Origin of the sequence: Crocosphaera sp. UHCC 0190 (assembly GCF_034932065.1) — a bacterium.
In the GTDB taxonomy this organism is placed as follows: Bacteria; Cyanobacteriota; Cyanobacteriia; order Cyanobacteriales; family Microcystaceae; genus UHCC-0190.
Genome location: NZ_JAYGHP010000002.1, coordinates 403,701 through 461,196, shown reverse-complemented (window position 1 = coordinate 461,196; position 57,496 = coordinate 403,701). Strand labels below are relative to the sequence as shown.

Below are 57,496 nucleotides of genomic sequence, written 5' to 3'. Positions count from 1 at the left end.
AAACAAAAATATATTTTTAATTAAAGCTTCTTTTAGTAATTCACGCAAAAAAAGGCTAAAAAAAGGAAATAAGATGATCTTGACATTCTTGAAGATTTTTTAAGACAGATATTGTGCCTGAATTTGTGTTATAATGTATCTTTAAGACGAGGTTACAAAATTATGCCCAATAACAGTACAGAAACAAGGGCAGTTCCACGTCCTCCCAGCGATGGCAGTGAGTTAATTCCTGCTGAAGCTCCAAGGAATTCTGGCAATGACGTTAATATGTCCCTTAATAAACCCCTGGCAGAAGGCTATACGGTGAGCGATGAAGGGATCATCAATAACTACGCCGTTGAACCCGATCTGCAGCCCGCAGATTATCCTTCACCCTATCAACAAAGACGTTATCTATTACAGGGGGCGATCGCAATGGTATTCGTTGCCTTCATGATTTGGGTTGCGTTTGCTGTTAGCTAAATAGAACAAATTCCTGTTGTGTTTAAGTTGATTTAGATATCCGCAGATTGACAAAAATAACATTATCAACACGAGGAGGCAATTATGTCCTCAAACATCAGTCAGGGTGTTCTCTTTACTATCATCTGTGAAACCTATTTGCAGGATCGTCTGATACACCTATTACAAACCGTTGGTGTCTCCGGCTACACAGTTATTCCTGCTCAGGGCGCAGGTAGTCATGGTAGGCGTATGGGAGATATTGCTGGCTACAACACGAATATTGAAGTGAAAACCATTGTAACACCGGAGAAATCCGATCAATTACTGGACGAACTAGATCACTTTGAAATCGATCATGCCTTGATTGCTTTCCGGCAAAAAGTAGACGGTTTGTTTGATTAGAAATTCACAATCTCTGATCAACTCTTTAACTCAAATCAAATTAATTAAACCTGGAGAATTATCATGTCAAAAGATAAAAACGGTAACAAAGAATCCAAAAAACCTAAACAAAACCTTGAGGGGACTCAGAAGCCGAAAAAAGACCCTAAAAGATACGATGATTAATACTTTTGCCCCTCAGCTTTAGCAAAATAAACAACGATATACAGTCTAAAGCCTGATACTATAATAACAAATGCTGTCTACACAGCCTAATGATAGGCCCGCCTTCGCGGGCTTTGTCTGTATAGCTTAACCCTTAAGGATTTGAGTAGATAATTTTTAATAGTTTTACACACTAGGTTCGGTAGACCCGGAATTCCCAGGAACCAAGACCCCTAAACTCTGAGGAATTACCCGAAAAGTTGCTGGAGTTGCTGCGGTAATTTCTCCATCGGTATTAATATCTAATCGCTTACGAGTGCGAATTTCTAGATATTCTCCTTCCAAAGTTCTCACCCAATGTAAATTTCCCTGTTGTCCTTGAGGAAGTTTCCATAAAAGGGGAAAAATTTGCCACCAATGCTTTAATTCTAAACTATATAAATCTAAGCGTTGGTCATCAATGGTTGCATCTGCTGCAACAGCCATTCCTCCCCCGTAAAAGCGTCCATTTCCTACTGCAATTTGGATAGTTTTCACATGAATAGTTTCCCCATTAATGACAATATAAGCATGAAAAGGACGAGTTTGAGTAATCACTTGTAATGCTGTAAACCCATAGGCTAAAATGCCCCAACGACGTTTGGCCCCTTTGGACAATTTTGCCGTAATATGCACACTTAACCCCAAACTGGCCACATTAAAAAAGTGTTTGCCATTAACCCAACCCAGATCAATATATTTCAATTTTCCCTCAGCAATCACCCGACAAGCTTGGGGAATGGCCAGGGGAATATTGAGAGTACGGGCCAAATCATTCGCCGTTCCCAAGGGTAAAATACCTAAAGGAAGACTCATTTCCACCAAACTATCCACCACCGCATTAAGAGTTCCATCTCCCCCACCGACAATAACTAAATCAACCTTTGACCCGTGTTGACGTACCAATTGCGGTAATTCTTCAGCAGATTGAATGGGAAGGATGATCAGTTCAAATCCCAAATCATTGAGAATATCTACCGCTTGAGCAAAGTTATGTTGACCTTTGCGAGAATGACGGTTAACTAAGAGGAGGGCCTTTTTTGTCATGGGTTTTTTAACCTGAAACTCCCGACGGATAGACGGAAGGAATGCTTAGATTTTATCTTAAACTTTATTACTATTTTAGGCAGTCGAGTGTTAATTAGTTCTTTCCGGTATTTTATGGTGATAGTCGTCTGTTCAAAAGGCTTGACAAGTAACTTCGCAATTTGCTAAGATATTAGGGTTTAACAATCTAGAGGAAGTAAGACCATGATTTATCAAAAAGGAAAAAATAACGGTTTATGCACATCATTACACAGTCCACCTTGAAAAAATTCTGGAAGATTCACCCAGAAGCAGAAGTCGGGTTACGCTACTGGTATAAGCTTACTGTACAACATCAGTGGCAACACAAAGAGGATGTAAAAAATACATTTCCCTCAGCCGATCCGGTTGGTGGCTTTACCGTCTTCAATATTTCTGGTAATAACTATAGACTAATCACCTATATCGACTTCCAAAACCAAAAAGTTTTTATCAGAGCGGTATTAACCCATGCTGAGTATGATAAAAATAACTGGAAAAAAGATAGCTGGTATAGTCAATAAAATTACATAATTAAATCTTAATTTAAACGATTAACTTAATTAAATTCAAACTTGTCCAATTTTACTTCCTCTAGATTTTTCTGATTTCTTTAAAGCTATGCTAACTCAAGACTACTATAGAGAACTATTGCAGCAATTTCCACCTCGTACTATTAAGTCAGATGAAGAATTGGAGATCATGCAAGAAAGAGTAAATTCTCTTTTAGATAAATCTGAATTGATGGCAGATGAACAGGATTACTTGGATCTATTAGGGACTTTAATTTATCAATATGAACAAGCTCAAAATCTAATTCCTGATATTTATGGAGTAGAATTGCTTAGGGTTTTGATTGAAGAAAGGGGACTAAAACAAAAAGACCTTGTTCCTGTTTTTAACACTGAATCTATTGTTTCTGATGTTCTCAATGGCAAACGAGAATTGAATAAGAAACATATTCAAAAATTAGCTGATTTTTTTAATCTATCTCCTGCTGTTTTTTTTCCTAGATTTAATTAAATTTGGTCTATCATTTGTAGAGCAAATATTAAGGGATTTCAGATAAGCCCTAATCTTGTACAATAAATTAAGTCTTCAACTGTTCTCCCCATGACTTCACCCCCCTACAAAGTTTGTATTACCTTAGGAACCCGCCCCGAAGCCATAAAACTCGCCCCGGTGATCAAAAAGTTTCGTGACTCAGAAGCATTTGATAGCCATGTTATCTTAACGGGACAACATCGGGAAATGGTAGAACAGGTCATGGAACTGTTTGATATTACCGCAGATGAAGACTTAAATATTATGCAGCCCCGGCAAACCCTGACAGACATCACCTATCGCAGTTTACAAGGGTTAGAGGGCATTTTTCAGAAAATTAAGCCCCAATGTGTCATTGTTCAAGGAGACACCACAACCGCCTTTGCTGCTACCTTAGCGGCATTTTATCAACAAATTCCCATTGGTCATGTAGAGGCCGGGCTAAGAACCGATAATATTTATAACCCTTACCCCGAAGAAGCTAACCGTCGCTTAATTTCTCAACTCACCCAGTTACATTTTGCCCCCACCCAATTAGCGGTTGAAAATTTAGGGCGTTCCGGTGTTACAGGAGAAGTACATTTAACGGGAAATACCGTCATCGATGCTTTGTTAACCGTTGCCGAAAAACGGCCTCAATGTGCTATTAAAGGGTTAGATTGGACTGAATATCGGGTCTTACTCGCTACTGTTCATCGACGAGAAAATTGGGGCGAACCCTTACAAGATATTCTCAAAGGTTTTAACCTCATTTTAGACAAGTTTCCCGATACTGCTTTATTATTACCCATGCACCGTAATCCGACGGTCAGAGAACCCATTCAAGCTGCGTTAGGCAACCATCCCAGAGTCTTTTTAACCGAACCTTTGGACTATGCAGAATTAGTCGGGGCCATTCAACGTTGTTATTTATTATTAACAGATTCTGGGGGTTTACAAGAAGAAGCTCCCAGTTTAGGTAAACCTGTCTTAGTCTTACGAGAGACAACAGAACGCCCTGAAGCTGTAGACGCGGGAACTGCTAAGTTAGTAGGGACAGATTATCAAAATATTGTTACGCACACCAGTGAACTGTTAAGCGATCGCCTAATCTATGAAAAGATGGCTAATGCGGTTAATCCTTTTGGAGATGGAAAGGCAAGCGATCGCATTTTAGAAATTGTACGACGTTACCTTCATTAAAATAAGCAGTTAATCCTTAAGTGATAGCCTAATTTATGAAACAAATTAGATGGAATGAGGAGAAAAATGAAACATTGCAGATAGATAGAGGAGTTTCATTTGAAATGATTGTGAAAGCAGTAGAAAGAGGTGATATTCTCGATGATTTAATTCACCCTAATCAGTCTAAATATTCTAATCAAAGAATGATGATTGTTAAACTTAATAACTATGCTTATCTTGTTCCTTATGTAGAAAACTCATCAGAAATCTTCCTTAAAACAATCATTCCCTCTCGCAAAGCAACGAAACAGTATTTAATAGGAGACAACAAAAATGAATCAATTTAGCCCAGAAGAACAAGATATTATTCAATCCTTTGAAGCAGGTGAATGGATATCCCAAGGAACACCAGAAAGATTAAAACAATTACAGTTTTATGCAAAAAATACAGATGAGCAACAAATCACATTAAATATTTCCACTCAAGACCTAAAATCTATAGAAACTCAGGCAAAAGAACAAGGGATTTCTTGTGAAAAACTGATGTCTAGTATCCTTCATAAATATCTTACGGGAAAACTGATAGAAAAGGAAAGATTAAGTAGGGATAATTCATGAATTATCCCTGTAGAAAAAATAATCAATTTAAGCTTTTTTCTTTAACTTAGTAGCCATGCCTAAAATTCCTGCACCCACTAACATTGTCAGCGGTTCAGGTTCAGGTACAGGAGTAGCAGAAGAGAACATCAAACTTGAATTATCGCTATCTATAACCCCAGTAGCAGCATTAGCAGACAATTGAACATTAAATGAGCTACCTGCTACGAAACGGCTCTCCCGTACTTGTGGTGATAAGTAAAGCTTATAATTCGTAGGGTGGGTTAGACGCGGCTATGATTTTGATGAAAAACTAATAAGTTTTAATCCGCGTCGTAACCCACCATCTTAAGTATTGTAGCTGATTATACATTTTATACCAAGATGTCGGGAGAGCCAAAAAAATAGACTAAAACTCTTAAGAGTTTAGCTAAATCAATTATTGATTGTCTTTTAATCTTGTCATCAAATCTTCAAACCTATAAGGACATTGCTCAGGAAGGTTTAACTTATATTCACTTAAAACTAATCGTTTCGCCCTTTCGTATTCTTTGTCTATGTCTATTTTATTTAAGAGAGTTTTTGTTAATCGTCTCTCAATTTCATCTTGAAAGTTATTAATTTCAGTTTTCCAGTGATTGCGAGGATAACTCTCAGAAGAATAGTCTAGTTTTAGTTTGTGTTCAATTAATCTTTTTACCCAACTACTGACAGCATGGAGTTGTTCCTTTCCCAAGTCCTCTATCTCCTCTTTTAAGTTCTCCCAATCAAGAGCTTTTATATTATGATCATTTAAGGCTTGAGCTTGTTGAATCGTCCACTCTAAAAAGTCAGTTTCATAAAGATGATTTATTTTAGTTGTCTCATGGGTTTGTGTCGTCCCATCCATAGAACTCATGAATTCAACTCCTAATAAATTACTTGATACACATTCTGATTTTATTTTATCAATTATCAAAATATTGTTACGATAATTAGGGAATGGTTAAGCGATCGCCTAATCTATGAAAGGATGACCCTTGTGCAACCTGATGATCAACAGTAATCAGCAACAATAAAAAAGCTGATGACTGATAACTGATGACTGATAACTGAACATGACACTAACCGTATACAACACCATTACCCGTAAAAAAGAACCCTTTACCACCATTGAACAAGGTAAAGTGAGGATGTATTGCTGTGGCATTACAGTCTATGATTATTGTCACTTGGGTCATGCGAGAACCTGTATTGTTTGGGACGTGGTACGCCGTTATTTACAATGGCGTGGTTATGAAGTTAACTATATTCAGAATTTTACGGATATTGACGATAAGATATTAAACCGTGCAAGAAAAGAAAATACAACCATGGAAGCGGTATCAGAACGATTTATTGAGGCGTATTTTGAAGATATGGAACGCCTTGGTGTACAAAAAGCAGACGCTTACCCTCGCGCTACCCATACCCTCAATGGTATTCAACGGTTAGTCTCGGAGTTAGAAGCGAAAGGATATGCTTATGCTTCAGAGGGAGATGTTTATTATAATGTGCATCAGTTTAAAGGCTATGGTAAGCTTTCTGGCCGCAAATTAGAAGATTTACAAGCGGGGGCCAGTGGTAGAGTAGCAATAGAAGACCCCGAAGCAAGTAAGAAAAAAGACCCCGCAGATTTTGCGGTGTGGAAGGGAGCGAAACCTGGGGAACCAGCTTGGGACTCTCCTTGGGGAAAAGGCCGGCCAGGATGGCATATTGAATGTTCTGCAATGGTAAGAGAGAGGTTAGGAGAAACTATTGACCTTCATGTGGGGGGCAGTGATTTGATTTTTCCTCACCATGAAAATGAGATCGCCCAGTCAGAAGCAGTCACAGGTAAACCTTTGGCCCGTTATTGGTTACATAATGGCATGGTTAAGGTGGGTGGGGAAAAAATGTCGAAATCTTTGGGCAATTTTACAACTATTCGGGACTTATTAGCTAAAATTGACCCAATGGCGGTACGGTTATTTATTCTACAAGCTCATTATCGCAAACCTGTAGACTTTACTGATGAAGCGTTAGAAGCAGTAACTAATGGCTGGCATACCTTATCAGAAGGGTTATTATTTGGCTATCAATATGGTCAACAATTAGGGTTTAAGGTAGATGATTCTGAGTTATTACCTGAGTTTATCCAACGGTTTCAAGAGATAGTTGATGATGATTTTAATTTTGCGGGTGGCTTAGCAGTTTTGTTTGAAATGGCCAAAGAATTACGCAAAGAAGGTAATTTATTAACCCATCAAGGACAAACAGAAACCTCTGCCGAACTATTAGAGAAACAATGGCATACTTTAGTTAGTTTAGCTCAAGTTTTAGGATTAGAAGCGGATCAAACACAGCTTAAAACTGAACCGAGTAACGGGTTAAGTGATGCTGAAATTGAGAACTTAATTGAACAACGAAAAGCAGCCAGAAAAGCCAAGAATTTTGCAGAAGGCGATCGCATTCGAGATGAGTTGAAAGAACAAGGTATTATATTGGTGGATCAACCTGGAGGCGTTACGACTTGGCATCGGGGTTAAGCTTTTAATTCCTCTAAAAATTTTTATCTAGAAATTGGATGGGATAAATAATGCAAGACATATTCACAAAAACTGATTTACAAAATCTTTATGAAATTGATGATCACCTTTGGTTACAAGAAACAATTAAATTATTAAAATCCCATCGTTTTAACGAATTAGATTTAGACAATTTAATCGAGGAATTAGAAAGCTTGGGTAGACGAGATAAAAACAAAGCGACAAGTTTACTTGAACAAGTGATAAGACATCTTTTGTTATTACAATTTTGGACAGAAGAATATGAAGATAATGCAGCACATTGGGAGTCTGAAATTGATAGTTTTCGTACCCAATTAAAACGACATTTGACTACAAATTTGTATCAGCATTTGGAACAAGAATATAATAATATTTATGATGATGCCTTGCGATATGTAACAAAAAAAACTCGCCTAAAAAGTTTCCCCAAAAAATCCCCTTATACTTTAGAACAGGTAATAGATATTAATTGGCTTCCTTAGTTTTATTTTTGAGTTAGAATGAACACTTTTCCTGATTTTTAGAACACATTGTACAGATATCTCTCCCTAAGTTTGTATTATAAAGGTTATAACCTGATACTTATCATTAACTCTAACAGCATATATTTTAAGTTTGAATGGTAATTTAATTTTCATTCTTTTAGTCTCCATATTCTACTTAACTAAAAAAATCATCATCTAAAATTTGCTCTATCGTAAAAATACACTGTGTAGGATATTCAGATTCATCAGGAATAGGAATGCCAAAAGACGCTTTTTTGCCTTCTTGAATAGCAATATCTCTCCCATCATTATAAGCTTCTTCTAAAATTTTTGGTAAATAACTTTTGAGGGAAGGAGTTTTAGATAGTTGCTTTTTAATGCGTTTACGATGCTCAATAACTGAATTATACCAACTATTTTTCATGGTTTCTGGTACGTCAGCTTGAACCGTTAATTTTAGTAAATGCGCTAACAAAATCATTAAATTACTTTCTAAAGCATTTTTTTCTGCTTTACCCAAGTCTTTTAACTCCTCAATTAAATTAATTGTATCTAATGCTTCAAAATCATAAGTTTCTAGCTGCTTAATAGTTGCTGCCAACCATAAATTAAAATCTTTTTCATACAGATATTTACTCATGATAAACCCACACAAATTACTTACAAATTAAAATTAAAGCTTCACGAATCGTATTACCAAATTCCCAACTACTTTCAGGACTAATATCAATTGCAACCGCTTGAGAGGCAATTTCTTGAGAGACAATATCCCCTAATGGACTAACTGTTGTTGCTTCTAAAATATTAACTGTATCTGAACCACAACTCCCCTTATAATTAGTCGTGCGGGTATTGCCATCCGATTGTTTATAAGCAATACTAAAAGTAAGGTTTTCTAGACTTTTCTTCTTTAATTTTACTGTATAACTAATATCATTTTGAACAAAGATCATTTCTGGTTTTGCTAAAAGAGGATTTATAAAAGCATTGACCCCAAATATAGTAAAAATTAACGTTAAATGAAAACTAAAATATTCAAAATTTCGTCTATTAAGGGATAAGGATTTAGTTAATGAATTTCTCTGGGTTTTCATGGCTTTATTGAAAAAAATCAAAATAAATGAACCTGATTAATTATAGCCTCAATTTTTGATAGATTCTAGCAAAATTTAACATTTTTCTTATTCTTTATTACTGATTCTATTTTCTGACAATGCCACAGTACGTTTAAACTACAAAAAGGTAATAATGTCTAACTACTTAGCCTTAACCTTGCCTTAGTTTAAGTGAGATTTTTAATTTTTTATTGAAGATTAATAAAGATCTAAAATCTAAAATCAGATTACCTATCTTTAATCTGATATCATTATGATATAAAAAATAATATTTACAGAAAATCATGAAAATTTTAGTTTTAAATGCCGGGTCAAGTAGTCAAAAAAGTTGTTTATATGACCTCGGTGATCAAAAGTTACCCGAACATCCCCTCAAACCAGTATGGGAAGCAATGATTGATTGGACAGTCTCAGAAGGTCAAGGAATTTTAACAGTTAAATCAAATCACATCAAACAAAAAATAACCTTACAATCAGAGAATAAAACTCAAGATATTGCTCAAATGCTCAACAGTTTAATTCAAGGAGAAACACGGGTTATTAATCAATTTTCTGAAATTAATATGGTTGGTCATCGAGTAGTTCATGGGGGAACTAAATATTCTGAAGCAACGATAATCACCCCAGAAGTAAAAGCAACAATTAAAGATTTAATTCCCCTAGCTCCTAATCATAATCCTGCCCATATCCAAGGGATTGAAGCCATAGAAACTATCCTAGGCAATGTTCCCCAAGTAGCAGTATTTGACACAGCTTTTCATCATAAAATACCTGTAGAAAATGCAGCTTATCCCATTCCTTACGAATGGTTGGCCAAAGGAATTCGTCGCTATGGATTTCATGGTATCAGTCATCAATATTGTGCTAAACTGGCTGCTCAAATCTTAAATAAGCCCCTATCTTCTCTAAAATTAATTAACTGTCACTTGGGCAATGGCTGTTCTTTATCTGCCATTAAAGATGGAATCAGTATTGACACGACGATGGGATTTACTCCCTTAGAAGGACTAATGATGGGAACCCGTAGCGGGTCAATTGATCCCGCTATTTTAATTTATTTAATGCGAGAATATCAATACAGTCCTAAGCAATTAAATACTATGTTAAATAAAGAATCAGGGTTAAAAGGAATCTCTGGTATTTCTGCTGATGTAAGATCTATTTTTCAAGGCATAAAAGAAGACAATGAACGGGCCCAATTAGCCCTTGATATGTATGTTCATAGACTGCGATCGCAGATTGGTTCGATGTTAGCTGTTTTAGGAGGATTAGATGCCTTAATTTTTACCGCAGGAGTGGGAGAAAATGCCCCTATTATCAGAGAAAAAGCCTGTGAATCTTTTGGCTTTTTCGGGTTAAAATTAGACCGAGAAAAAAATGAAGCCTCTCCCGTTGATGTAGATATTGCCGCCACTGATTCATCCGTGAGAATTTTGGTGATTCATACCGAAGAAGATTGGGCGATCGCCCAAGAATGTTGGCATTTGCATCAATTACCCAGCTAGGCTGTGAAATTTCTTTACAATTGGGCCAATTGTGTTACTATTTTGGGTGATTGACTCATGAACCTATTTATGCAACGTTCGGCCAATCAACCTTGGTGGAGGAGTTTACAGGAGTGACAAACCAAATGTCAGATACACAGCCATCCCAAAAAGTACACAGAAGTAGCTTTGATCCCATACGCATCGGTGTCATTGGTGTGGGAAACATGGGACAACATCATACCCGCATTCTCAGCTTACTCAAAGATGTAGAATTTATCGGCATTTCCGATGTTAATGTAGAACGAGGAATCGACATTGCCAGTAAGTATCGGGTTCGTTTCTTTGAAAATTATCTTGATCTGCTGCCCCATGTCGATGCAGTTTGTATTGCAGTTCCCACCCGTTTGCATCATCCTGTGGGAATGGACTGTTTAAAGGCCGGTGTTCACACTCTGATTGAAAAGCCGATCGCGGCCAGTATCGCTGAAGCAGAATCTTTAGTCAATGCTGCCGCTTGTTCTAACGGTATTTTACAAGTCGGACATATTGAACGGTTTAACCCTGCTTTCCAAGAACTCAGTAAAGTCCTAAAAACCGAAGAAGTCCTCGCGTTAGAGGCTCACCGCATGAGTCCCTACTCTCAACGGGCCAACGATGTTTCTGTGGTCTTAGATTTGATGATCCATGACATTGACCTATTGTTAGAATTAGTAGGATCACCTGTCATCAAATTGACTGCCAGTGGTAGTCGTGCCTCTGACTCTGGTTATTTAGATTATGTTACCGCAACTTTAGGGTTTGCTAATGGCATTGTTGCCACCCTCACCGCAAGTAAAGTCACTCACCGCAAAATTCGCCGTTTAGCGGCCCATTGTAAAAATTGCTTAACTGAGGCTGATTTCCTCAATAATGATATTTTAATTCACAGACAAACGACTGCTAACTATAGTACGGATTATGGTCAGGTATTGTATCGTCAAGATGGACTAATTGAGAAGGTTCACACCACAAAAATTGAACCCCTTCATGCTGAATTAGAACATTTTGTCCATTGTGTCCGAGGAGGTGATCAGCCTTCTGTGGGTGGAACCCAGGCCCTGAAAGCGTTACGCTTAGCCAGTTTGATTGAACAAATGGCCCTAGATGGACAAGTTTGGCAGCAACCAGAGGTTAATTATCAATATCTTAATCCTGGTCAAGTTGGTGTTTTTTAAACCGACAATGATGGGTGTTACCAACGGATTAAAACCCTAATTTTTTTAATGGTAATGCCCATTATATAACTAGGTTAAATCGAGTAATTGCTTGAGAAATTCAATAAAACTAGCAAGTTCAATAACGTTCTGAATTGTCTTTTCACTTATCCAGTTATTATCGGCAATACTCACTGTATTGGTTTTTCCTGGTTTGAGAACACTAACCACTGAAGCAATAATCGCTTTATCTTTATCAAAGTTTTTAAATTTATGATATTTCTGGGATGAATTATCTAACTTAGAAATATAATTTTCTGCTTCTGTGATGTATTCAGTATAAGCTTCTTTTCCGCATTTTAGTAAAATACTGTCTAAAACCCCATTATTATTATTATCGGGTAAAATATACATTCCTGTTTTCGTCTTACCATCAGCAATTATACCAGGTTTACTAGGAAAATCAGAAAAATAGGGTTTGAAGGTTTCCTGAAAATTTTGAGCAATATTTTTAGGGGATTTTTTATCCGCATCTACAATAATAGCAAAGGCAGATAATTCAGTTTGATAAGGTGGATGAGTAAATAAAATATCATCTAGATTTGTTGATAAGTTACTTCCTCCACCACAATAAATTGCAATAGAATGGGTTTCTGTAAACAAAATAGAAGGCATATCTAATCTAGCATACAAATCTCCATTTTTAGGATATTGTGGAGTGAATTTTCTCCAAAAAGGATCAAGATATTCTGCTTTTCCTTGATGAATTTTTCTGAAATCTTGAAACCCTAATACTCTTAAAAGTTTACCAACAAATGCTTGATCATGAGGCCCTTCAACTCCAATAATAGAATAATGATGACTCACCAACGAACCTCCTGGCCGAGATTTTCTCTTAAGCGTTGCAGTCTATCTCTTCCAATACGAATAGCATCGGTTTTAGTTTCTTTTTGTTCTAAACGATATAAAACTAAATCTGTATCCGAGTCTGTTGCTGCTAAAATTGCATCCACTGCTTCAAGACTATGGGTGGTTGCAAATAGTTGTATGTTCAATTGTTTACACCATGTTACTATCCAAGAAAAAGAGTCTTTTAATGCTTCTGTATGGATAGCGGTTTCAATTTCATCAATTAATAAAATTCCATCTTTTAACTGAACTAACTCTAAGGCAATATATACCAAACGACGAACTCCATCACCAAAGGTACTAAGAGGTACTAAACCCATTTTATTATGTTGGACATAAACAGTAATAACTCCTCTTGTACTTTGATGCGTTAAAATTTCTAAATCTTGAATATTTGGATCTAGAGATTTCAGTAAACTAATTAATTCTAATGTAAACCCTTTTATTTTTGCCTGAGTAAGCAGTATCGGTGCATAAGATTCGGTGCGATGAGATGAGGGAGAAATTGCTGTATAATCAATCTGTAATCCTTGTGATCTATTCAAGTTGATGATTCTATCATTTTTCCATAATTCAAATTTTTCGGTAATTTCTTCTTCTAAATTATTTTTTAAAAAACTTATTTTCACTTGTAATAATATTCCCGTTTGAATAACATTACTATTATGTGAATTTTCCCATAAGTTTCTCTCTTGATCTTGCTCAATATCAAATAGACTTAGCTGACCATCACTTCTAAGACTTTCAATTCTTTTATAAAAAGCCTTTATTTTTTTAATGGGATAAAGACCATTACTTGTAATTAGTATTATCCCTTCATCAAGCTTATTATTGTTGAGATAATCATAGGGAAACAACAAAGTTATTGAATCTGGTATCGATAAATAAGAAAACTTACTTTCATTTTCACGCTGTCTAGAAATCGTGTACCATTCCCGTAAATTTAACGGATTACAATAAAGGGAAATTGCTTCTAAAACACTGGTTTTTCCACAATTATTAATCCCCACAAATAAATTAATTCTACCCAGATCATTTAATTCTAAATCTCGGATACCTCTAAAACTATGAATATGTAAACTTTCGAGTTGTTTTTTGTTCACAAATACTATACAGATAACGACTCAACTCTAATTATAGGCCATAATCTAAGTTTTGATAAGTCGTCCGGTAATATTACAATATCTATCAGTTATCTTCTAACCAATTTTGATATCCATAGACTAATAAATGTTGTTTAATTTTATCTACCAAATTAGAATCAGGTATCTCTCTAGAACTTACTTTATAAATATCATTAAAAACTACTGCATAATCTTTACCCATATAATGAGAAATTACCTCAGCTAAATTTCGATCTGACATTTCTTCATAAAGTAATGCTAACAATGGCTAATAACTTTCTGAATCAATTCCATTGGGAAAAGCTGACTTAATTAAATTTGTGTTAATACTTGGGGTAAATTAATAGTTTCAAGTTCCTGTAAATTTAATTTACTTGAAGCATTATCAATATCAATTCCAACTAAATGACCATTTTTATCAAAATCAATGACAACCTCATCAACAATTTCTTGAGAGTCAACACTTGGTTTATCACTTAATTCAATATATAAAGAATCAGTTTCAGGATAATAATGTAACTTCATGATTTTTCTTTCCTCATTTATAATTTAAAATTTCGATCAGGAAAAGCATTATGAACAGTTTCCCTATCTTCCAATGTCACAACTCTTAAATATTTACCCAATTCAGAAATAAAAACCCAATATCGAACACGATTATTTGGTTCAATTTCTATTCTAACAGGTCTATCTAATGCCTTTTGACACCATTCACGTTGTAAATAAGGACGTTTTGCCAAAACAACATTTTCAAAGTACGGAGTTGTTTTCATTGTCAACAATTTCTCAATTATTGTGCTAGTTAATAGACAACTCCATTAACTGAATTTGTATCCTTATTATAATCTTTATCGTTGTCCTAGCATCAAAAATGCCACAATAAAGAAACAAGGATAGAAGGACTCATCATCAAGGAAACCACAATGGCCAAAACTGCACCCTCTCTCACTGGTAGTCAAATACGGGATAAATTTCTGCAATTTTACGCTAAGAAACAACATGAAATCTTACCCAGTGCATCTTTAGTTCCCGAAGACCCCACGGTATTACTTACCATTGCGGGAATGCTTCCCTTTAAACCCATTTTTCTCGGTCAGAAGCAACCAGACTTCCCCCGTGCGACTACTTCTCAAAAATGTATCCGTACCAATGATATCGAAAACGTGGGACGCACTGCTAGACATCACACCTTTTTCGAGATGTTAGGTAATTTTAGCTTTGGGGACTATTTCAAAGAACAAGCAATTAAATGGGCCTGGGAACTCTCTACAAAAGTGTATAAATTACCCGCAGAAAACATCGTCGTCAGTGTCTTTGAAAAGGATGATGAAGCGTTTAAAATTTGGGAGAATATTATTGGTATTCCTCCTAAACGCATTCAACGAATGGGGGAAAAAGATAACTTTTGGAAAGCTGGCCCCACTGGCCCCTGTGGCCCCTGTTCAGAATTATATTATGATTTCCACCCCGAATTAGGAGACAAAAATATTGACTTAGAAGATGATTCCCGTTTCATCGAGTTTTATAACTTGGTGTTTATGGAATATAATCGTGATACAGATGGCAATTTAACCCCGTTACAAAACAGGAATATTGACACGGGAATGGGGTTAGAAAGAATGGCCCAAATATTGCAAAAAGTCCCAAATAATTATGAGACAGATCTGATTTTTCCCATTATTGAAACTGCTGCCAATATTGCCGGAATTAAGTACAAGAAAGCGGATGAAAAGATCAAGATATCTTTAAAAGTAATTGGAGATCATGTTCGTTCAGTTGTTCACATGATCGCTGATGGAATTACAGCATCAAATACGGATAGAGGGTATGTTTTACGTCGTTTAATTCGTCGTGTTGTTCGTCATGGTCGTTTAATAGGTATTGAGGGGCAATTTATCAATCAAGTTGCTGAAGCAGCGATCCAACTTTCCGAGGAAGTTTATCCCCAAGTGAGGGAACGGGAAAGCTTTATCAAAGGAGAATTAGAACGGGAAGAAGTGGCATTCTTAAAGACATTAGAACGGGGTGAAAAGCTACTCGCTGAAATTATCAGTAAAACACCGAATAAAGGTCAAATTTCTGGGGTAGATGCTTTCACTTTATATGATACTTATGGTTTCCCTTTAGAGTTAACCCAAGAAATTGCAGAAGAAAGCAATTTAACCGTTGATGTCGAAGGGTTTGAAGTAGCAATGAAGCAGCAACAAGAAAGATCAAAAGCTGCTCATGAAACCATTGATTTAACGGTACAAGGTAGCTTAGATAAGTTAGCTGAACATATTCACCCCACAGAATTTTTGGGCTATACTGATCTACAATTAACCGCAAAAATTGAAGCAGTTTTAGTTGAGGGTAAAACCGTAGACAAAGCTGAAGCAGGAACGGACATTCAAATAGTTCTAAATAAGACCCCATTCTATGGAGAGTCAGGGGGACAGATAGGCGATTGCGGTTATTTAACTGGTGATAATTTAGTGATTCGTATCGATGATGTCAAAAAAGAATCAGGAATTTTTGTTCATTTTGGACGTATAGAAAGGGGTCAAGCTTCGGTTAATGATACAGTAACAGCTACCATTGATCGCGCTTGTCGTCGTCGGGTTCAAGCTAATCATACGGCAACCCATTTATTACAAGCAGCATTGAAGAAAGTTGTGGATGATTCTATTTCTCAAGCTGGATCATTAGTAGACTTTGATCGTCTCAGATTTGACTTTAATTGTCCCCGCGCTGTAACCTCAAATGAGTTACAACAAATTGAGGATATTATTAATACTTGGATCGCAGAAGCACATGACACAGAAATCGCAACAATGCCTATAGAAACTGCCAAAGAAAAAGGCGCAGTTGCAATGTTTGGGGAGAAATATGGGGCAGAAGTTCGGGTGATAGATGTCCCTGGAGTTTCTATGGAGTTATGCGGGGGAACTCATGTTAAAAATACTGCTGAGATTGGACTGTTTAAAATCATGTCAGAAAGCGGTATTTCTTCAGGAGTAAGACGCATTGAAGCGGTTGCAGGGCCGGCTGTGTTAGAATATTTGAAAGTACGGGAAACTGTGGTTAAAGATCTCTGCGATCGCTTTAAAATTAAACCGGAAGAAATCAGAGATCGCATTACATCTTTACAGTTGGAACTAAAGACAACCCAAAAAGAATTAGACTCAGTAAAACAAGATTTAGCAATTGCCAAATCTGACCAATTATTAAACAAAGCAGAATCAATTGGTGAGTTTAAACTTTTGGTATCAGACATGGGAGAAATGGACGCAAAAGCTTTACAAACGGCAGCAGAAAGGTTACAACAAAAATTAGGAGAAGGTGCTGTTATTTTGGGTTCTATTCCCGAAGAAGGAAAGGTTAGTTTAGTAGCAGCTTTTAGTCCAAAAGTCAATAAAAATAAGCAGCTACAAGCAGGTAAATTTGTCGGAGAAATTGCTAAAATATGCGGAGGTGGTGGGGGTGGCCGTCCTAATTTAGCACAAGCAGGAGGACGTGATCCTAGTAAGCTAAAAGAAGCTTTAGAAACTGCTAAAAAACAGTTAATTGAAGCCTTAAAAGGTTGATAGAATTTAGATATTTTGTAGGGGTTTAACACTGTTAAACCCCTATCTCTTTTAACAAGATGAAAGATCGCTTAATTAGGAATCGCACTTTATTATTCTTCAATAGAGTTAATTGATAATGAACCATGAATCACAGCAATGATATCTATTTGCTCAGCTTTAATCAGATAAATAATGCGATAATGTCCTTCAATAATTTATCGAATTTGTTTTTCTTCAAATTCTGGTACAATACGACCCGATAGGGGAAACATTGCAATCTGTTCGGAAAGTTTGGTTAATCTTTCAACCTGTCTTTGAGCATAATAGGTTGAATTTTGAGCAATGTAGTTATAAATAGAAGATAGATGATTAACTGCTGTTTGAGTCCAAAAAACTTTCACTTTGACAATCCAAATTTTGCTTTAACTTCTTCCACAGAAATAACTCTCCCTGCTTCACTATCGCTTAATCCTGATTCGATTGATTGTCTAACATAAATTTCGTACATTAAGTCATCCCAAGAGGAATTTTCAGGCAAATTTTCGATTAATTTTTGTGCTTTCTGTTTAACGGTTTGAGTTTCCATCGCTTTTACTAATACTGATCACGAGTTTGTTAAACTTTATTCTATCATAACAGTTAGTTAGAAGATAAGTGATAATACTTAGAATTATGATAAGGCGATCATTCCCTTCATGACACTTTTGAGTAAGTTTGTTATATTAGTAAGGTCGGGAAAAAGAAATTTTTACTGACAGGTTGCAATTTTATGAATTTCTTATAGGAGCGAAATATGAAGCGTGATTGGAATTTGTTTGTTGATATTTTAAAAGATATAGAATCTTCTTCATCCGGTAAAGTTTTTCTTGTTTCAAATCATTCTTCGAGCTTTAAGATTACTTATACTTTCAATTATATCAAATTTAGTATTGAACAATATGAACTTCAAGAAATTTATGACCATGTTTTACTTCTAAAAGATGAGAACTTAATTGAAATAGAACATCTTAAAACAATATCCGGTGGAATAAAAACTTTAATTATTCATCGTTTAACATCGGAAGGTCATAACTTTTTGGATAAAACGCGGGATAAAGATAAGCTTCAAAAAGCTATAAAATTAATTAGTGAAAAAGGTGGTGGTGCAATTAGTGTAGGACTTATTACTCAAGTTCTTTCCGCATTAGCTAAACAAGGACTTGGATTAAATTAAGTTTAAATAAAAAAGTAGGGTGGGCAATGCCCACCTTACAAATCAATCATTTATCATCAATTAATTGTTTATTTTTTTCATTTTTCTTGTTCAATTCTGCTCTCCCGACATCATGGGGAAAAATGTTTGTTTCTGTTACATTGTGGGCGCAAGCATTGCGCCCCTACAGTGGAATAAATTCCGTTTTTGTAGGGGCGTATCGCATACGCCCTTTGTTCGATAAATCAAATAATTGTTTATTTTTTGTGTTTTTCTAGTTCACTTTTTTGATGATTTTTTTGACAAAATCTAAAATAATTTAACAATAATATAATCTTAATCAATTATTAATTTTCATGTTCTATAATCCTCCTGGTCTTTTATAAATAGACTGTTAGTTAAACAGTGAGGAGTTTATGTTAAAACTAAAATTGTCATCGTGTATTTTAGTCCTTTTAGGGGCTATGATCACCCAATCAAATGCCCTAGCTAGTGAATTAGTCGGACGAGCAGTATTAGACGCTAATACCTTTGCTCCAGGGCCAACATCAGGACAATTTATTGCCCCATCTAATGGGTTTATACCACCTTTTGTAAATCAAGAACCCGTACAAGGATTTTCTGCTATTTTACCAGGCCCAACTGCCAATACTTATCGAGTAATGGAAGATAATGGGTTTGGAAGTAAAGCGAATTCTGCTGACTCAGTTTTGCGTTTTTATACCGTTGAAATAGACTTTAATACTGGAGAAGTATTTGCGGCAAATTGGCAAACTGGGGCTAGACTTCCTAGCTTTACAGAAGATAGTATTTTGCAGTTAAACGATCAAAATAATCTGATTAATTTTGACATTGTTGCTGACTTAACAAATTATCCTAATTCAGCCATTCCAGTTGATGCTAATATCGTAACAAATCGTTGGTTAACTGGGGCAGATTTTGATATAGAATCCTTCCGTGAAGCCCCTGATGGAACATTTTGGGTAGGGGATGAATTCGGCCCCTTCTTACTTCATTTTAGTGCAGATGGCACGTTACTAGAAGCCCCTATTTCTATTCCTAACTTACTAGGATTAGATGCAAATCCATTTGTACAATCTCCTGATAATCCTAACCTAACAACAGCGAATTTACCTCGTTCTAGGGGATTTGAAGGAATGGCTATTAATACTAGTGGAACCAAACTTTATCCCCTGTTAGAAGGGCCATTAACCTCCGATCCACAACGCGATCGCTTGTTAATTTATGAGTATGATTTAGCAACTTCTCAGTTTACCGGAAATTCTTTTAATTATCGTCTAGAAAATCCCACAGAAACCGGACAGGCGATCGGCGACTTAACTGCTATTAGTGACACGGAATTTTTGGTGATTGAAAGAGATGGAAAACAAGGAGATCCTAATAATCCTTTATTTTCTGATCCTGCTCAATTCAAACGTATCTATAAAATCAACATTAATGAAGTTGATCAAGATGGGTTTGTCAAAAAAGAATTATTAGTGGATTTGTTAGATATTGCCGATCCTAATAATATTGGTGGCAATGGCACCACTGATGGAATATTTACATTTCCATTTGTCACCATTGAAGCAATTTTACCCATTGATAAAAACACTTTGCTGATCACCAATGACAATAACTTTCCTTTCAGTGTGGGACGTACTCCAGGACAAGCAGATAATAATGAATTTATTCTAGTTTCTATTGCTTCTGTTCCTGAGTCTAACCCATCTCTGGGACTTCTCCTCTTAGGTGGTTTAGGGTTAATTTTAAAGACTAAAAAACCAACCAAGTCTAATAAAGATTAAACCATACAGACTGAAGTCTAATACTATAGAAACCAAGTCTCCGAAGGGAGACTAAATTAAACCCGCGTAGGCGGGTTTTGTCTGTATAGCTTAACCCTTAAGGGTTTGAGCCTATATTTTTTAATAGTTTTACATAGCAGGTTCGGTAGAGCCGCTTTGTTATAATTTAAGAAGTTATAGCAATTCCTGAAAATAAGTTTGATGAAAATAATTCCTGGTTCTAAAACCCCTAATTTCTTACAACGTCTGCAATGGATTTTTGATCCCGTCAGTTTTTTAGAAAATAACCAGGCTCAATATCCTGATATATTTATGGCTAGTGGGATCGGTTTTGGCGATCGCGTGATCATGACTAGCGATCCTCAAGCAATGCAAGAAATTTTAACCAACGATCGCAAACAATTTAACGCACCTAGCGGATTTAATAGCATTTTGCGGCACGTTGTGGGAGATTCTTCTACTATGTTAATAGAAGGCGATCGCCACCGAAAACGTCGTCAATTGGTGATGCCATCTTTTCATGGGGAACGTCTCAAAGCTTACGGAGACATGATCACCCGTATTACCCATGAAGTCATGACTCAACTGCCTATAGCTGAGCCGTTTCTCGCCCGAAATACCATGCAAAGTATCTCCCTACAAATCATTATAGAGACAGTATTCGGCATTACTCAAGGGGAACGCTACCAACAAATTAAACAGCTATTTGGGGAGTTAACTGAATTATTTGAGTCCCCTCTAACTTCCTCCTTTCTTTTCTTCTCCTTTTTGCAACAAGACTGGGGAAAATGGAGTCCTTGGGGTAAATTTTTGCGTCAGCGACAACAAATAGATAATTTAATCTATGCAGAAATTAGCGATCGCCATGCTAACCCAGATCCCAACCGCACCGATATTTTATCCTTATTGATGGCAGCAAGAGACGAATTCGGCAACCCCTTAACTGACGAAGAATTACGGGATGAACTGATGGGGTTATTGTTAGCAGGTCACGAAACCACCGCAACAGCTATGTCCTGGGCTTTGTATTGGCTTCATTGTACCCCAAAAGTCAAAGAAAAACTGGGTCAGGAATTAGCCAGTCTTGGAGAGTCTCCTGATGCAATGGATATTGCACGTTTGCCTTACTTAACAGCAGTTTGTAATGAAACATTAAGGATCACTCCGGTGGCTATGTTAACCTTTCCCAGAGTGGCTCAAGAACCTTTAGAAATTATAGGATATCCTATTAAACCAGGGGACATCGTAATGGGTTGTATGTATCTTACTCATCAACGAGAAGATCTTTATCCTAACCACCATGAATTTCGTCCAGAAAGATTTTTAGAGAGACAATATTCTCCTTATGAATTTATTCCCTTTGGTGGTGGGGTAAGACGTTGTTTAGGGGAAGCTTTGGCACAATTTGAGATGAAATTAGTGTTAGCTACTATTATGACTAACTATCAACTGAAATTAGGGGATACACGACCCGAAAAATTACAACGACGAGGTGTAACTTTAGCACCCGCAAGAGGCGTTAAAATGATTTTTCAAGGAAAACGTCAACCGACAAAGATACAGGAATTAGAATTGTCGAGAAGTTAAGATAAAAGTATCAGTTGTTATGGTAGGGGAAAACGGCCGTTTGCCCCTACCAATCCACCTAAACTCCCCACACTCCCCAAACCCCATGGCTAAACTATTAACCCATCCCCTGATTAAATTCATCAGTCTTCTCATCGGAGTCTGGTTAGGGTTTGAAGCATTATCCCATGTCATTATTGAAGGATTATGGTTTCAAGAAGTTGGATATTTAGGAACCTATCTAAAGCGGTTATTTTGGCAATTTGGCCTCTGGGGAGTGACCACCAGCTTATCCCTGTGGTTTTTATGGGGGAATTTACGTCAAGCGAAAATTCGTCAATGGAATGGGGTTCCAGACACCCCCCCATCCTCCAAAAAACGGCGACGAGAACGGGCAAAACCCTTCTCACAATTATTCCCTGAGTCTCGTCCTATCAAGTTATTTTGGTTGCTGTTCGTGGTCTTTGGGTTAGGGGGACTGATGGGGTTGATGTTAATTTATTACAGTCAAGTGGCCTATGATGTCTGGACTCCTGACCTCACCTTACCGAATATTACCCCACCCCTTCCCTCTCCTTTCTTTTTTAACTCTGTTCCCGAACTGCTGTCCCAACTGAGTAAACATCTCTGGAAATTGGGAGTTGTTGCTGGGATTATCATTTGTCTGCTCATTAATCCCCAATTTTGGCTCAATGCCATAGCCGTCCTTTTTAGTTTGGTCTTTGGCTTAGTTTTATCAGGAAATTGGACAAGAATTCTGCAATATTTTCAGTCAACTCCTTTTGGCGAAGTTGATCCTCAATTTGGTCGAGATATTAGTTTTTATGTGTTTAAATTGCCTTATTGGAAATTACTAAATTTTTGGCTAGGAGGACTCTTTCTTTATGGGTTTATTGCTGTTAGTTTGATTTATTTATTATCAGCAAAAAGTCTCTCTCAAGGTAAATTTCCTGGGTTTTCCCGCGGCCAACTTTGCCATTTATATGTCTTGGGCAGTTACTTAATGTTCATTGTCGGATTATATCATTGGTTAGCCCGTTATCAACTTTTATACTCTACACGGGGCGTAGTTTTCGGGGCAAGTTATACGGATGTTCATGTTGCATTACCCCTTGATACTATGGCCGTGATCGCAACGATAACCATTGCTTTCTGGTTATTCATTAAAGGTATCACCGGATCGGGAAAATATCCCAAGGAATCCCTTAAATATTCTGTTTTACCCCGTCTTCCCTTTTCACCCCTTCCCTTCATCTTTTATTTAACCATTCTTCTGGTTATTTTATTCGCCACAGAAGGGGTTCAAAGTTTTGTGGTAGAACCCAATGAATTAGCGAGAGAAAAACCTTATATTGAACGCACTATTGCCTTAACCCGTCGTGCTTTTGATTTAGATAAAATTTCAATTGAAACCCTTAATGGCACCGGAACTTTAACAGATAAAGATCTCCAGAAAAACCGTTTAACGATTAATAATATCCGTCTTTGGGATTCTCGTCCCTTGCTGGAAACTAATCGCCAATTACAACAAATTCGTCTTTATTATAAATTCCTAGATGCTGATATTGATCGTTATACCATTCCCACAGAAATAGACGGACAAAAGCCAATTACAGCCAAACAACAGGTATTAATTGCCCCTAGAGAATTAGACTATAATGCTGTGCCGAAACAAGCAAAAACTTGGGTGAACCAACATTTAATTTATACCCATGGTTATGGCTTTACTCTCTCTCCCGTAAACCGAGTTGATCAAGGGGGTTTACCTTTCTATTTTGTACAAAATATTGGCACATCCAGCAATGAAGGAGAACTACAAACTGCTAGTTCTTTGATTCGATATAGTATTCCCATTGATAATCCTCGCATCTATTTTGGAGAATCTACTGATACTTATATTATGACTAATACAGAGGTCAAAGAATTAGATTATCCTAGCGGTCAAGATAACGTTTACAATGTTTATGATGGTCGAGGTGGTATCAATATTGGATCTTGGGGAAAAAGAATACTATTTTCTGCTTATCTCAAAGATTGGCAAATGTTATTTACACGCAATTTTACGGAGGATACTCGATTAATCTTTCGCCGTAATATTAACCGTCGTATTCGTAAATTAGCCCCTTTTCTGCGCTTTGATCGTGATCCTTATTTAGTCACTGCCGAGGTTAAAAATGATAGTAATTTAGCCAATCAAACAACCCTTTACTGGATAATTGATGCCTATACAACCAGTGATCGTTATCCCTATTCTGATCCAGGCGATCGCCATTTTAATTATATTCGTAATTCTGTCAAAATTGTCATTGATGCTTACAATGGAGATATGAATTTTTATATTGTCGATCCTAGTGATCCTCTGATTCAATCTTGGTATCAAATCTTTCCCAATTTGTTTACACATTTGACGGAAATGCCCCCAACGATCAAAGCCCATATTCGTTACCCTAAAGATTTATTTAATACCCAGTCAGAACGTTTATTAACCTATCACATGGGCGATCCTCAAGTGTTTTATAATCGAGAAGATCAATGGCGTATTCCTCAAGAAATTTATGGGGAAAAACAACAACCCATTGAGCCATATTATTTATTAATGAGTCTCACTAATGATGCTCAAGAATTTATGCTTTTTACGGTTTATACTCCCACCAGTCGCAATAATTTAATTGCCGGATTATTTGCTCGTTCTGATGGGGATAATTATGGTAAAATGTTATTATTTGAATTGCCTAAACAACGAGTTATTTATGGCCCGGAACAGGTTGAAGCATTGATCAACCAAGATCCCGTAATTTCTCAACAAATTTCTCTCTGGAACCGTCAAGGATCAAGAGTAATTCAAGGAAACCTTTTAGTTATTCCCTTTTTTACTGAACAATCTTTACTTTATGTAGAACCTCTCTATCTAGAAGCTGAAAAAAATAGTTTACCAACTTTAGCGAGAGTTATTGTGGTTTATGAAAATCAAATTATCATGGCAAAAACCCTAAATGAAGCCTTAGATTCTATTTTTAAACCCAGTCAAGTAACTCCGTCAACCATTATTCGGAAATTAGAAGGAGATGACGGAACTATTATTCCTCAATCCTAATTAATTAAGCCATATTTTTGCCCAGGAACTTCTCTATGAATCAAGTTGATTATCTCCGTATTAGTTTAATTGATCGTTGTAACTTTCGCTGTCAATATTGTCTACCTCAAGGGGCGCAATTAGATTATATTTTGCGTCAAGAATTACTCAATCATCAGGAAATAATTACCTTACTAAAAACCGTATTTATACCCCTAGGATTTAGTAAATTTCGCCTTACAGGAGGAGAACCATTATTACGCCCTGGTGTGGTAGATTTAGTTCAGGATATAGCCGCTTTACCCGCAACCGAAGACCTGTCAATGACTACCAATGGGTTTTTATTATCATCCATGGCCCAAGATTTATATAATGCGGGATTAAAACGAATTAATATTAGTTTAGATTCCTTAAAACCAGAGACATTTGAGACAATTATCGGTTACAATAAAAGGGGTATTTGGCAACAAACATGGAATGGGATTCAAACCGCTTATCAAGTCGGTTTTGACCCCTTAAAATTAAATGTCGTTGTCATTCCTGGGGTCAATGAAAACGAAATTGAAGACTTAGCTGCCTTAAGTATAGAACGAAATTGGCACATCCGTTTTATTGAATTTATGCCCATTGGTAATGCCGAATTATTCAGCGATAACCCTTGGGTTCCCTCAGAAGAAATAAGACAAAAAATTCGTGATAAATGGGGATTAATGGAGAGTAATATTAAAGGAAATGGCCCCGCAGATGTCTTTAAAATACCAGGTTCAAAAGGAACATTAGGATTTATTAGTCAGATGTCTGAATGTTTCTGCGATCGCTGTAACCGAATGCGTTTATCTGCGGATGGTTGGTTACGGCCTTGCTTATTAAATGAAACGGGACAAATTGATTTAAAAACCCTCTTAAGACAGGGAACAGATACAACAGAAATAAAAGAAAAAGTTGCTCATTTATTACATATTAAACCAGAGATTAATTATAAACAAAGGGACTCAGGAACCGAAACAGGAATTTATCAACGTACCATGTCTCAAATTGGTGGATAATATATTAAGATACTGTTAAGTCTATGAAAACCCATGAAAATCATCAACAACTAGAATTATTTAAGGCTTTTAAGCCAATATCATTAACGTTTTGTCAAACGAAATTTACATTTATTGATTTATTTGCGGGAATTGGAGGATTTCGCATTCCCCTAGAACAACTCGGAGGAAAATGTTTAGGATATTCTGAAATTGATACGGAAGCAATTAAAGTTTATCAAAAGAATTTTATTAGTTATTGTAATTCGGAAGAAATTAACTTAGGAGATCTTACTAGAATTACAAATCTTCCTGATAAGATTGATTTATTGGTTGGGGGAGTGCCTTGTCAACCCTGGTCAATTGCTGGTAAATTAAAAGGGTTTGAAGATCCTAGAGGTAAACTTTGGTTTGATGTGATTAGATTAGTTAAAAATCACCAACCGAAAGCTTTTATTTTTGAAAATGTTAAAGGTTTAACTGAACCGAGAAATAAAGTAAGTTTTGAAAGTATTATTAATCAATTAGAAGCATCAGGATATTGGGTGACTTATGCTATTCTTAATTCCTATGATTTTGGTTTACCACAAGATAGAGATCGAGTTTTTATTATAGGAATCAACAAAATAATTGAAAATTATGCTAATTTTTCTTTTCCCAAACCCTTAGCTAATACTCCTAAACTTTATCAAATTATTCCTGGTATTTCACAACAGAAATTAAATAAAAAGAAATTTGATCCAGATATTTTATTTGAGGGAAAAATTCCGGTTTCTAGAGGTCGTTTTCAAAAAATTGATGAACTCAATGACTTTTTTATGTTTTCAGATATTAGAGATGGTCACACAACAATTCATTCTTGGGACTTAATTAGAACAACTGAAAGAGAGAAAAAAATTTGTCAAATTATTTTGAGGAATAGACGAAAAAAGAAATATGGGGATAAAGATGGTAATCCTTTAACCTTAGAAATTCTACGAGAACTTATCACTAATTTACAAGAAAATGAATTGGAAAAACTAATTAAAAAGAAAATACTAAAAACTGTTAAAGATCAAGGCTATGATTTCGTTAATTCAAAGATTTCTTCAGGAATTAATGGAGTATCTAAAATATTTTTACCTCATTCTGACGTTCTTGCAACTTTAACAGCAACGGGAACAAGAGATTATATTGCGACTCAATCTTTTACTTGTCAAGATCATAAAATTTATAAAGAAAATTTTATTCAAGAAATATATTTTAAAAAGAAATATAAACCTTTATCGAGTCGAGATTATGCTAAGTTACAAGGATTTCCAGATTGGTTTATTTTAGCAGATAATGAAAATACAGCTAAAAAACAATTAGGGAATGCCGTATCAGTTCCAGTTGTTTATCATCTCACTAAATCTTTACTAAAAACTATCCTATAATTTTGATGAGTAACTTAAAAAGAGAGCAGAAAATGAAGCTTGCTATTCAATCTGTCATTCAAGAGATGATGGACAAAGTTATGAATAGAGTGCTTATTCAAGATCCTTTCCTTCCAGAAAAACATAGAGCAGCAAAACCTTTATATGCAGCTTTAGTTCCTGATGAAATTTTTAAAGGTTCACATTTTGAAAGAAGATTTGTTACTCCTTTTGGTAAAGTTTGGGAAAAGTTAGCCGTTGTTGCTGCACAAGAAGGGTTAGGATATGGAATTATGGGTCATACCATTAAAGGATGTATTAAAGCTGAAAGATTAAGACGCATTACAGAAGTTCTTAATAATCTAGAACACCCAAAACTAGATCAACCAAGAATAACCCCTAATTGGAAACAAGAATTATCTTATATTATGAAAGGAAAGGGAGAAAATATTCCGGTTCAAGTTGTTTGTGATATTTATGCCGAAAATCCTTTAACAAAAGAGAAATATGCCTTTGAATTAAAAGCACCTTTACCCAATAGTGATCAAACAAAAGTGAGCAAGGAAAAAATTCTTAAATTACACGCAATGACACCCAAAAAAGTTGATGGTGCATATTTTGCACTTTCCTATAATCCTTATGGTAGAAAAGAAGATTATAGTTGGTCTTTTCCCTCAAGATGGTTTGATATGCAAACCGATGAAGTTGTTTTGATTGGTGACGAATTTTGGGATAAAATTGGAGGATTAGGAACCTATCAAGCCTTTATTTCTGCTATTAATGAAATTGGGGAAGAATACAAAAGCAGAATTTATCAGGAATTTTTAGGCATTGAATCTATTGTTAGTCAACAGGATTTTAAAATCTAGATACTAATAATCATTCAACCATTTCAGAAGAAGTCCCAATCAAAAATAATAAAGCCATTCTCACAGCAATACCACTTGTAACCTGTTGTTGAATTAAACTAAATTGAGGATCATCCATTAAATCAGAACTAATTTCTACCCCACGATTAACCGGCCCAGGATGAAGTATTTTAACATCAGGATGACATAATTGTAAGCGATTTCGAGTCATTCCATACAGTTGATGATACTCTCTTAAACTGGGTAATAAATAATCCGTCATTCGTTCCTTTTGTAAGCGCAAAGTCATGACAAAATCTGCATTTTCCAAAGCAGGTTCTAATTCCCAATGTAAGAATAATTCCCCAGAATGAGAGTCATTTTTCATCCCTTTAAACCATTCAGGAACCAAAGTTGGTGGGCCTACTAAATGGACATTAGCACCTGCTGCTGTTAGACTCCAAATATTAGAACGGGCAACCCTGGAGTGTAAAATATCTCCAACAATCGCAATTTTTTTGCCATTTAATAACTCTAATCGGGGTTTATCACAATCTAATAAAGAACAGATAGTAAATAAATCTAATAACCCTTGGGAGGGATGTTCATGTTGTCCATCTCCCGCATTGAGGATACTAACCCCTGTGTCTAAACGATCCATTTCCGCCGCGATCGCCTGAGGCACTCCTGCCTCTTTGTGGCGGATCACCATGATATTTGTTCCCATGGCCAGATAAGTTTTGGCCGTATCTAAAATGGTTTCTCCCTTGGTCAAAGAAGAACTTCCTGGGGCAAAATTTAAGATATCAGCAGAGAGACGTTTGGCCGCTAATTCAAAGCTGCTACGGGTACGGGTAGAAGGTTCAAAAAACATATTTGTTACTACCAGTCCCTGAAGGGCCGGAACCTTTTTCGTGCGTCGAGACAACACTTCACGGAAACTAGAGGCCGTTTGTAAAAGGGTATCGTATTCATCCTTTACCCAGTCAGCTAACCCCAAAACATGATGTCGAGTCCAAGTCATTTGACAGTCCTATTTCGGTTGTCACAGGGAACAAATCGATAACCTTATTATTCTATTACTTTTGGCGTAATTAATGAAGAAAGTTCGGGAAAAATAACTTAATCACCCCTGTCCCAAAGGCTAGAATAAACCCAACCCCTATCGAACGATTGATAAATTCTTGACTGTCTAATCGTTTATTAATTCCTTTAACTTCTGCATCAAGGGTTTTCATTTCTCCTTTGAGTGATTCAATTCCCACTTGAGTCTCAGTTCTCAAATCACTGACGTTTTTTTGAAGATTGTCTAGTTTAGCTTCAAATTTCTCAAACTTAGTTTCAAATTTTTCATCAATCTTGTCTAACTTACCATTGATTTCCTTTAAGATTTCCTCTAAGGAGTAAGTAACTGTTATGGGTGTTTGACTCATGGTTTAAACTCCTAATTAGATATATTTCCTTTTGACTGTATTACTTATTAGTTAAGATGTTTTGAGAGAAATTGTAAGGTTTTTTCCCAAGCATCAATGGCAGCTTCTGGATTGTATCTTTGTCCTGATGGATTAGCAAAAGCATGATCCGCATTAGGATAAATATAGATCTCAGCTTGTTTATTCAGAGATTTTAAGGCAGTTTCAAAGGAGTTTACCATTTCGGGAGAAGGCCGTTGATCTAATTCTCCAAAAATTCCTAAAATCGGCATTTGTAACGGTTTTAAAACTTCGGGATTTGTTTCTAATTCCCCTCCATAATAAATCACCGCAGCATCAAGTTTATCTGGGAATAATAAAGCCGTTTTCAATGACCAACTGCCCCCAAAACACCAACCCAGAGAGGCAATTTTTGGGGCCTTTTGCGTTTGTTCTAGATACTGATAAGCTAACATCAGATTTTGCTTAAGGCGATCGCTATTATTTTGAGCATTAGTAACTAATTCTCTGGCTTTTTCTGGGGTATCAGCGAATTCTCCTTCATAAAGATCTACCGCTAACGCATTATAGCCCTGATCGGCAATTTGCCGCGTCATAGCTTTAATATTGTCATTGAGTCCCCACCATTCATGAATGATAATAATGCCAGGTAAAGGGCGATCGCGCTTTATGGGAGAGGCCAAATAACCATTGATTGGTTTTCCCCCTAGGTTGCCGTAACTGATCATTTCTCCGGTGACAACATCATTCTTAGTGGGTAATTGGGTTAAAATGTCAGTAGGCTCAGGTCGTTCCTGATGATGAACAGACCAGAGATATTGAGCATAATCTTGAGTGGGGTTTGAGGTCGCATAAATTGGAAAACTCTTAAATGAGATTGCAACGACCAACAAAAAAGTTCCTAAAACGAGTCCAATAAATAAGCGCATCAATCATACAGAAAAAGAACGTCTTTAAGTTATCATATGTTAGCGAAAAATTACCCTTAGAGACTTTTACCTTCATCGGCTTAATCCAAAGGCAGGTTAAAATAACGGCTAGAAACAACATTGAAGATAAATTTTTGAAACCATTAGGTATTTTGATAATGAAAATGACGGCCCCATTCCCTAAACTTTTGTTAGCGTTTGTTTTTAGTTGTCTTTCTCTATCAGCTATTTCTGCCCAAGAAATGCCGAAAAATGATCAATCCTTAATTTCACCAGAAACCGGAGTTGATTTTAGTCCTCTGAGAAACCGCCTAGAAAAGCAAGAATGGCTCAAAGCCAATGAAATCACCAATACCTTAATTTTACAGTCGATCAAGCGAGATGAACAAGGTTGGATGTCCCGTGACGATATTGCCACAATGCCCTGTTGGGATCTCAAAACCATTGATCAACTCTGGAAAGAATATTCTCAGGGGAGATTTGGCTTTAGTGTTCAATTTTCCATTTTTGTTGAAACCGGAAACAAGCCAGGACGCTTATTAGCCAGCGATGCTTACGATGATTTTGGCACAAGAATAGGATGGCGTAAAGACGGTCAATGGGTAGCCTTTAAACAAAACCTCGACTACAGTTTAGATGCCCCTCTAGGTCATCTTCCTAACCCCCGTTCAGAATACCAAATTACCGGGGGAAGACTGAATTATACAGCCCTCACCCAAAGAATGGTAGAGTGCCGTCTCGTTAACTATTCTGATCCTAGAAAACCCTTTAATTATCAACCTTAAAGAAACTTCAAAGTAAAATTAGGTTTCTTCTGCTAAATTCTAAATGACTTCAGCAATCATCAGAGCAATGGCACACAAACCCCTTCCATCTTCTCAGAAATGGCTCGGAACCATTTTCATGATTTCCTCCTTAGTGACAGGGTGTGGCACAGAAACCCCCCAAGCCACCGCCCCTCAAGCCCTTCCTGTGGAATTACAAACCCTCCAAACCGCCACCTTGGTTAATAGTAGTGCCTTTGTCGGATACCTCGAAGCGAGACAGAGGGTAGACTTAGCCCCCAGTCGTACTAATGGGCGCATTGTCAGTATTTTGGTCGGGGAGGGGGACAGGGTGAGTCAGGGACAGAGACTGATAGAAATTGAACCTCAACAGCAAAAAGAACAATTAGCAGCAGCCACCGGGAGTTTGAATGTAGCAAGAGCCGATTTACGGGCAGCAGAAGCGGAATTTCGGCAAAGAGAAGCAGAACGGGATCAAGCTAGGGCCAATGTTGAAAATGCCAGAGCAACTTTGGCCGGTACGGAAGCAGATGTGCAACGGGTACAAGCAGAATTGATCTTAGCGGAGAAAAATTTTGGGCGGGCGAAATTCTTAGAATCAGAAGATGTGGTGACGAAAGAAAGTCTCGATGAAGCGACACGCACCTTAAATGCTACTCAGGCCCAGTTAAAATCCCAAATTAAAACCCGTGATGCTTCTGCTCAAGCGTTAAAAGCGGCTCAACAGAATTTTGTAGCGGCGGAGAGAAGGGTAGATCAAGCCTTAGCTAATGTGGATAGTCGTCAATCTGCTATTACCCAAGCTCAGGGACAACAGGGGTCAACTGCTGTCACCTTAGACTATAATTTCCTGACTGCTCCCATCAATGGGGTGGTGGGTGCTTTTAATACTCATAAAATTGGCGATAATGTGAATGTGGGTGAAACCATCACCACGGTGACAGATAATCAAGTCTTTTTCTTGAATGTGAATATTCCCACGGAAAACCGCGATCGCCTACGGAAAGGGCTTCCGGTAGAAATGATTAAGGCAGATGGTAGTCCTGGGGTTCAAGGTCAAATTACCTATATTGCTCCTTTAGTCCAACAAAATGCTCAATCGATCCTCGTAAAAATGGCCTTTCGTAATGATGGTAGCTTACGCGATCGACAATATGTGCGGGCTAGGGTGATTTGGGATACCCAACCAGGGGTTTTAGTGCCGACGACTGCCGTTACCAGTTTGGGGGGGCAAAAATTTGTCTATGTGGCCCAATCGGGAAAATCTCAGGATAGTTTGATTGCCAAACAAATTCCCGTCAAAGTCGGGGCGATTCAAGGTCAAGCTTATCAGGTTATTTCTGGGGTCAAACCAGGCGATCGCATTGCTGTGAGTCGTATTTTAGACTTAAAAGATGGCCGTCCGATTAGAGAAGCATCTGTTACTAGCCAGGAAACGATTCAAAATTAACCTCCTAATTAATGACTGAAAAATTTAAGGATTTTGTAAAAGTAAAGGCAATTTATCATCTCCTCCCCCAATAATAATTACCTTGGAATTTTCGGATTTTGCTAATTTTTCTGTCGCTTCAATCGCTTTTAATTTAATTAATTGGTCAGTTAATCCTTGAGATAATAATTTTTGGGAGTCAGCAATGCCTTGGGCCTCGATTTTTTTACGAGTTGCCTCTTGTTTTGCCTTTTCTAATTCAAAGGCGATTTCTTGTCGTTCTTTATCATTAATAAATTGTTGTTTTTGACTTTCTTGTTGGGCTTCCAATTTTTCTTCAATGGCTTTTTGAATGGCTTGGGGTAAAATTACATTTCTCAACAAAACTTCATCAACAATAAACCCTAATGGGGCTAAACTTTGGTTGAGATCTTCTCGTAATTTTTGGGCAACTAAAGCGCGTTTTTCTCCATAAATATCTCTCGCTTCATAACTGGCGGTAATTTGACGAATGATTGAACGAAAACGGGGAATTAAAATTGCTTCTTCATCGGTACCAATGGTTTGATATATGATTCCAGCTTGTTGCGGATTAATTTTATACTGAAAACTCACATCTAAATTTAAGTTTAATCCTTCTTTGGAAGTTGCATCTACTGTTTCTTTTATATCTTGTAATCTCGTGGAAAACTTGGTCACTTTTGCTAAAGGACTAATCCAATGAATCCCAGAATTAAGAGGTGTTTCCTGGACTTTTCCCAAAACTTCTATCACTCCTACTTCTCCCGCAGGAAGAATCACTAAAAAACGAAAAATAATTTGATAGATTGAGAAAAGACTTGCTGAAATTCCCAGGAGTAGCGCAATATTTTTCACCTTATTTTGCTGATTTTCTCCCATTAAATTCGGTTTTTGGAAGGCAATTAAAAAAGCAATTAAGGCTGTAATAAGAGACAGAATAACTGACATATAGCAGTTCTCATACTGGTGAGGTACAAAGTTTTCTGGTTTTAGGCAACAGGCAACAGAGAATAAATTAGAGTGTACCGTTCGTATTGCCTTGCTAAAACGCATTTAAAATGCGTTTTAGCTGATTAAGGAATAATTAAAACCGGACAAGGGGCTAGATTAATCACTAAAGTTGTTACACTTTCTGAGGCCCCTTCCGAGGTTAACCCTAGTCCTCGACATCCCATAACAATTAAATCCGCATTGACTTCATCAGCCACATCACAGATAGTAAAAGAGGGCATTCCTTCCCGTTCAATCACATCTGCCTCAATGCCTTTTTCCGCAAACAAAGCTTGGGCCCCTTGTAATAATTTAGCCACAGCTTCGGCCGAAGTCATCACCCCGCCTTGAGAAATTCCTTCCCCGTCAGGAGACTTCTCGACAACGGATAACAACACCAAACGACTATTATAGGTTTTGACGAGATTCGCCACCGTTTCAGCCGCTTCACGAGCCTCTCGACTCTGATCCACAGAGAACAACACCGTATTAAACATAACTTATCTATCTCCTGGATACCCACTCCGGTACAATCAGCAACAGAGCGACCGCCTGTCCCCTGTCTTCTTTTTTTATTGTCTCAGGGGTCGGTTGTAGTTGTGTTTGGTCACAAGCTGATTTAATCTTTTTTTTAGAATCATTCAGCAATCATTCGGAGGAAATTGACTGTGCCTAAGAAGACTGTAGCAAATTTATCGGCCGCTGACCTCACCGGAAAGCGTGTATTAGTCCGAGTTGATTTTAACGTTCCCCTAGATGGTGCAAGCATTTCTGACGATACTCGCATTCGCGCGGCATTGCCAACCATCAAAGATTTAATCTCCAAAGGGGCGAAAGTTATCCTTTGTAGCCACATGGGCCGTCCCAAGGGTAAAGTAGTCCCTAGCATGAGTTTAGCCCCTGTAGCAGCCCGTTTGTCTGAGTTATTAGGGCAACCTGTGGTCATGTGTGATGATTGTGTGGGTGACTCGGTTACTGCTGCCATTGCTAAACTGGAAAATGGTCAGGTTGCCATGTTGGAAAATCTGCGTTTCCATAACGAAGAAGAAGGCAATGACCCAGAATTTGCGAAAAAATTGGCAGCTAATGCTGATTTATACGTTAATGATGCTTTTGGTACCGCCCACCGCGCCCATGCTTCTACAGAAGGGGTAACACATTATCTTAGCCCCAGTGTTGCTGGCTATTTGATTGAAAAAGAACTCACTTATCTACAAGCGGCCATTGAAAACCCCCAACGTCCTTTAGCTGCTATTATCGGCGGTTCTAAGGTTTCTAGTAAAATTGGAGTCATTGAAACTTTACTCGAAAAGTGTGATAAATTGCTCATTGGTGGGGGCATGATTTTCACTTTCTATAAAGCCCGTGGCTTAAGTGTCGGTAAGTCTTTAGTGGAAGAAGATAAGTTAGAATTAGCGAAATCTTTGGAAGCTAAGGCGAAAGAAAAAGGGGTACAATTCTTGTTACCTACCGATGTGGTTTTAGCGGATAACTTTGCTAAAGATGCCAATGCTAAAATTGCCAGCATTGAAAACATTGAAGACGGTTGGATGGGGTTAGATATTGGCCCGGATTCTATTAAAGTCTTTCAAGATGCTTTAGCTGATTGTAAAGCAGTAATTTGGAATGGCCCAATGGGGGTATTTGAATTTGATAAATTCGCGGCCGGAACTGATGCGATCGCTCATACTTTAGCCGGGTTAACTGCCACAGGAACAACTACCATTATTGGGGGGGGTGACTCCGTTGCTGCCGTTGAAAAAGTGGGAGTTGCTGATAAAATGAGCCACATTTCTACCGGAGGTGGGGCGAGTTTAGAACTGCTCGAAGGTAAAGTTTTACCCGGTATTGCTGCCTTAGACGAAGCGTAATTCTACCCTAAGCTAAGACGTATTTTTAATGCGTTTTAGCTTAGGAAAAAGCAATATAATTTCATTCTTCTCTGATCATAATTTGTTGGGTTTCACTTCGTTTAACCAACCGAAAAACTACTAATCTTAGCTAGTAGGCAACCAACCAAATAATTTGGCCGCACCCCCAATCAAAGCAACAATTAAAGCGACTAAAACACCACGATTGATAAATTCTTGATTATCGAGTCTTTTGCTAATACCATCTACTTTGGCATCTAGGGTTTTAATTTCACCAGAAAGTTTTTGATCTAGGGTTTTAATTTCACCAGAAAGTTCTGTTTGACCAATTTCAAGTTTAACGAGTTTCTGATTAACTTCATCAAACTTTTTATCCATTTTTTGGTTAACCTCGTCAAACTTCTGGTTAACCTCGTCAAACTTCTGGTTAACCTGATCAAACTGCTTGTTAACTTCAGCAAACTGTTTATTCACATTCTGTTCAAAGCGAGTTAGAACTTCTTCGAGGGTATAAGTGACGGTTGTTTGGGGGTTGGTAGTCATGGCTGATGAGGTAAATTAATTTTTTTAGGATAAGGGATAACCTGTTAATCTTAGCTGGTAGGCAACCAACCGAATAATTTGGCCTCACCCCCAATCAAAGTAACAATTTTTTTGCTTACGCTTGATTAAAAAAACTTCAAAATGCGTCTTAGCTTAACCTCCACTAATTTTAACTTTATAGCCTAAATCACCCAAAACTTGCACTAATTTCTGACGATGATCTCCTTGAATTTCTAAGTCCCCCTCCTTGATAGTTCCCCCACTACCACATTGATTTTTTAACTGTTTAAGTAACTTATTTAAAGTTTCTGGTGAATGTTGAAACCCTGTAATAACAGTGACAGTTTTTCCCTTGCGTCCCGAACGGGTAGACTGTACCCTAATATTTTGTTGCGGTGGTGGAACATCTCGAACCGTCCGTTCTAACGCTTCTGAGTTGGAAGCATTACCAAACTCTTGATAAATAATAGACTTAGACTGCTTAGATTTAGAAGACATAGTGATCAGCAAAAAATAACTACAATGGATCTTAATCTTATCAAGATCTAGGGGCTTAATAATATTAAGCCCCTACGGCATAATATCAATTAGACTCGCCATAGTTAGATCAAACTACAATGACAACCACACCCATTACCCCATCATCATCGACACAAACCCAATATCCCGACGCATTAGGACGCTTTGGCCGTTATGGGGGGAAATATGTCCCTGAAACCTTAATGCCAGCCCTCAGCGAACTGGAAACCGCCTATAATCGTTACAAGGATGACCCAGACTTTCAACAAGAATTATCCCAATTATTAAAAGATTATGTGGGCCGGCCGAGTCCTTTGTACTTTGCAGAACGCTTAACCGAATATTATGCCCGTCCTGATGGTACAGGCCCCCAAATTTACCTAAAACGGGAAGATTTGAACCATACAGGGGCCCATAAGATTAATAACGCCTTGGGACAGGTATTATTAGCGAAACGCATGGGCAAAAAGCGTATTATTGCCGAAACAGGGGCCGGACAACATGGGGTTGCTACAGCGACAGTTTGCGCCCGTTTTGGCCTAGAATGCGTCATTTATATGGGGGTTCATGATATGGAACGCCAAAACTTGAATGTGTTCCGCATGAAACTATTAGGGGCCACGGTTCAACCTGTAGAAGCAGGAACCGGAACCCTTAAAGATGCAACCTCAGAAGCGATTAGAGACTGGGTGACAAATGTAGAGACAACCCATTACATTTTAGGGTCGGTGGCCGGGCCTCATCCTTATCCCATGATTGTCCGAGATTTTCATCATATTATTGGCCAAGAAACCCGTCAACAATGCAGGGAAAAATGGGGCGGTTTACCTGATATTTTACTCGCTTGTGTGGGGGGTGGATCAAATGCGATGGGGTTATTTTATGAGTTTCTTAAAGATACCTCAATCCGCATTATTGGAGTAGAAGCAGCAGGGGAAAGTATTGCCTCTGGAAAACACGCTGCAACCCTCACAAAAGGTCGTCCTGGGGTGTTACATGGGGCCATGAGTTATTTATTACAAGATACGGAAGGACAGGTCATTGAAGCCCATTCTATCAGTGCTGGTTTAGATTATCCTGGAGTGGGGCCAGAACATAGTTATCTTAAAGATGCTAACCGCGCTGAATATTACAGTGTAACTGATGCCGAAGCTGTGGCGGCTTTTCAGCGTTTATCGCAGTTAGAGGGTATTATTCCTGCTTTGGAAACTTCCCATGCGATCGCCTATTTAGAAAATCTTTGTCCCAGCTTAGAAGGTAGTCCCCGTATTATTATTAATTGTTCGGGCAGGGGAGATAAAGATGTGCAAACTGTGGCTAAATATTTAGGTAGTCAATAAACTTAGGGTGGGCAATGCCCACCCTACAATTATAAATAAATAAATGTAAATTTTGTTTGACAAAAACTTAACTTTATAGGTTAAAAGCCTTAAGTAATTCAAGTTGTTGATGATCTTAGTCAGTTTTCATGGCCTGAAGAATATCCTGATGTTGCTGAGTTGTTGCATTTTCTCAACACCCTTTGCGCTGAGATCATCTAACCTTGTATCCTGAATATATAGTAGGAAACAGGCAGTACATGGTTATTGTCTACATTCGCCCTTTGACAAGGTTCTTACCTGTTCCCGCTTAGATAAGTGCCTAAACAAAATTAATTTTGTGTGCTTACTTAGATAATACCAATCGATTGATACTCAAGAGAAATGGTATAAAACTGTATCATATTTTTCTAAACTGGCTTAGGTGTCATATTTTAAGACCCCCATCAAAGTCAGTGGGATTCATTTTTAGCAAATTAGCGGCGAGCATTGTATGCCTAAAAGGTTATTATGTCCAGACGAAAAAAGAGTTTTCCCTGTGGTCATAAAGGTTATGGTCAAATCTGTCATCGGTGCGCTCATGAACAAACCATTTGGGAAGAGAAAAAACAACAAAAAAACGCTTGGGAAGAGACATTTACGCAAGATCCCATTGACTTAAGGCCATTTCCTAAAAATGTGGTACTCAAAGCCCGTCAAATCCTTCAGGGCCTGGCTAACCAACAGGATTATCGAGAATTTCATGGCAAACGACTAAGACATGATCGCTTTGTCATTAGTATTCCAGTGACCCGACATTATCGTTTAATTTGCCGCGATCATGGAAATTTCTTGACCCCAGAGGCGGTGATCTCCCATGAAGATTATAATGTATGTAAACCCGGCCGTTAAAAATCAAACTATATAATCATCAATTTTATTACTCGTTACCAGTCATCTAAGTTCTGTTTTAACCCCACCCCAGCTCATCCCTAAAGAACATAATGCAAATCTATCTTGACTATAGTGCCACCACGCCCCCTCGCTCAGAGGTCATTACTCAAGTCAATGAAATCCTGACACAGCAATGGGGCAACCCCTCCAGTTTACATCTGTGGGGGCAACGGGCAGCTATGGTCATGGAAACCGCTAGAGTTCAAGTTGCTCACCTCATCAATGCGGCTGATCCTGAATCCATTATCTTTACATCAGGGGGAACAGAAGCCGATAATTTGGCTATTTTTGGCATTGCTAGACGTTACACCACGCCGCAACATATTATCATCTCGACGGTTGAACATCCTGCCATTGCTGAACCGGTGAGACGGTTAGAACAAGAAGGATGGCAAATTACCCGTTTACCTGTTAACCGTCAAGGTAGAATTAATCCCCTCGACTTAAGCGCAGGGATTCAACCTAATACTGTCTTAGTATCCATTATCTACGGACAAAGTGAGGTGGGAACGGTTCAACCCATCGAAGAATTGGTAAAAATTGCTCATTATCACGGTATTCTCTTTCATACTGATGCTGTTCAAGGGGCAGGGAGATTATCGGTCGATGTACAACGACTCAATGTTGATTTATTGTCCTTGTCTGCCCACAAAATTTATGGGGTGCAAGGGGCCGGGGCTTTATATGTGCGTCCAGGCATTAAACTTACCCCCTTATTCGGTGGGGGGGGACAAGAAGGCAAATTGCGCTCAGGCACTCAAGCAGTTCCTATTATTGCAGGGTTTGGGGTGGCTGCTGAATTGGCCGCAGAGGAAAGGGAAAGAGAAACCCCTCGGTTAATCGGACTACGCGATCGCCTGTTTGATTTGATGGCTGATTGTCCTTATTTAGTTCCTACAGGGGATAGATTATATCGTCTGCCTCATCATGTTAGTTTTGCGATCGCCGCGCCTTGCGATTATCTTCATCCAGAAAATATTACAGGTAAAACGATAGTGCGTCAGTTAAATTTAGCTGGCATTGCCATTAGTTCTGGATCTGCTTGTCATAGTGGTAAATTAAGCCCCAGTCCCGTTTTATTAGCCATGGGTTACTCGGAAACAGAAGCGTTAGGCGGCATTCGTTTAACTTTGGGACGGCACACCACCGAAGCTGATATTGATTGGACAGCCATGGTGCTTAAACAAGTTCTCAACCGCTTAATTCCTGAATTAGTCACTGTCTCAGGCTGCAAGTAAAGGAAATCTATCTGGTTTTTGTCACCTTGACAAGACAATGCAATTGCATTACCTTAGAGATATAATTTAACTAACAGGTTGAGAAGTCGCTATGGCTTTAACATCAACTCCATGTTCAGAATCTACTCTGACGGATCGTTATCAGACGACAATCCCTGAGCCTGTCCGCAAAGCTCTTGTCTTGAATAAGCGTGATAAGATAGGTTACAGCATACAGTCTGACGGTCAAGTCGTGATTTCTCGCGTTGACCAGACAGAAAGCGATCCTATACTTGGCAAGTTTCTGAATTTTATTGCACAAGATATCGAAAAAAATCCCCAACACTTACAAGGGATTAGCTCTGACTTAGTAAGTCGTGTTAAGTCTTTGGTTGCTGAAGTGGATGTTGATCTTGATGCACCACTTTCTGATGAGGATGAATAAGTTTGTCCGTAAATCAGCCCCTAGTAATTAATGGTTGGAACCTATTTGCTCATCCTCTCTTTCTTAATCAGTTTGAAGAACTTTTGATGCAGGTTGAAAATTTGCGTCAGAAGTATCCTCAAGACTACAAGAAGAAAAATGCTACCAAGCGTCTAGCTGCCATAGTAAAGCTGGTATTTGATGTGATTCCTCAAGATCCAACCCGTAGTGATTATCGTCAAGGCACTACCCTTGGTGACGATTACAAGCACTGGTTTAGAGCTAAATTTTTTCAGCAGTACCGACTGTTTTTTCGATATCATCAAGAGAGCAAAATCATTGTTTTCGTCTGGGTTAACGATGAAAACTCTAAGCGAGCTTATGACAGTAATACGGACGCTTATCGAGTTTTTAAGAAAATGCTCTTAAGTGGTAATCCCCCAGACGATTGGAATGACTTACTCAAAGATGCAAAAAGTGAAACTAATCGTTTAGAGAAAGCAGTTAATGCGGAAATTTAACCGGATTTCCTATTATTACTAACAACAGTTTTCGGTTGCCAATTCTCAACACTCACCCTTGGTAATCGATGTTTAAACCCACAAAGAATTTCCCAAGAAATCGTATTTAATAAACTTGCCCAATGATCTGCTGTAATTTCTTGCTCTCCATCTTTGCCAATTAAAGTAACAACATCTCCCACTTGTAAATTGCGAAGATGAGTAACATCTAACATCAATTGATCCATTGTAATGGCCCCGATTTGACAGGCCCGTTGTCCCCGAATTAAGACTTGAAGACGGTTCGATAAATTACGGGGAACTCCATCGGCATAACCAATACTCACCACCGCAATTTTCATCGGGCGATCGCTGACAAACTGATGACCATAACTAACCCCCGTACCCGGAGGAATCGCTTTAATTTGCGTAATTTTCGCCTTTACCTGTAACACAGGTTTTAACATAACCTGGGAACGCAAATGAGGGGCAGGATACAAACCATATAAGGCTAACCCTACTCTAACTAAATCATAGTGTAAATTAGGAGCAACCAATGTGGCAGCAGAATTAGCAAAATGAAGACAAGGGGGTTGAATTCCTTGGGTTTTGAGTTGGGCGATCGCCTGTTTAAACCGTCGATGTTGTAATTTCATCTGGGTGGGATCAGGATCATCGGCCGTTGCTAAATGAGAATAAACACTGGCCAGGGTTAATGAGGGTAATTGTTGCACTAATTTGACAAATTCCGTCCCTTGGTGCCAAGGGGTTCCTAAACGGGACATTCCCGTGTCTAATTTTAGATGCACAGGTAAGGTTTCCCCAAATTGGCAGAGGGTTTGGGAGAAAATTAAGGCCTGTTGGGGGTTACAAAGAGTCGGTTCTAATTTCCAATGAGCGATCGCCGCAATTTCTTCAGGAGTATTCATAGCCCCTAAAATAAGAATCGGGGCAGTAATTCCGGCTTCTCGTAATTCGATCCCCTCTCCCAAAGTAGCAACGGCCAAGCCATTAACCCCTGCATTAAGCACAGTTTGGGCCACGGTAATGGCCCCATGACCATAAGCATCTGCTTTCACCACAGCCATTAAAGCGGTTTTTGGGGACAATAAACCCTTAATTTCTTTGACATTGTGAGTTAAGGCCCCTAGATCGATTTCTACCCAGGCCCGTTGACGGATAATGTCAGAAAGATAGTAATTGTAGCGATTTTTAGTGACTCCTAAGATAGACTCTTGACTTAACATCCCTGCTCACTCCTAACACAATCACCCAATACTGTAACCAATTGACGATTATCTTAACAGACGCAACAAATCAAAAGATGATTCCAAATTGGGGTAATGGGGTAATGGGAAAACTTTCTCCTCACCTCCTCATTCCCTCACACCCTTACATCACTCCATGTCATCAAATAATAATTCTTCTAAAATTGCTTGCATTTCCTCATCTTCAGGAGACACTAATTCTACTTCTCCCAGCAAATTATATTTGGCCAAAAAGAGTAAGGGAGACAAGGGAGTATAAATTGAGTATTTTTGATCTTGATGATAAAAATCTTTGAGAAATTGTAACTCTTCTGAGTCTAAGGCTGGCCCATCTGTTTCTAATTCTAGGGTTAAAATGCCATCATCTTCTATAGGAGGTAATTCCCCCACTACCGTTAGGGTAAAGGCCGTTAATTTTAGGGTCAAATCGAGTTCCGCTAACACAGCTTTAGCGTCAGGGAAAATCTCTTCGATTTCGATTTTATCTTCTAATAAGACAGCATTAGTAATTTCTTCGGTGTCCTCAACATCTTGATCCTCTTCATCCCAGACCAAAACGACAATAGGAATATCTACAGGCATCAGCAAGAGATAAGTTCCATCGTCTCCTTCGATCGCGTTTTCTACATAACATTCTAGAGTGCGACCGTCTTCGTCAGTTAAGGTCACACTATCGATATCTTCTGGATCGCTTTCTTGGTTGAATTGGAACGATGACATGGTTTTAAATAAGACTGCGATTGAATTAGAATATCATAAATTGTCATCAGTTATTGACGAGATTAATTGAGATAAGTGCCTACCCAGCGAGTTCTGTGTAAATACTCGAAACCTGCTACATCAGTGAGATTGTATTGCAGGGGAGTGATGGTAATGTAATTATGTTGAATGGCCTGGACATCGGTGGGAATGTCGGGAGGAAGATGAATATGATCCGGTTGTTCTATTTCTGTGACTAACTCTCCGGCCAACCAATAGTAGCTTTTTCCTCTGGGATCGATACGCTTCTCAAAATTTTCCACATAGCGACGCAACCCTTGACGGGTGATCATTACACCAGCGATCGCATTTGAGGCCACGGGAGGAACATTAACATTAAGTAGGGTACTTTCGGGAAGAGGATGACTGGCCAACTGTTTGACTAGGGTACAGGCAAAATTGGCGGCGGGTTGAAACTCACGGGAAGAAAAACTGGCTAAACTAATGGCAACACTAGGAATGCCTTCAATAATGCCTTCCATAGCTGCTGATACAGTGCCTGAATAAAGAACGTCTGTACCCAAATTGGAGCCATGATTAATGCCTGAAACAATGATATCAGGACGGGTTTCTAGTAGGGTACTCAAGGCTAATTTTACACAGTCTGAGGGGGTTCCTGAACAGGACCAAGCAGCAATTGTCGGAGCAAAAAAATCCTCGACAATTTCTGCCCGAATGGGACGATGTAGAGTCAAGCCATGACCTGTAGCCGAGCGTTCTCGATCAGGACAAACAACAGTGACATTATAGTCTGCTTCGGCCAGGGTATTGGCCAGGGTGCGGACACCGAGGGAAAAAATGCCATCATCATTACTGATTAAAATATTGATGGGGGAAGGATTGGTCATAGATAAAAAAGGTCAGATGAATTTTATATTATTGTCGTGAACTACCCACGCATTCCGCGTAGCGACTGCGTTCCTTATGCGGGGACTTCTCGCTCCCGAAGAGGTTAAACCTAGTCAAATCAATCATTTTTCGAGAAATTATAGCATTGATTAACTATCATTAATTCTTGAAAAAACTCACCAATAAAATTAGGGAAAGCCACAGATCCACAGCATAACTTCGTCGAGTTGACTTAATCATCCTGCCCATCCGCAACTTTCCCTAAGCCTTAAGCTTCAGAATAACGCCGTTTAATTAACGACGAGGAACAGCCGCCATATAATCCAGACTTCCGGTAGAAACCCTGCCAGTGGGGTTTCCTTTAGCACTGGGAAGACTCCGTGCTACTCCTAAGAAGTTGGAAGGATCTCCTGCTTTGGCTTTTTGGTCTTGAGGAACGTAACGACGGATTTCGTTTTGCCAAACGATTTGGGGGAAGCCCAAAATGGTGCGATAGTAGCCATCATAACGGGGGGACTTGATATTGAAGGGGGTTTCACCCGCTTCGCGTCCAGGTAAGTTACGACGACGTTGGAAAGGAACGGTATCATAACCGAAGTTTTCTAGATACTCATCACTATTGAGCAATTCGTCGATGAAACCGCCGTATCCTTTGGTCGCAACGACAATAGACCAAGTGATTTTTTCCCGTTCGCTGTAGACATCCCGGCCGAGTACCCGTTGAACACACTGTTCAACAAAGCGGTAGTTACTATTTTTCTCGTAGAAGCTGTTGATAAACGTCTTAGAGAGTAACAAACCACGAATGAAGTCCCGCACGGTAATTTGTCCATTACGGAGTTGGGACTCTAGGACAGGTTCCCGATCCCACTGAAACGCATGGAAAAAGATCTGGCGGTAAGCCGCTTCGATCAGATTACCCATTTCTCCTGGAGAGAGGAGATTTTCTGTGGTAAAGACGATCGGTTGCTCGTCTCCTGGTACCAGGTATCCTTCTACTCGCGCATTTTGGGATTTTGGCGCGTAATCTAAAAGAGGAAGAGCCAAGTTTGAACCTCCGTTATTTTACAAATTCTTAAAAACTGTAATCCTAATCATAAGGGAGTTGGGGACGTTAAGCCGAGTAATATTAACAATTATTACAATTAATTAGAAAGGGAAGGAGAAAGAAGAGGGGGGAAACAAGGGAGAAATTACCTTCTATTAAACCTCCCACACCTCTCACCCTTCTCTACCAACCCGTAATGGAATAGCAAGGATTGAGGGTTGAGACGTTGCCGACGACGGCATCAACGGAGTCATTGCCCTTGTCTTCCTGACGCATTTCCGCGCAAAACGTCGCCGTATTAAAGCCCCCAAACCGTTGTACCGTACTGGTTCTCAATCTTAGGTCAGGATTTACAAACCAAAACCTTTCAATGGTACTCATGGTGTCGTATTCTGTCACCAACACTAGGGCATTATCCTCATCTATCTGATAACGGCCGGCAATGGGGACAATTTCTGCATAACCCCTTTCTCTTAAGAGCATTCCCTCTCTCGGATTATCAGCATCGGGGATTAAGGCAAAAATGGTGTTGCCTTCGTGATTTTCGTCTTCTTTATCCCAGGCCATGGAACCATCCCAACTGACAAACGCACCCCCAATGGCTAAAGCGGGATCAAAGTCGTGCAGTTGGCAAATTTCGGCAATTTTTGGATGATCCGGCCCAAGAGCTTCTACATAAATCTCTGAGTTGCCAATTTCTGCCCGTCTAAAGGCTAAATGATGGGTGGTGCGCTGCGATCGCCATTTTCCTGAACTATTTTGAAAAAATTCTAATGCGTCCATAATTTTGATGACTCCCGTTACTTTTAACAGTTTTTAGACATCCCCATTCAACTCTTGAGTTAAGATTGGGGGTTGACATTGTTTGATTTTTATGGTAATACCGTTTGCACCTTCTTCTTTTAAGTCTTCCACATAACCCCCTTGATTAATTTGGGCTTCTTCGGGACTGTCAAAGGGGCCAAAATAATACAAACAACGGGGCTGTGTTGTTATAATTTCAACCCACCAGGGCAATTCAATTTTCTGTTTAATCGGTAGCTCATTGAGAGCATTAACAGGCATAATATTCACAATTTTGCCTCCTAAGCGGGTGATCCGTTGCATTTCTTGGTTCATCCGTTTATAAGGGACTTTTAAGTAAAATTTCCCCCGACGTTGAAATAAACCGTTAATTTGGTTAAGTGCCGCCATTTGGGGTTGAATCACCACTTCATATAGAAAAACACGGTTATTTGCGTCGTTGTTAGTCGCCATGTTAGTTTAGGTTACTGGGTACATTGGGATTAATGACAGCCCGATCAGGTTGATTTAGCTGGCTACTGAATATGCTTTGATGAAAACGTTAAAGCTGGTTGAGCTTAGGGATTTTCCTTAGCCTATCATGGGTTGTCGCTTTTCTCTATGAAAGAACTTCGACCACAATTTGAAAAATTTCAGCAGATTTTTATATTTTACTGAATATTTAGGGGCTAAGTTACATCATTCCTCAAAATTTTCTCATTGACAATGAATATCAGCCTATACATTCTTTTTAGTTCCCTGAATTTTCTTCTTTTATCCCTTGATCCCTTCCTGATCCCAATGCTTTATTTATCTATGTTTGATAAAATAATTTTCGAGACTTAATCCTACATTAAAATAAGAAACTAATGCGCTACCAAAAAACTAAATACTTGACAGAGCTTTAAGGACAAATGTTAATTCACTTTTTAGGGGTTTCTGGTTGGCTATTTTTCCATTTCTTGCCTCAACAATATTACGATAATCAAGGCTTACCAAATCCTTCTATTATTGTCCAAGCTTCGAGAGAAAGTTTAGAGTTTACAACCTTGAAAAAAGACTTAGAAAAAGCAGGATTTGAAGTGATTTTTGCTTTACCACCCCAAAGAGGAGCCTATGGCTTATTACAGGTAGAAACTAAAAAGATTTGGATTAATCCGGTGGTTTTTGATCTCAATATTTCTCTCCCAACTCTTATTCATGAATCGGTTCATGCTGCTCAAGTTTGCGCTGGAAAAGGTAAAATAACAACCTTAAGATTAGAGGTTGAACCGATTAATTATGCTCGTCCTTTTTTTCAACAATATTCTGATATTCATCGCCAAGATTTAGAACGGGAAGCTTATGCAGTGCAAACTCAACCAAACTCTTTTGAATTGGCTTTATCTTTACTGCAAAAACATTGTAATTTGAAAGAAAAAAATAGTTAAAAATCCAATTCCTCTTAAGTAAGCCTGAAAACTTCACCAGTAATCATCAAATATGAAGCTTTGTTACAAAAGCTGTCAAGGGGGAAAGGAAGTTGATATATTGGTAATTGAAGCAAGGTAAAGCTTCCCTGGCAGATCAAACAGCCCAGTGAACATCAGTAAAACCAAGAGGTAAGTTAACGCTGTTTAAACTAAACGTCTGTCTCGTATCCGACAACAACACCCAGTCAGAAAACGGATCATTCCTCAAATGGGTAAAATGGGAGTCAATCAATAGCCCTTGTCTTGAGTTTGTTAAGAGTTAAGGGGTTGTTCGATACCTCCAGATAGTCTCACAAAAGAGAGGAATAAAACCGGAGAGTAAGACTGGGGTGTTGTTTTTAAACATTTAAAAATAAAAATAGTAATCAATTAATTAATTTTAGATTAAACTATAATTTGGATTATGTGATATTTCCCTGAGTTATCGGATGCCAATGAAGCAAAACCCTTTATTAATGGCTCAGCAGGAGTTTTTAAGAGAAATAGTCAAAAAAATCCAGGAATTCGTAGAATTAGAGCAGATTTTTCTATTGACGACCAATCAAGTTCGACAGCTATTAAAGACAGATCGGGTAGGCATTTATCCCTTAGACTCGAATCATCAGGGGTGGGTGAGTGAGGGAAGTGGGCGATCGCCTGATATCTACGCTAGTCAACAGTTGCCCTGGGATCATAAATTAGAAGAAGCTTATCAAATTTATGCCCAACCCGACGGACTGTGGTTAGTCAATGATTTTCAATCAGTTATTTTACCAGATCGCTATTGTTCCCTGGTGCAAAAATGGGATTGTCAAGGGCAAATTGTGGTTCCCATCTACAAAAGAAAACAACCTTGGGGACGGTTGCTGATTCATCATTGCTCACAACCCCGTTATTGGGAAGAGACAGAAATTCTGTTTGTGCAACAGATCGCCCTTCATTTAAGTATCGCCGTAGAACAAACCGAAATGTACCAAAAACAACAAAATCAAGCAAAACACTTAAATGAAGCAGTAGAGCAAGCTGTACAGCGACAGGAAACCATTGCCAAAATTATTGATAAAATTCGGCGATCGCTTGATATTAATACCATTTTAACCACAGCTACCCAAGAAGCCCGTCAACTCCTCAAAGCAGATCGAGTAGCTATTTATCGCCTCCATGACGATTACAGTGGAGAGTTTATCATGGAATCTGTGGGAGAGGGCTGGACATCTTTACTCAGCAAACAACAAGAAGATTTGGCCATTGGTGCCAGAATTGCTGAATGTCGCCTCAAATTATTAGGAAACCCTGAACTAAGCGACAGTTACTTACAAAGCACAGAAGGGAGAATCTTTACCCCTCAAGACCTATTGCGAGTCTGTGATAACATCTATCAAGCAGGATTTCCTGATTGTTATATCGAACTAATCCAAAGATATGAAGCCCAAGCTTATATTATTGTTGCCCTCTACAAAAATAACTGCCTTTGGGGGTTATTAGCCGCTTATCAAAACTCAGGGCCTCGTCACTGGGAAGATGCAGAAATCAATTTTATGGTACAAGTGGGAGTAAACCTAGGCATTGCCCTACAACAAGCCAACTTATTAGCCCAAACCCAACAACACGAAGAACAACTACAAACAGCCCTAGAAACCGCCTTAAAACAACAAACAGAAACCCTCGCTAAGACTAACCAAAAAGAGCGATCGCTGGCCATTGTAATCGATAAAATTCGTCGAACCCTCGACTTAAATACCATCTTTCAAACTGCCGCCACAGAAGTGCAAAAACTCTTAGGGGTAGAACATATTGCCATTTATCAATTTGATCCCGACTATGGGGGTAAATTTATCTTTGAATCAGATCCTAGGGAATTTTTAGCTTTAGTGGGCCGTCGTTGGGATGATGAATATTTACAAGAAACCCAAGGGGGAAGATTTCAAGAAAATCATACCTGTGTCATTAATAATATTGAAACAGATGATCGCTCCTCTCGTTGTCACCTGGAAATCTTAGAAAGCTTTGGGGTGAAATCCATGGCCGTCGTTCCCCTGTTCCAAGGGTTACGACTTTGGGGACTACTCGCAGGGTTTGAACATACCCAGTCCCGAAATTGGCAAAGCGATGAAGTGCAGTTATTACAACAGGTGGCCCACCATGTCAGTATTGCCCTGCAACAAACTTTTTATGTACAACAAATTCAAGACTATGCTCAAGAACAGGCGATCGCAGTGCAACAAGAACGGGCCTTGTCTGAAGTCATTGATAAAATTCGTCGTACCCTCGATTTAGATACCATTTTTCAAACTGCTGTCACGGAAGTCCGTTATCTCCTCAAAGCAGATCGAGTCGCCGTGTTTCAATTTGATCCTGATTCAGAATTTTCCCTAGCAGAATTAGTATCAGAAGATGTGGCCGCCGAATATATTTCCGCTTTGACGGCCCAAGTGGAAGATAATTGTTTTGCCAGACATAGTGCGCCCTATTATCAACAAAGTCATGTTTGTACTATTAATGATGTAGAAAAAGCTGACTTATCAGACTGTTATCGAGACATATTGGCCCAGTTTCAAGTGCGGGCAAATATAGTGGCCCCTTTACTGAAAGGGGAGGAACTCTGGGGGTTATTATGTATTCATCAATGTTCGGGCCCCCGTCAGTGGAAAACCTCAGAAAAGGGGTTTATTACCAAAATTGCTACTAACCTCAGCGTAGCCTTACAACAAGCCGAATTATTAAAACAAACCCAAGAACGCTCTCAAGCCCTGGAAAACGCCTTAGAGCAAGTGCAGCAACAAAAACAAAGTCTAGCCCAAATTGCCGCCCAAGAAAAGGCATTAGCTAGGGTAATTAAGCGTATTCGTCAACGTTTAGATCTCGAATCAATCTTTTATTCCACCACGGAAGAAGTGAGACAGATGTTGCAGTGCGATCGCGTGGTGGTTTATCGTTTCTTGGACAATTGGGATGGTGAATTTCTTTATGAGTCCCTTGGGGAAGGTTGGAAACCTTTAACGGGAGAATTCGGGGAAAAACCGATGTGGGAAGACACCTATCTTCAAGAAACTCAAGGGGGGAGATATCGTCACCACGAAACCTGGGCGATTCGTAACATTTATCAAGCTGGATTAACCCCATGTCATATTGATATTTTGGCGCAATTTCAAGTGAGGGCCTTCGTGGTAGTGCCTGTTTTTGTGAGAAATCAATTATGGGGACTATTAGGGGTCTATCAGAATACGGGCCCCCGTTCTTGGCAAAAACGAGAGGTGAACTTACTGAAACAGGTGGCTAACCAGTTAGGGGTTGCCATCGATCAAACAGAATTATTAACCCAGACTCAACAGCAGTCTGATGTCTTACAAAGTACCCTGGCTGATCTTAATGCTATTGTGGATAATTTGGGAGATGGTTTGTTAGTTATCGATAACTCAGGAAAAATTACCCGTTTTAATCCAGCCTTACTGTCCATGTTTAATCTAACAGAAGCCCCACAAGGAAGGCAGGCCCATGAGGTGTTTCCAGCGGAATTATCGGCACTGATCGAACAAAAGAAACTTGACCAAAAAGAGGTGATTACGGGAGAAGTTAAGTTGTCCCAAGAACGCATTGGTCAAGCCTTGGCTAGTAATATTATTAAAGAACAAGGAGAAGAGAGGGAAGAATATTTAGGGGCAGTAATTTTAATTCGAGATATTACCAAAGAACGAGAGACAGAACGGGTAAAAGATGATTTGTTGGCGACGGTTTCCCACGAATTAAGAACGCCTTTAACCTCTGTTTTAGGGTTTGCTTCTTTGATTCGAGATAAACTATATAAGGTCATTTTTCCCCAGCTTAATCTGAAGGATCAGGCAACTGAAAAAGCACTGGAACGGGTGAAACAAAACCTTGATATTATTGTTTCAGAATCAGAACGCCTCACCAGTTTAGTTAATGATGTTTTAGATATGGCTAAAATGGAAGCAGGTAAGGTGGAATGGCACTTTTCTCAAGTCTCTCCTTCCCTAATTTTAGAAAGGGCGATCGCCGCAACATCTTATCTGTTTGAAGATCAAAATTTGTCTTTATTGCAAGACTTCCCACCAGATTTACCACTGATTTTTGGGGACGAAGATCGCTTAATTCAAGTATTTATTAATCTTTTTTCTAATGCCGTTAAATTTACGGAAATTGGCTCAGTTACCTGTCAAGCAAGGGTAAATCACCAAGATTTATTGATTAAGATCACGGATACGGGTATCGGAATCGCGCACAATGATTATGGCAAAGTCTTTGAGCCTTTTCAACAAGTGGGGAATATTTTAACCAATAAACCCAGAGGAACGGGATTAGGACTATCAATTTGTAAACAAATTATTGAACGACATGGTGGACAAATTTGGTTAGAAAGTCAATTAGGAAAAGGCACAATTTTCTTTGTTAAACTGCCCATTAATCAATTAACTTAATTGAAAAATATCAAAAAAAAATTATCATGACTCTGTTTAAGATATTTTTTTATCTCTCAACATTAACCTTTTGTTAACAAAAGGTTAATTTCTGCGTCTGCTTTTTTGTTTAACTGACTCTTTATTTTAACAAAACACAATGAAAAAAGTTTTAATAGCTGATGATGAACCGAATATTCTGATTTTGATGGAGCAAATTTTAGAGGAATTGGAAGAAGAAAATGAAATTTTAATATTAACAGCAAGAAATGGCACAGAGGCTCTAGAAATTATTCAAAAAGAACAACCTGATTTAGTATTTTTAGATGTGATGATGCCCCAAATGAGTGGGTTAGAAGTCTGTGAACAAGTCAAGCAAACCCTGAAAATTGCTGATATCTATATCATTCTCTTAACGGCGAGAGGACAGGCATTTGATCGAGACAATGGCATAGCCGTCGGTGCAGACTTATATATTACTAAACCCTTCCGTCCCAAAGAAGTGCTGAAGAAGTCTAAAGAAATTTTGGGAATCAATCAAGTATAATTAAAAGAGTTGCAGACCTTCGCCCTAACCGATCATGATTCAGGTTAAATTGAAAAAGCTTTTGGCAAAACCGGAGCTTTGTTCCCTGATTAAAAATCTCAGTTTAGCTTTAAATACTTCCTTCCTCATCACTGATGAGCAAGGAAATATGGTTTTGGGTGAGTTTAATGGCGTTTTTCCTTGTCATTATCCAATTACCCTTAATGAGCAAATTCTTGGGCAAATTCATGGAGAAGAAACGGCACAAATTATTGCTCAGATGTTAACTCATGCTGCTTATCAGGAATTTGAAAAAAAATCCTTAGCTATTGAGACATTAGAAAAGTATGAAGAAATCAATTTTCTTTCAGATATTTCCCATAAACTCTCTATTTGTTTAACCCTTCAAGAAATCATGGATGTGGTTGTTGAAGAAACTAATAAGCTGCTAAAAAATGATAATATTTCCTTCAAGTTTTTGAATCAACGAGGAGAATTAGAAGTTTTTTCCTATCAAGGGAAAATCTGCTACAAGAGTCAAGGAACTATTAGCAGTATCTCCGGTCATGTGTTGCGTTCTGGAAAAGCAGAAATCGTCAATAATGTTAGTGAAGATTCTCGATATATTGCTGATGATCCAAACACCAAATCCCTCATTTGTGCGCCGCTAAAAGTACAAAATCAAACCATTGGTGTGATTAAAGTGAGTCATGTTCAACCCACTAATTATACAAGTGAAGAATTAAAGTTATTTACGTCTTTAACCTCTCAAGCCGCTGCCGCCATTCAAACGGCTCAATATTATGAAAAACTCAAAGAATATTCCCAAACATTAGAAGAAAAAGTAATTCAAAGAACTCAAGAGTTAGAACAGGCTAAAAAAGAGCTAGAATATTTAGCGAATGTTGATGAATTAACTCAAGTTTATAATCGTCGTTATTTTAATGAATATCTATTACGAGAATGGAAAATATTAGCCAGAGAAAGAAAGTTTATTTCTTTGATTTTAGGCGATGTTGATTATTTCAAACTCTACAATGATTGTTATTTTCATCAAGCGGGAGATAAATGTCTACAAAAAGTCACTAAACTGATGAAACAGTTAGTAAAGCGTCCAGCGGATTTAGTGGCTCGTTTTGGTGGTGAAGAGTTTGTCATTATTCTTTCTAATACTAATAGTTTAGGGGCAGAAAAAGTTGCTCAACAGCTATGTTTAGGAGTAGAAAATTTAAAGATTCCTCATTGTTGTTCCCAGTGCAGTCCCTATGTTACCTTAAGTTTGGGGGTAGCAACTACTATTCCCACTGCTCATGTTTCTCCAGAAAAACTGATTAAAGCTGCTGATCAGGCATTGTATCAAGCGAAAGCTACAGGGCGTAACCGTTACTGTTTATATGAATTTCGCCCACAAACATTATAATTATTGGATATTTTCTCTGATTTTTTTAGAGTATGGTGTTAAGTTAAAATTTACCCAAAAATATCTCATGAGAGAAATTCAGCGATCGCCTTACTCACCAGAACAAGATTGTTGCCAAACTTTTTTCTTTTCGACTCTTTGGGTTTCTCCTGGGGGGACAGTTCTTTCGTCCATAAAATAAATTTCAAAACTCTCTAATTGTTGATCTGTTGAATGTTTTTTATTCCATTCTCGACAAAGATAATCAGCAAAATGGGGATACAATTTTTTGCCCATTGTCCGATTCAAATTAATAAAATAAACGCGCCATTGAATGGTTTGATAGAGGGTTTGACGATTTTTTAATGTAGGTTTGTCCCAACTAATAGGACGCTTTTCATCAAGAATATTGACTTCCGTTCCATCCTTTAATTTTCCGACAATCACGTGCCAACCGTCATCTCTTGGGGGTGCAGGAGCAAAAATACTCCAGGACTGATCTAAACGAGTTATATAACCAATTATATTGATTGTTTGAAAGGTTTTACGATTTAAAAAGTGATGAGTTTTATTAATCCAATCATCTTTCAAGGGACGACGAGCAACGGTTTGATCGACAAAGCTTTGCAGATTCCACATTGTGGTTAAAAACAGCAGAAATAAAGTAATAATATTAAAGGGTAGGGATGAATTTACTTGCAAAGGACGAAACTTGAAAGGACGAGTAAAATTACCCGCAAATTTACGATTTGAAGCAATGGTTTCATAAAATTTTGTGCCAACATTCATCAGAGGTTGCCAACGCAAAAGAGGGGCAAACAAATAGAGAATAGGGGATAAACTAACCACATAAGCTATCGCTTCAAATTTATAATGACGTTTATTTTCCCAGTCAACTACAACCCAAGAATTTTTTTCTAACATATCTGCATAGATAGATTCATGATCTTGAGCGATTAATAAAGGGGTTCCTGGCAAAATCAAAAATGTCCTGATAAAATGAACAACTTTCTTGCAAAATCCACAATCTGCATCGTAATAAATAGTTAATCCTTTCCGTGCAGTGGTGCTAATTAGTTGCGTTCCCTTATCCCATAATTCAGTGGGAATTAAGGTCAACCAATTGACCACACTCAGATAACTTAAAACCCCAATAGAAAAGGATAATTCAAAGCCAAGATGTAAGAAAATAAAAGAAATAATCCCTAAACATCGGAAAAAGCTAGTGCGAAAAGGAATCAGAATAATAAACGGGCCAACCCATTCAAAAATTAAAGCACCAAAGGTTAAAATTCTGAGAATAGGAATAGGAAACCCTAATAAAAAATGACCAAATTCTGTAGCATATTGATCAAAACTTAAAGAATAATAAACGGCATCTCCATCAGGCCACCAAAGCTCACTTTTGGTTTTATAAGCGGCTGACCAAGTATAAATAAAAATAAGTTGTACAATAAAAGCAAAGGTTGCCCCACTCACAAACCGTTTTGGTAATGGTTTAGGGGAAGAATTTAAGGCACTATCGAGGGAATAAGCACAACCTAACGGCAAAAACATTGCCCAAAATAGCATGGCTCTTAAGACATCATCTCCCGCAAAAATCAGAGCAGGATTACGATTTTGCAAGGAAACATTTAAAGCCCAAGTTGCAATAATAGCCAGTCGGGTACGATAACCTGCTAATAGAGCTAAGGCAATTAAAAAAGCGATTAAAAAGAGAAATACTTGGAAGAAAAAATCACCACTAATTAAATGAAAAGACCAATACCAAGGATGAAGTAGTTGTTGAGTTAATATTTCTCTAGGAAGTACACCGGCATCGGTATAATGGGCATTAATTCCCTTAGCTCGACTTAATAAATCAGCCATGACGACTAAAGCCAAACCCATGCGAAAAACCGCCAAGGAGCGTAAATCTAAACCAAAAATTTTAGTTAATTTTGAGGGAGTTTCAGGGTTCATTGTTTATCAAAATTCTGAGCGGGTAAAACTTCTAATTCCTTAAGAACCGGTTTGAGTTGTTCAGCTAATGCTTGAGAGCGAATCTTTCTAGCTTCAAGCAAAAGATGATAATGAGTATCTGCGAATAAACTAGAATCTGTTTTCAAATTATAATCATTTTTATCATAAACTAAGGGGGCAATTTGACTTAGTTTTTGCGTGATTTTTTCCATATTTCCCATACTTTTTGGATCATGACTATTATAAACCCAAGGTAAAGATAGAACTAAAGTTGCACCTTTAGCTTCTAATTCTTGACGAAATTGGCTAATTCGTTGAACCGCATGGGGAGAAATAGAGTTGTCAATTGTCCTTGTCCACCATTTACCCTCACGATATTTTGTGGTACTGGGGTCGCCATGGGAAGTTAAGGGATCGGAATAATATCCTGTCATACGACCCTTTTCTACTAAGTCTACCGTTGATTTAGTTACGGCTCGGAGGGTAGGAATACCCTGCATCCAGAAGCTTTCAATTAATTGTCTGGGAGGAATGTTCCCTAGTCCTGGCTGTCCGATGGCAATACCAAAGGGGGCCGAACGATCAAGCAACCCGTCCTCATCTAGCAAAATCAAGTCTTCGGGAATTAAGAGAACAATATCCCCTGGACGAACTGCTTCGAGAACACTGGGGAGAATAACATCAAGTCCCACTGGGCCATCTAACCCCAAATTGAAGACCCTAATGCCTAATTTTTGTTCAAGTACCTCAGAATTAATGGAATGATGGGCCCCTGACCCCCCTGTAATGATTAATCTGGGGGAAGTTTGAATTTGGGCCGCGAGGGACATTTTTTCCAAATACATGGCCCGTAACCAGCTTAATTCACCACCATAATAGACATTATAAATGAAGCCTAAAGACCAGGCCGCACTAGCTGCGATCGCCCAAGGAGCAAGTTTTAAGGGTTTCCACATGAGCCTATAACAAGATATACCATTGTTGCAGTTTAGCTAATCAAGGGCAGTGATTAACAGCCTTATGCCTCGATTCTCTGGGGTTATTATAGGTGTTTGAGTGCTGTTTTTGTTGTCCTGAGTTTGATAAGTTTTTAACGTTTAATTGATTGGGGAAATTTAAAGATTGTTTTAATTTTGCCGGATAAGCACAACTTGCCCTTTTATGGCAATGCCTGCCATGCCTGTTCCACTAAATTACTCAACCAACGACGTTGAACCCGATCTAACAGGGGATCTTCTTGCAAGACTTCAGCCGTTAAATCATCTAAGGATTGTCCCTGAGAACGGGCAAGCTTGACAACCCCAGTGATAGCCACTGCGATCATTTCTTCATCGACTGGTCTGCTTCTTAAAGCAAATATTTCTTCACGACTTGCTGGAATGGGATAATGCATAACGGGTAAATAAAATATTGAATAATCCGGATCGACCAAGAAAATGTAAACTTTTTTAAAGTGTACTTTCAGAATACAGTAACGGAAAGTCTAGCGTACTTTCAAGCAACTCTACTCTGTACTTTTGCTTAATTTTGGTTTTCTTAACATATCAAAATGCAAGAAATTCTCTACCTCGAAGTTCCAACCCCTGATACTCCCCTTGTCTGTCGCTGGTTACAACAGCAGTGGACACCAGTCGTGGGAAAGAAAATTATCACACCAGATGGTATTCGTTTGCAAGTTGTAGATCAATCTTCATCTTCGACTCAGGGGATTCCTGAAACGGAATTATCAATTTTTGTCTGGTCAGTACAAAGAACTACCTATCTGAAAATCTTTCGCTGGGGTGAAAAACCTTTCCCTCGTGAACAGTACGTTTGTATGCAGTTGCAGCAAGAGATGAGACAGGAGTTTCCCCAGCAATATCCTGAATTACCAGAATTAGATCTCTCAGA

General features: G+C 38.3%; 60 protein-coding genes (1 of these 60 running past the window's edge). 32 read left to right on the top strand and 28 right to left on the bottom strand.

The window, feature by feature from the left end:
- The first annotated feature begins 162 nt into the window (after positions 1-162).
- Positions 163-462 (top strand): photosystem II assembly protein Psb34, encoded by a 300-nt coding sequence (gene psb34, locus VB715_RS05330; protein WP_323300154.1) that lies wholly within the window; start codon positions 163-165, stop codon positions 460-462.
- Between the two features lie 84 nt (positions 463-546).
- Positions 547-846 (top strand): DUF3240 family protein, encoded by a 300-nt coding sequence (locus tag VB715_RS05325; RefSeq protein WP_323300153.1) that lies wholly within the window; start codon positions 547-549, stop codon positions 844-846.
- A gap of 330 nt (positions 847-1,176) precedes the next feature.
- Here the strand turns inward: VB715_RS05325 and VB715_RS05320 are convergent, their stop codons facing one another.
- Positions 1,177-2,076: a lipid kinase gene (locus tag VB715_RS05320; RefSeq protein WP_323300152.1), complete on the bottom strand. Its 900-nt coding sequence runs from the start codon at positions 2,074-2,076 to the stop codon at positions 1,177-1,179.
- Between the two features lie 236 nt (positions 2,077-2,312).
- Here VB715_RS05320 and VB715_RS05315 point away from each other — a divergent pair, with 236 nt between their 5' ends.
- From VB715_RS05315 to VB715_RS05295, 5 genes are all read left to right on the top strand, one after another.
- Complete coding sequence (locus VB715_RS05315; RefSeq protein WP_323300151.1) at positions 2,313-2,618, top strand: type II toxin-antitoxin system HigB family toxin; 306 nt, start codon at positions 2,313-2,315, stop codon at positions 2,616-2,618.
- Positions 2,619-2,715: 97 nt separating this feature from the next.
- Positions 2,716-3,117, top strand: coding sequence for a helix-turn-helix domain-containing protein (locus VB715_RS05310; RefSeq protein ID WP_323300150.1), 402 nt, complete (start codon positions 2,716-2,718; stop codon positions 3,115-3,117).
- A gap of 90 nt (positions 3,118-3,207) precedes the next feature.
- A complete protein-coding gene (wecB, locus tag VB715_RS05305; protein WP_323300149.1) occupies positions 3,208-4,320 on the top strand; it encodes a non-hydrolyzing UDP-N-acetylglucosamine 2-epimerase in 1,113 nt (370 codons plus the stop codon).
- A 35-nt stretch (positions 4,321-4,355) separates the two neighbouring features.
- A complete protein-coding gene (locus tag VB715_RS05300) occupies positions 4,356-4,649 on the top strand; it encodes a BrnT family toxin (protein ID WP_323300148.1) in 294 nt (97 codons plus the stop codon).
- Positions 4,636-4,920, top strand: a complete 285-nt coding sequence (locus tag VB715_RS05295) for an antitoxin (protein ID WP_323300147.1) — start codon at positions 4,636-4,638, stop codon at positions 4,918-4,920. The genes VB715_RS05300 and VB715_RS05295 overlap by 14 nt, the downstream gene beginning before the upstream one ends.
- 27 nt (positions 4,921-4,947) lie before the next feature.
- Here the strand turns inward: VB715_RS05295 and VB715_RS05290 are convergent, their stop codons facing one another.
- Together VB715_RS05290 and VB715_RS05285 are read right to left on the bottom strand one after the other, a co-directional pair.
- A complete protein-coding gene (locus VB715_RS05290) occupies positions 4,948-5,049 on the bottom strand; it encodes a PEP-CTERM sorting domain-containing protein (RefSeq protein WP_323300146.1) in 102 nt (33 codons plus the stop codon).
- A gap of 289 nt (positions 5,050-5,338) precedes the next feature.
- Positions 5,339-5,797: a DUF29 domain-containing protein gene (locus VB715_RS05285; protein WP_323300145.1), complete on the bottom strand. Its 459-nt coding sequence runs from the start codon at positions 5,795-5,797 to the stop codon at positions 5,339-5,341.
- Positions 5,798-5,996: 199 nt separating this feature from the next.
- Here VB715_RS05285 and cysS point away from each other — a divergent pair, with 199 nt between their 5' ends.
- Both cysS and VB715_RS05275 read left to right on the top strand, forming a co-directional pair.
- A complete protein-coding gene (gene cysS / locus VB715_RS05280) occupies positions 5,997-7,445 on the top strand; it encodes a cysteine--tRNA ligase (protein WP_323300144.1) in 1,449 nt (482 codons plus the stop codon).
- A gap of 50 nt (positions 7,446-7,495) precedes the next feature.
- Positions 7,496-7,948: a DUF29 domain-containing protein gene (locus tag VB715_RS05275; protein WP_323300143.1), complete on the top strand. Its 453-nt coding sequence runs from the start codon at positions 7,496-7,498 to the stop codon at positions 7,946-7,948.
- A gap of 178 nt (positions 7,949-8,126) precedes the next feature.
- Here VB715_RS05275 and VB715_RS05270 read toward each other — a convergent pair whose 3' ends face one another.
- Together VB715_RS05270 and VB715_RS05265 are read right to left on the bottom strand one after the other, a co-directional pair.
- Complete coding sequence (locus VB715_RS05270; RefSeq protein WP_323300142.1) at positions 8,127-8,591, bottom strand: DUF29 domain-containing protein; 465 nt, start codon at positions 8,589-8,591, stop codon at positions 8,127-8,129.
- A gap of 16 nt (positions 8,592-8,607) precedes the next feature.
- The gene (locus VB715_RS05265; RefSeq protein ID WP_323300141.1) at positions 8,608-9,045 is read right to left on the bottom strand and encodes a hypothetical protein; all 438 of its coding nucleotides are present in this window, start codon (positions 9,043-9,045) and stop codon (positions 8,608-8,610) included.
- 305 nt (positions 9,046-9,350) lie between these two features.
- On the opposite strand from VB715_RS05265, the gene VB715_RS05260 reads away from it, so the two are divergent.
- Together VB715_RS05260 and VB715_RS05255 are read left to right on the top strand one after the other, a co-directional pair.
- Complete coding sequence (locus VB715_RS05260; RefSeq protein ID WP_323300140.1) at positions 9,351-10,571, top strand: acetate kinase; 1,221 nt, start codon at positions 9,351-9,353, stop codon at positions 10,569-10,571.
- A 125-nt stretch (positions 10,572-10,696) separates the two neighbouring features.
- The gene (locus VB715_RS05255; protein ID WP_323300139.1) at positions 10,697-11,767 is read left to right on the top strand and encodes a Gfo/Idh/MocA family oxidoreductase; all 1,071 of its coding nucleotides are present in this window, start codon (positions 10,697-10,699) and stop codon (positions 11,765-11,767) included.
- Positions 11,768-11,836: 69 nt separating this feature from the next.
- Here VB715_RS05255 and VB715_RS05250 read toward each other — a convergent pair whose 3' ends face one another.
- The 5 genes from VB715_RS05250 to VB715_RS05230 form a co-directional block, all read right to left on the bottom strand.
- Positions 11,837-12,613, bottom strand: coding sequence for a DUF3226 domain-containing protein (locus VB715_RS05250; protein WP_323300138.1), 777 nt, complete (start codon positions 12,611-12,613; stop codon positions 11,837-11,839).
- Complete coding sequence (locus tag VB715_RS05245; protein ID WP_323300137.1) at positions 12,610-13,758, bottom strand: AAA family ATPase; 1,149 nt, start codon at positions 13,756-13,758, stop codon at positions 12,610-12,612. Before VB715_RS05245 ends, VB715_RS05250 begins: the two co-directional genes overlap by 4 nt.
- Positions 13,759-13,843: 85 nt before the next feature.
- Positions 13,844-14,020 (bottom strand): hypothetical protein, encoded by a 177-nt coding sequence (locus VB715_RS05240; protein WP_323300136.1) that lies wholly within the window; start codon positions 14,018-14,020, stop codon positions 13,844-13,846.
- Positions 14,021-14,091: 71 nt separating this feature from the next.
- Positions 14,092-14,304 (bottom strand): DUF2283 domain-containing protein, encoded by a 213-nt coding sequence (locus VB715_RS05235; RefSeq protein WP_323300135.1) that lies wholly within the window; start codon positions 14,302-14,304, stop codon positions 14,092-14,094.
- A 17-nt stretch (positions 14,305-14,321) separates the two neighbouring features.
- Positions 14,322-14,552, bottom strand: coding sequence for a hypothetical protein (locus tag VB715_RS05230; protein WP_323300134.1), 231 nt, complete (start codon positions 14,550-14,552; stop codon positions 14,322-14,324).
- A 150-nt stretch (positions 14,553-14,702) separates the two neighbouring features.
- On the opposite strand from VB715_RS05230, the gene alaS reads away from it, so the two are divergent.
- Entirely contained in the window at positions 14,703-17,345 is a 2,643-nt protein-coding gene (gene alaS / locus VB715_RS05225; RefSeq protein ID WP_323300133.1) for an alanine--tRNA ligase, read from the top strand.
- 197 nt (positions 17,346-17,542) lie between these two features.
- Here the strand turns inward: alaS and VB715_RS05220 are convergent, their stop codons facing one another.
- The gene (locus VB715_RS05220; RefSeq protein ID WP_323300132.1) at positions 17,543-17,728 is read right to left on the bottom strand and encodes a type II toxin-antitoxin system RelE/ParE family toxin; all 186 of its coding nucleotides are present in this window, start codon (positions 17,726-17,728) and stop codon (positions 17,543-17,545) included.
- Positions 17,725-17,913: a hypothetical protein gene (locus VB715_RS05215; RefSeq protein WP_323293131.1), complete on the bottom strand. Its 189-nt coding sequence runs from the start codon at positions 17,911-17,913 to the stop codon at positions 17,725-17,727. Before VB715_RS05215 ends, VB715_RS05220 begins: the two co-directional genes overlap by 4 nt.
- 207 nt (positions 17,914-18,120) lie before the next feature.
- Here VB715_RS05215 and VB715_RS05210 point away from each other — a divergent pair, with 207 nt between their 5' ends.
- The 7 genes from VB715_RS05210 to VB715_RS05180 all read left to right on the top strand — a co-directional run bounded on the left by VB715_RS05210 (position 18,121) and on the right by VB715_RS05180 (position 28,254).
- The gene (locus tag VB715_RS05210) at positions 18,121-18,540 is read left to right on the top strand and encodes a DUF2513 domain-containing protein (RefSeq protein WP_323300131.1); all 420 of its coding nucleotides are present in this window, start codon (positions 18,121-18,123) and stop codon (positions 18,538-18,540) included.
- Positions 18,541-18,983: 443 nt separating this feature from the next.
- On the top strand, positions 18,984-20,327 hold the full coding sequence (locus tag VB715_RS05205) for an esterase-like activity of phytase family protein (RefSeq protein ID WP_323300130.1): 1,344 nt from the start codon (positions 18,984-18,986) through the stop codon (positions 20,325-20,327).
- A 201-nt stretch (positions 20,328-20,528) separates the two neighbouring features.
- On the top strand, positions 20,529-21,914 hold the full coding sequence (locus VB715_RS05200) for a cytochrome P450 (protein ID WP_323300129.1): 1,386 nt from the start codon (positions 20,529-20,531) through the stop codon (positions 21,912-21,914).
- Between the two features lie 85 nt (positions 21,915-21,999).
- Entirely contained in the window at positions 22,000-24,987 is a 2,988-nt protein-coding gene (locus tag VB715_RS05195) for a UPF0182 family protein (RefSeq protein WP_323300128.1), read from the top strand.
- 35 nt (positions 24,988-25,022) lie between these two features.
- Positions 25,023-26,012 (top strand): GTP 3',8-cyclase MoaA, encoded by a 990-nt coding sequence (moaA, locus tag VB715_RS05190; RefSeq protein ID WP_323300127.1) that lies wholly within the window; start codon positions 25,023-25,025, stop codon positions 26,010-26,012.
- A 23-nt stretch (positions 26,013-26,035) separates the two neighbouring features.
- On the top strand, positions 26,036-27,406 hold the full coding sequence (locus tag VB715_RS05185) for a DNA cytosine methyltransferase (protein ID WP_323300126.1): 1,371 nt from the start codon (positions 26,036-26,038) through the stop codon (positions 27,404-27,406).
- A 32-nt stretch (positions 27,407-27,438) separates the two neighbouring features.
- Positions 27,439-28,254 carry a TdeIII family type II restriction endonuclease gene (locus tag VB715_RS05180; RefSeq protein ID WP_323300125.1) on the top strand — a complete coding sequence of 272 codons (816 nt, stop codon included), beginning with the start codon at positions 27,439-27,441 and terminating at the stop codon, positions 28,252-28,254.
- A 10-nt stretch (positions 28,255-28,264) separates the two neighbouring features.
- On the opposite strand, the gene VB715_RS05175 is transcribed toward VB715_RS05180, so the two are convergent.
- The 3 genes from VB715_RS05175 to VB715_RS05165 all read right to left on the bottom strand — a co-directional run bounded on the left by VB715_RS05175 (position 28,265) and on the right by VB715_RS05165 (position 30,595).
- The gene (locus VB715_RS05175; protein WP_323300124.1) at positions 28,265-29,257 is read right to left on the bottom strand and encodes an aspartate carbamoyltransferase catalytic subunit; all 993 of its coding nucleotides are present in this window, start codon (positions 29,255-29,257) and stop codon (positions 28,265-28,267) included.
- 70 nt (positions 29,258-29,327) lie between these two features.
- Positions 29,328-29,666: a hypothetical protein gene (locus tag VB715_RS05170; protein ID WP_323300123.1), complete on the bottom strand. Its 339-nt coding sequence runs from the start codon at positions 29,664-29,666 to the stop codon at positions 29,328-29,330.
- 47 nt (positions 29,667-29,713) lie between these two features.
- Entirely contained in the window at positions 29,714-30,595 is an 882-nt protein-coding gene (locus VB715_RS05165) for a dienelactone hydrolase family protein (protein ID WP_323300122.1), read from the bottom strand.
- A 164-nt stretch (positions 30,596-30,759) separates the two neighbouring features.
- Between VB715_RS05165 and VB715_RS05160 the strand changes: the two genes are divergently transcribed.
- Both VB715_RS05160 and VB715_RS05155 read left to right on the top strand, forming a co-directional pair.
- Positions 30,760-31,380, top strand: coding sequence for a GUN4 domain-containing protein (locus VB715_RS05160; protein WP_323300121.1), 621 nt, complete (start codon positions 30,760-30,762; stop codon positions 31,378-31,380).
- 67 nt (positions 31,381-31,447) lie between these two features.
- The gene (locus tag VB715_RS05155) at positions 31,448-32,830 is read left to right on the top strand and encodes an efflux RND transporter periplasmic adaptor subunit (protein ID WP_323300120.1); all 1,383 of its coding nucleotides are present in this window, start codon (positions 31,448-31,450) and stop codon (positions 32,828-32,830) included.
- A gap of 24 nt (positions 32,831-32,854) precedes the next feature.
- Here the strand turns inward: VB715_RS05155 and VB715_RS05150 are convergent, their stop codons facing one another.
- The gene (locus VB715_RS05150) at positions 32,855-33,778 is read right to left on the bottom strand and encodes a prohibitin family protein (RefSeq protein ID WP_323300119.1); all 924 of its coding nucleotides are present in this window, start codon (positions 33,776-33,778) and stop codon (positions 32,855-32,857) included.
- 125 nt (positions 33,779-33,903) lie between these two features.
- Positions 33,904-34,317 (bottom strand): universal stress protein, encoded by a 414-nt coding sequence (locus tag VB715_RS05145; protein WP_323300118.1) that lies wholly within the window; start codon positions 34,315-34,317, stop codon positions 33,904-33,906.
- A gap of 171 nt (positions 34,318-34,488) precedes the next feature.
- Here VB715_RS05145 and VB715_RS05140 point away from each other — a divergent pair, with 171 nt between their 5' ends.
- Positions 34,489-35,691: a phosphoglycerate kinase gene (locus tag VB715_RS05140; RefSeq protein ID WP_323300117.1), complete on the top strand. Its 1,203-nt coding sequence runs from the start codon at positions 34,489-34,491 to the stop codon at positions 35,689-35,691.
- Between the two features lie 126 nt (positions 35,692-35,817).
- Here the strand turns inward: VB715_RS05140 and VB715_RS05135 are convergent, their stop codons facing one another.
- Both VB715_RS05135 and VB715_RS05130 read right to left on the bottom strand, forming a co-directional pair.
- Positions 35,818-36,234, bottom strand: a complete 417-nt coding sequence (locus tag VB715_RS05135; RefSeq protein WP_323300116.1) for a DUF4164 domain-containing protein — start codon at positions 36,232-36,234, stop codon at positions 35,818-35,820.
- Between the two features lie 153 nt (positions 36,235-36,387).
- A complete protein-coding gene (locus tag VB715_RS05130; protein WP_323300115.1) occupies positions 36,388-36,732 on the bottom strand; it encodes a translation initiation factor in 345 nt (114 codons plus the stop codon).
- Positions 36,733-36,851: 119 nt separating this feature from the next.
- Between VB715_RS05130 and trpB the strand changes: the two genes are divergently transcribed.
- The 5 genes from trpB (at position 36,852) to VB715_RS05105 (ending at position 41,167) form a co-directional block, all read left to right on the top strand.
- Complete coding sequence (trpB, locus tag VB715_RS05125; RefSeq protein WP_323300114.1) at positions 36,852-38,093, top strand: tryptophan synthase subunit beta; 1,242 nt, start codon at positions 36,852-36,854, stop codon at positions 38,091-38,093.
- A 489-nt stretch (positions 38,094-38,582) separates the two neighbouring features.
- Entirely contained in the window at positions 38,583-38,963 is a 381-nt protein-coding gene (locus VB715_RS05120; RefSeq protein ID WP_323300113.1) for a hypothetical protein, read from the top strand.
- A gap of 92 nt (positions 38,964-39,055) precedes the next feature.
- Complete coding sequence (locus VB715_RS05115; RefSeq protein ID WP_323300112.1) at positions 39,056-40,243, top strand: cysteine desulfurase family protein; 1,188 nt, start codon at positions 39,056-39,058, stop codon at positions 40,241-40,243.
- A gap of 91 nt (positions 40,244-40,334) precedes the next feature.
- A complete protein-coding gene (locus VB715_RS05110; protein ID WP_323300111.1) occupies positions 40,335-40,667 on the top strand; it encodes a type II toxin-antitoxin system PrlF family antitoxin in 333 nt (110 codons plus the stop codon).
- 2 nt (positions 40,668-40,669) lie between these two features.
- A complete protein-coding gene (locus VB715_RS05105; RefSeq protein WP_323300110.1) occupies positions 40,670-41,167 on the top strand; it encodes a type II toxin-antitoxin system YhaV family toxin in 498 nt (165 codons plus the stop codon).
- Here VB715_RS05105 and alr read toward each other — a convergent pair.
- From alr to VB715_RS05075, 6 genes are all read right to left on the bottom strand, one after another.
- Positions 41,164-42,393 carry an alanine racemase gene (alr, locus tag VB715_RS05100; RefSeq protein ID WP_323300109.1) on the bottom strand — a complete coding sequence of 410 codons (1,230 nt, stop codon included), beginning with the start codon at positions 42,391-42,393 and terminating at the stop codon, positions 41,164-41,166. The genes VB715_RS05105 and alr overlap by 4 nt on opposite strands.
- A gap of 150 nt (positions 42,394-42,543) precedes the next feature.
- Entirely contained in the window at positions 42,544-43,134 is a 591-nt protein-coding gene (locus VB715_RS05095) for a DUF3727 domain-containing protein (protein WP_323300108.1), read from the bottom strand.
- Positions 43,135-43,196: 62 nt separating this feature from the next.
- Positions 43,197-44,021, bottom strand: coding sequence for a 5'/3'-nucleotidase SurE (gene surE / locus VB715_RS05090; protein WP_323300107.1), 825 nt, complete (start codon positions 44,019-44,021; stop codon positions 43,197-43,199).
- A 295-nt stretch (positions 44,022-44,316) separates the two neighbouring features.
- The gene (locus VB715_RS05085; protein WP_323300106.1) at positions 44,317-45,069 is read right to left on the bottom strand and encodes a phycobilisome rod-core linker polypeptide; all 753 of its coding nucleotides are present in this window, start codon (positions 45,067-45,069) and stop codon (positions 44,317-44,319) included.
- Positions 45,070-45,253: 184 nt separating this feature from the next.
- Positions 45,254-45,853, bottom strand: coding sequence for a phycobiliprotein lyase (locus tag VB715_RS05080; RefSeq protein ID WP_323300105.1), 600 nt, complete (start codon positions 45,851-45,853; stop codon positions 45,254-45,256).
- Between the two features lie 33 nt (positions 45,854-45,886).
- Positions 45,887-46,327, bottom strand: a complete 441-nt coding sequence (locus VB715_RS05075; RefSeq protein ID WP_323300104.1) for a DUF1816 domain-containing protein — start codon at positions 46,325-46,327, stop codon at positions 45,887-45,889.
- Between the two features lie 440 nt (positions 46,328-46,767).
- Between VB715_RS05075 and VB715_RS05070 the strand changes: the two genes are divergently transcribed.
- The 4 genes from VB715_RS05070 to VB715_RS05055 all read left to right on the top strand — a co-directional run bounded on the left by VB715_RS05070 (position 46,768) and on the right by VB715_RS05055 (position 53,665).
- Entirely contained in the window at positions 46,768-47,283 is a 516-nt protein-coding gene (locus tag VB715_RS05070; RefSeq protein WP_323300103.1) for a hypothetical protein, read from the top strand.
- A 470-nt stretch (positions 47,284-47,753) separates the two neighbouring features.
- A complete protein-coding gene (locus VB715_RS05065; RefSeq protein WP_323300102.1) occupies positions 47,754-51,740 on the top strand; it encodes a GAF domain-containing protein in 3,987 nt (1,328 codons plus the stop codon).
- Positions 51,741-51,879: 139 nt separating this feature from the next.
- Positions 51,880-52,266, top strand: a complete 387-nt coding sequence (locus VB715_RS05060; protein WP_323300101.1) for a response regulator — start codon at positions 51,880-51,882, stop codon at positions 52,264-52,266.
- A gap of 34 nt (positions 52,267-52,300) precedes the next feature.
- Positions 52,301-53,665 (top strand): diguanylate cyclase, encoded by a 1,365-nt coding sequence (locus VB715_RS05055; protein WP_323300100.1) that lies wholly within the window; start codon positions 52,301-52,303, stop codon positions 53,663-53,665.
- A gap of 90 nt (positions 53,666-53,755) precedes the next feature.
- Here the strand turns inward: VB715_RS05055 and VB715_RS05050 are convergent, their stop codons facing one another.
- The 3 genes from VB715_RS05050 to VB715_RS05040 form a co-directional block, all read right to left on the bottom strand.
- Complete coding sequence (locus tag VB715_RS05050; protein ID WP_323300099.1) at positions 53,756-55,606, bottom strand: DCC1-like thiol-disulfide oxidoreductase family protein; 1,851 nt, start codon at positions 55,604-55,606, stop codon at positions 53,756-53,758.
- Positions 55,603-56,562, bottom strand: coding sequence for a hypothetical protein (locus VB715_RS05045; protein WP_323300098.1), 960 nt, complete (start codon positions 56,560-56,562; stop codon positions 55,603-55,605). The genes VB715_RS05050 and VB715_RS05045 overlap by 4 nt, the downstream gene beginning before the upstream one ends.
- 203 nt (positions 56,563-56,765) lie before the next feature.
- Positions 56,766-56,999, bottom strand: coding sequence for a hypothetical protein (locus tag VB715_RS05040; RefSeq protein WP_323300097.1), 234 nt, complete (start codon positions 56,997-56,999; stop codon positions 56,766-56,768).
- A gap of 156 nt (positions 57,000-57,155) precedes the next feature.
- On the opposite strand from VB715_RS05040, the gene VB715_RS05035 reads away from it, so the two are divergent.
- Positions 57,156-57,496: the 5' end (the start) of a flavin-dependent dehydrogenase gene (locus tag VB715_RS05035; protein WP_323300096.1), read on the top strand. 1,570 nt of this gene lie beyond the right edge of the window; only the first 341 of its 1,911 coding nucleotides appear in the window; the start codon lies at positions 57,156-57,158; its stop codon lies off the right edge, out of view.

Bases quoted from the DNA above. Each gene is read 5' to 3' on its own strand.
- psb34 (WP_323300154.1), top strand. From the start codon at position 163: ATGCCCAATAACAGTACAGAAACAAGGGCAGTTCCACGTCCTCCCAGC.
- VB715_RS05325 (WP_323300153.1), top strand. From the start codon at position 547: ATGTCCTCAAACATCAGTCAGGGTGTTCTCTTTACTATCATCTGTGAA.
- VB715_RS05320 (WP_323300152.1), bottom strand. From the start codon at position 2,076: ATGACAAAAAAGGCCCTCCTCTTAGTTAACCGTCATTCTCGCAAAGGT.
- VB715_RS05315 (WP_323300151.1), top strand. From the start codon at position 2,313: ATGCACATCATTACACAGTCCACCTTGAAAAAATTCTGGAAGATTCAC.
- VB715_RS05310 (WP_323300150.1), top strand. From the start codon at position 2,716: ATGCTAACTCAAGACTACTATAGAGAACTATTGCAGCAATTTCCACCT.
- wecB (WP_323300149.1), top strand. From the start codon at position 3,208: ATGACTTCACCCCCCTACAAAGTTTGTATTACCTTAGGAACCCGCCCC.
- VB715_RS05300 (WP_323300148.1), top strand. From the start codon at position 4,356: ATGAAACAAATTAGATGGAATGAGGAGAAAAATGAAACATTGCAGATA.
- VB715_RS05295 (WP_323300147.1), top strand. From the start codon at position 4,636: ATGAATCAATTTAGCCCAGAAGAACAAGATATTATTCAATCCTTTGAA.
- VB715_RS05290 (WP_323300146.1), bottom strand. From the start codon at position 5,049: ATGTTCTCTTCTGCTACTCCTGTACCTGAACCTGAACCGCTGACAATG.
- VB715_RS05285 (WP_323300145.1), bottom strand. From the start codon at position 5,797: ATGAGTTCTATGGATGGGACGACACAAACCCATGAGACAACTAAAATA.
- cysS (WP_323300144.1), top strand. From the start codon at position 5,997: ATGACACTAACCGTATACAACACCATTACCCGTAAAAAAGAACCCTTT.
- VB715_RS05275 (WP_323300143.1), top strand. From the start codon at position 7,496: ATGCAAGACATATTCACAAAAACTGATTTACAAAATCTTTATGAAATT.
- VB715_RS05270 (WP_323300142.1), bottom strand. From the start codon at position 8,591: ATGAGTAAATATCTGTATGAAAAAGATTTTAATTTATGGTTGGCAGCA.
- VB715_RS05265 (WP_323300141.1), bottom strand. From the start codon at position 9,045: ATGAAAACCCAGAGAAATTCATTAACTAAATCCTTATCCCTTAATAGA.
- VB715_RS05260 (WP_323300140.1), top strand. From the start codon at position 9,351: ATGAAAATTTTAGTTTTAAATGCCGGGTCAAGTAGTCAAAAAAGTTGT.
- VB715_RS05255 (WP_323300139.1), top strand. From the start codon at position 10,697: ATGTCAGATACACAGCCATCCCAAAAAGTACACAGAAGTAGCTTTGAT.
- VB715_RS05240 (WP_323300136.1), bottom strand. From the start codon at position 14,020: ATGTCAGATCGAAATTTAGCTGAGGTAATTTCTCATTATATGGGTAAA.
- VB715_RS05235 (WP_323300135.1), bottom strand. From the start codon at position 14,304: ATGAAGTTACATTATTATCCTGAAACTGATTCTTTATATATTGAATTA.
- VB715_RS05230 (WP_323300134.1), bottom strand. From the start codon at position 14,552: ATGAAAACAACTCCGTACTTTGAAAATGTTGTTTTGGCAAAACGTCCT.
- alaS (WP_323300133.1), top strand. From the start codon at position 14,703: ATGGCCAAAACTGCACCCTCTCTCACTGGTAGTCAAATACGGGATAAA.
- VB715_RS05215 (WP_323293131.1), bottom strand. From the start codon at position 17,913: ATGGAAACTCAAACCGTTAAACAGAAAGCACAAAAATTAATCGAAAAT.
- VB715_RS05210 (WP_323300131.1), top strand. From the start codon at position 18,121: ATGAAGCGTGATTGGAATTTGTTTGTTGATATTTTAAAAGATATAGAA.
- VB715_RS05205 (WP_323300130.1), top strand. From the start codon at position 18,984: ATGATCACCCAATCAAATGCCCTAGCTAGTGAATTAGTCGGACGAGCA.
- VB715_RS05200 (WP_323300129.1), top strand. From the start codon at position 20,529: ATGAAAATAATTCCTGGTTCTAAAACCCCTAATTTCTTACAACGTCTG.
- VB715_RS05195 (WP_323300128.1), top strand. From the start codon at position 22,000: ATGGCTAAACTATTAACCCATCCCCTGATTAAATTCATCAGTCTTCTC.
- moaA (WP_323300127.1), top strand. From the start codon at position 25,023: ATGAATCAAGTTGATTATCTCCGTATTAGTTTAATTGATCGTTGTAAC.
- VB715_RS05185 (WP_323300126.1), top strand. From the start codon at position 26,036: ATGAAAACCCATGAAAATCATCAACAACTAGAATTATTTAAGGCTTTT.
- VB715_RS05180 (WP_323300125.1), top strand. From the start codon at position 27,439: ATGAAGCTTGCTATTCAATCTGTCATTCAAGAGATGATGGACAAAGTT.
- VB715_RS05175 (WP_323300124.1), bottom strand. From the start codon at position 29,257: ATGACTTGGACTCGACATCATGTTTTGGGGTTAGCTGACTGGGTAAAG.
- VB715_RS05170 (WP_323300123.1), bottom strand. From the start codon at position 29,666: ATGAGTCAAACACCCATAACAGTTACTTACTCCTTAGAGGAAATCTTA.
- VB715_RS05165 (WP_323300122.1), bottom strand. From the start codon at position 30,595: ATGCGCTTATTTATTGGACTCGTTTTAGGAACTTTTTTGTTGGTCGTT.
- VB715_RS05160 (WP_323300121.1), top strand. From the start codon at position 30,760: ATGACGGCCCCATTCCCTAAACTTTTGTTAGCGTTTGTTTTTAGTTGT.
- VB715_RS05155 (WP_323300120.1), top strand. From the start codon at position 31,448: ATGGCACACAAACCCCTTCCATCTTCTCAGAAATGGCTCGGAACCATT.
- VB715_RS05150 (WP_323300119.1), bottom strand. From the start codon at position 33,778: ATGTCAGTTATTCTGTCTCTTATTACAGCCTTAATTGCTTTTTTAATT.
- VB715_RS05145 (WP_323300118.1), bottom strand. From the start codon at position 34,317: ATGTTTAATACGGTGTTGTTCTCTGTGGATCAGAGTCGAGAGGCTCGT.
- VB715_RS05135 (WP_323300116.1), bottom strand. From the start codon at position 36,234: ATGACTACCAACCCCCAAACAACCGTCACTTATACCCTCGAAGAAGTT.
- VB715_RS05130 (WP_323300115.1), bottom strand. From the start codon at position 36,732: ATGTCTTCTAAATCTAAGCAGTCTAAGTCTATTATTTATCAAGAGTTT.
- trpB (WP_323300114.1), top strand. From the start codon at position 36,852: ATGACAACCACACCCATTACCCCATCATCATCGACACAAACCCAATAT.
- VB715_RS05120 (WP_323300113.1), top strand. From the start codon at position 38,583: ATGTCCAGACGAAAAAAGAGTTTTCCCTGTGGTCATAAAGGTTATGGT.
- VB715_RS05115 (WP_323300112.1), top strand. From the start codon at position 39,056: ATGCAAATCTATCTTGACTATAGTGCCACCACGCCCCCTCGCTCAGAG.
- VB715_RS05110 (WP_323300111.1), top strand. From the start codon at position 40,335: ATGGCTTTAACATCAACTCCATGTTCAGAATCTACTCTGACGGATCGT.
- alr (WP_323300109.1), bottom strand. From the start codon at position 42,393: ATGTTAAGTCAAGAGTCTATCTTAGGAGTCACTAAAAATCGCTACAAT.
- VB715_RS05095 (WP_323300108.1), bottom strand. From the start codon at position 43,134: ATGTCATCGTTCCAATTCAACCAAGAAAGCGATCCAGAAGATATCGAT.
- surE (WP_323300107.1), bottom strand. From the start codon at position 44,021: ATGACCAATCCTTCCCCCATCAATATTTTAATCAGTAATGATGATGGC.
- VB715_RS05080 (WP_323300105.1), bottom strand. From the start codon at position 45,853: ATGGACGCATTAGAATTTTTTCAAAATAGTTCAGGAAAATGGCGATCG.
- VB715_RS05075 (WP_323300104.1), bottom strand. From the start codon at position 46,327: ATGGCGACTAACAACGACGCAAATAACCGTGTTTTTCTATATGAAGTG.
- VB715_RS05070 (WP_323300103.1), top strand. From the start codon at position 46,768: ATGTTAATTCACTTTTTAGGGGTTTCTGGTTGGCTATTTTTCCATTTC.
- VB715_RS05065 (WP_323300102.1), top strand. From the start codon at position 47,754: ATGCCAATGAAGCAAAACCCTTTATTAATGGCTCAGCAGGAGTTTTTA.
- VB715_RS05060 (WP_323300101.1), top strand. From the start codon at position 51,880: ATGAAAAAAGTTTTAATAGCTGATGATGAACCGAATATTCTGATTTTG.
- VB715_RS05055 (WP_323300100.1), top strand. From the start codon at position 52,301: ATGATTCAGGTTAAATTGAAAAAGCTTTTGGCAAAACCGGAGCTTTGT.
- VB715_RS05050 (WP_323300099.1), bottom strand. From the start codon at position 55,606: ATGAACCCTGAAACTCCCTCAAAATTAACTAAAATTTTTGGTTTAGAT.
- VB715_RS05045 (WP_323300098.1), bottom strand. From the start codon at position 56,562: ATGTGGAAACCCTTAAAACTTGCTCCTTGGGCGATCGCAGCTAGTGCG.
- VB715_RS05040 (WP_323300097.1), bottom strand. From the start codon at position 56,999: ATGCATTATCCCATTCCAGCAAGTCGTGAAGAAATATTTGCTTTAAGA.